We start from the raw sequence: 54194 nt of genomic DNA, 5'->3' as shown, positions 1-54194 counted from the left end.
AACGAGCTGTGAATCCTCGGGGACTCCTCATGCCCGAGGAAAACCTGTTACAGTAAAGGTAAATGATAATTGTAAAGAAAGGGGCGAATTGTACTGGGATCAAGTCACTTGGGGGTCGGCTATCAATGATATTCGTTTTGGCGATAGTGGTTCACTGACCTTCGGTAGCTACCCAGACAGCAGTAATCACCTTGGAATGTGTATCAATATTTCAGTTACCGGTACACTTCGGGTTCATGGAACACCGGGTTGGATTGTAGACGATTCCGAAGATTACCAGTGGTCCTCCTAGCGATCGATTCGAGCACATTGTCGTGAACAAATTATTTCACCCATTCACACTAAATATAGTACTATGACAAAACAGTCAAATAACCACTCTCCAAGCGATTCGCATTGGCCCCCACTTGACGTCATAGGAGTTGTTGTATTCCTTGTCCTACTGGGATTTGTATTTTTGTTCTACGGATTCTTATCTCAATTATCTGGCCCAGTAGTTGATACTGGGATTCCGCCTCAGATCGTGTCTGGGGCGATATATGGTCTTTCTGCAATTGTGATGTTTGCCCTTGCTTTTTTGATTTACCGGCGGCATTCATCTGCTTGGAGTAGCGGGATTATCGTCGGAATTGCTGTTGCCATACTGAATCTGTATTCGGGTGTGGCTAACAATCCGATCGGCTGGGGGATTGTCATACTTCCATTGGTTTTTGTGGTATACCTTTATCTCCGACGTGACATATTTCATCCAGAGCCGTAGACTGTGAAAGACTGTATTGAAGCGTATCTTTTCTGTATCGTACTCAGAAACCGATGACGATCAGACGAAATTGGGTCAACAGCTGGCGTCTACTTGGCTGGTGAAGAGCTGTAGAGTGGGATGAGAACCCGCCGAATCAGATTCATCGTACTGTGTGGCAACTGGTTCGACGAGCGAAAGAACACGTTCCGATCGAGACAGTGCTGTGTGATCGGGAGTTCGACTCGATGAGGGTGTTCCAGACGCTCTCGACCCTTGATGTTAACTACCCTATCCCAAAACGGATCTCCGGCCCCGAACGGGAAGTGTTTGACCAGATGGACGAAGACGGTCAGGACGTAGCTGTGGAGTTGTCTTCTGTCCACATCGAGGCGGGATCGCACTCAATGTAATTCCTGTATTATCGTAATTGGATCAGAATATGGACTTCTGAGGATTTCAACAGATCACCATCCCAAAGCTCTATCGACAGCTCAAGAAGAATTAGAAACGGTCGTCATCTACTCGACGAAAAAGATCTTGTAACTTAGGCGGTAACTCTTTTGGATGTACCTGATTGCCAGCTCGCAGATCTTCAGCGTATGCTTCGATTGACTCTGGATCATCAACCCACTCCAGGAAATCACTCTTGCGGTCTTCGTATTCACGTCTAGCGGTGATGAGTCGCTCGTGGCTCTCTGTCACTCCGAGATGGCGCATCCGCTGTCGGAGGTAGTGGCCCAACGTTGTAAGAGTCCACACACGGCGGACGGAGTCATCTCGGTATGCTTGGTCAGGAACAATCAGCCTGAGATGGACGGCTTCGTCACGGCGATCATTCAGATACCCACGGCTGACATCGAGTAAATCGTCGATTTCGTCGAATCGATACCCTTCACCATCAAGAAGAGAGATCAACTCAACTGCGCCCTTCTTCTCAAAAAATTCCGACAGTTCATCGTAATCCACATCCTCTAAATTAGGCGCTGTATCCCGGATATCATCTGGCATTACCTACTGTTCTGTGATGCAGCGCTATTCACCTTGTACATTAGTTCAAATTATACTGGCATTCAGAATATACCCAAATATTCTATGTATTACTGTTTGAGACGAACAGTAGTATGCGAATTTTGTATTTAACCCTCCGTATCAAAGGTTATTCGGAAACGACACGCTAGCAGTTAAGTTCAAAATGAATCTACTATCGATACTAATGTCCTCACTCAACTGGGCTGTTGACAGCTCATTTTTGTCTATCGGCGGTGAGAGCCGATGAGCAATGAGAGCAGTCGGGTTCAAAGTAGGCTGACAAAGCAAGTTGATGATGTCCTTACTGTAGATACTGACTGGATCACACTTGCGAACGAACTGGACGTGAGCCGCTATACGCTACGGGACGCACACCCCGAGTGGAGTTCGTCGCTTCCGTTTCGGCCAATGTTTCTGGCGTATCTGTGGGCAACTGTCGAGCGTGAATCTCTGTCAGGAATCCCAGAACGCCTCTCTGACCGACCGGAACTCGCCCGTGCATTTGGGTTTGAGATGGATGATCTCCCCTCAGAAAGTAGCTGTAAACCAGTTCGGCTTGAAAGCCGATTCGGAAAGTTACAGACGGTCGTCGAATCAGGTTCTGAAGAGATCCGCCTGCTTGCAGCTGAACGAGGCGCACCAATCGGGAATGATCTTCTCAAAACAGCGGACGACGAAGACAAAGAGTCGCTGTCAAATCGAACCGTCCAACGCTTGCTACGGAAGAAGGGTCACGAGGTGCTTGATGAGTTGAAGTCGGTAGCCATCCCTTCAATCTCACTCTCTCGCTCGGATGACGCGATCTACGACGACGATGAATTACTCGTCTTAGAAGCAATCGCGTCGATCAAGCAGCAGGCGGCACACGGTTCGGGACAGAAGCTGGGTGACATGAAAAATCCAGATCCCGCCGTTGATGACCCGTTCTACGAGGATGGTCCATCTGGTGAGACCCTGTTGGAAGCCCTCAAGCAGATGTCCGTCGATGATATTGCGACCGTGCTGAATTTCGCTCTCCGAAAGACATACACACGCGCGAAACCCCGAATCAGAGAGCTTGAACACGGGAACGGCTCACGATTTGGCACTCGGGCGAAAGTCGCGCTGGACATCACGTATGTTGCCTACTATGGCGATCGCGACGAGATGAAATGGGTCCAGAGCGCGCCAGAGGGAAAGGGATACACCTGGTGTCACAAGTTCGCGACGGTCGTGATCGTCGGCGAGAACACTCACTACGTCGTGGGGGTGTGTCCGCTTGGAAGTACGGACTACGCCGCAACAGACGCGTATCCCGGCAAGGGTAATTCCTACTATATCGGGGATGTTGCACGACGGCTCCTTTCGATCGCCGAAGACTACGTCGACATCAGGATGGTGTACGCCGATCGTGAATTCCACGCTGTAGACGTCATTCAGACGCTTACTGACAAGGGGTTGGACTACGTGATCCCTGCTCAGAAAGATCAGCATCGGATTGGACCGATGTGCGACCGGTTTGACCAAGTGAAGCAGGGGTATCACGAACCGAACGACACCCCGCTGTATGTCGAGGAGGATTTCGTCATGCACGGTGCAGTGAAGGGTGGCGTCTCAAACCACACAGTACATACGACCGTTGCCGTGTTACCCCCAGCGGAAGATGATGATGTCCATGAAGAGGGATCGCCACAGCCGTTTATCACCAGTCTCGATGTGAGTGACGAGGTCGCACTCGATCGGCGCTGGGCGAAAAAGCAGATTGAACAGTACAGTGACCGCGGAGCGATCGAAAACTCGTACTCATCGATCAAGAACGCAGCAGCGTGGACTACCTCGAAGGAGTTCGGAGTCCGGTGGTTCCATTTCGCCTTCGGGTGTGTAGTCTACAATATGTGGCTGCTGGTCGATTTCCTCACACAAGAGCGCATTGGAGTCATCAAAACCCGGAAAAAGCCCAGAATCACACTCAGTCGGTTTCTTGATTGGCTGGACAAAGAGCTGATCACACTCATTTAGAACTCGGTCTGGGCTAGCCCTTCGCGAGAGGCATCACTCTTTGCTGAGGTAGATTTCGACCGATAAGTTTGTTTAGTATAATAATTCTATCTCTATGATAGCAATTAGAGCGTAATCGCGGCCATTTCTATCGGGTACTGGTCCGAATAGAGTCGATCCCGTGAACGTTTTGACCGGCATTCGCAACTCCACGAGCGAAATTAGATATAGCGATATGGTATTTACTGGGTCGTGATCGAGGGGTAGGAGGCTCCTTACTGTTGTTTTTGCGCTCGGGTGGGGCTGATCGGGGGTGATTGGCGGTTTTGACTTACGCACGCTTCTGGTAAGGAAGCATGAGTAAACTGTTCCGGGGGTTACCCCGGGGCCTGAATCGACCCACACGACAAAATATGCGTGGAGTATCCCACCAACTCCAATATGGCTGGATTGGTGCCCGCTGGCAACCCTGAAATATGGTTTTACCTTCTGCTTCTAAATACTACGTAACGTAACGGGGTCGTTTTTCCACAGACTCTCTGTTTACCGTTCACAAAATCCGTTGAGCCTACTCTTACCTCATCCTCTCTAAACTCTGAGAAACTAACTGCCAACTACGCTACTTTTTATCTACTCCCGTGACTGTCTCGATCGTTTTCTCCACTACCCCTGAAAAGCTCCATCTCAGGCTGTTGCCATATCCGTCCCAGTCATATTCTTCAATGAAAAAGTAATCTGGTCCCAAAATTTCATCCCAATCCTCCTTATAGACAGGATTATCTGTGACAAATGGATTGTCGGGTCTGTCTTCTATGATTGTCTCCAACATCTTGCCGTCTTTATTCCACATCTTAAGTTTGAGGCGAATGTAACCGTCACTCCCTCCGTCGACCTCTGCTCGAAACGTGGCGTCCCTGAACTGAAGACGCTGAACTTCTTCAGGCCAGTCTTCACCAGCCGACCGATTGATTGAATTACCTGTCCCATAAGCAATATCTGCCGGAGATTCTGACAGACGACCGTTTATTTGCTTCTCATCGGTAATTGTCTGTTCTCCAAATTCAAGAGAGAGAACATCGCCATTTTCTACTTCTACCTTAGTGACTGCCCCCTGTTTTCCCTCAAGGGTGACCTCCGCGCTTCCTACTGGGACTAATGACATACTACCAGTATGATCTACGTCCAGCTTATTAGAAGGTAGCCTCCGGTGGCTCAAATCACACGTCAGTACAAATATGCGCACCGTCTTCTCTCCTGCCTAATCCCTGCCCGCAGCCGGCTACTGGTCGTTCAATCAGGGAGACTTCCGGCTCGACGCCCAGCATCTCTCGCCCACTCTGCGAGCTCTGAACGCTCGGCTGCCCGCTCTCCGATCGCCTCCCGAATTGTGTTCAAATCTATCGAGTCAGTCACCGCCTCGGGGTCGTCGGTCTCCTCGCTCACGCTCTACCCCGGGTTGGCTGCGTACTTCCCGATCCGCATCACCCAGTAGTTACCGTTGACCTTCAGCACACGACCCCGCTCCTCGGCCACAGACAGGTATCTCTCGGCGTCCTCGACGTCGATCTCCTCGTCAAGAAGCTCGGGTACGTCTTCAGGAACCACCGGCTCGTTCTCCGCAACCAAGTCTACAATCGCATCGAGGTCCGCTCCCCCGTTACTTCTCATACGTTGATGAGCCTACGTCCACGTTCACGCTTTTGGATACCTCGGGGGTAACATCCCAGTCAACGTCGAACGTTACCGCTGGTCCTGCTCCCGCCTCATTATCGTTCGCTTTCCACTCCACATAGGCAGATGAGCAGGTGACTGTTCGCTGGTCAGATGAGGTCACCCACTGATCGTACTCGTTGTAGACTCTATCGACAACGTCCCCGTCAGCAACGATATTTACGTAACGGCCCGCTACATACGGATTATCGCCCTCGTACACACCAATATTCCAATCAAGAATTACGTCCACCGGCGCGGCGAAGTCGAATAATGAATGCTGCCGAGTAGCCCCGTTCCAAGGGTCGTAAGATCCGATCTTGTTCCCAGAGAGTAAGTTGTTGAGCGTAGCTCCAGAATTACCTGTGTATCTGTTTCAACTCTTATTTTTCTGTCCTCGGTGATACTAAACTGGTTGACCTGCTCCCCGTCGACGACTAAGTCTACGTCAGACCTTCCGACCGGTTCCAGTCCCATACAAACCGATACGAAGATCGCAAACAAAAAACCGACGTTAAATACACCTCTCGGCCGAAAACCTCGCTTATTGGAACTAACTCTCCTCGTCTTCTTTTGTCTCGATCGATTCAATCTCACCCAGTCGGATCCCCTCCCAGCGTTCCAACTCATCATCTTTTACCCGCTGAACATCGGTCAGGAGTTCGATCTCCTCCCAGCCGTTGTCTGTAACCTTCGCTGTGATTTCTCCCATCTGTGTGGGGTATTGGTCTTCTTCGAGGTTACCGGGATCCTTGGGGTCGGGAAACTCAAGACGTGCCCAGAAGCTCCCTACGTCGCCGCTCCACTCGGGTTCCTCAAGCTCGTAGTCCCCGATAAGGTAGGCCCGATGGGTCGACCCGTCGGTGAGCTCCACATCGACGTGGCCCCCCTCCCGGCTCATCCTCTTAATTTTCTCCGGGAGCGTGTCGGTTGCGTCTTCTCCTTCCATACCCCACAATTAGGTTGCCACCCATATATATGTTATCCATTAAACTAAGTATGGTCTTCTCCGGCTTCGCGCCCCCTGAATATGTGGTCCAATACGATTTTAGGGTATTACCCCTTCACCGTGGATTTGAGAGAGAAATGGGGCCTATGCGATCTCTGCGAACGCGACGTTTTCTTTCACCTCATCGATCCGGACACGGGGTTCCTCTCCCACCCGACCGCCGGGGACGATCACGACGAACCCTCGCTCGACCTTCGCGATGCCGTCGCCCTGATCCCCGATGTTCTCGATCTCGACTTTTCGTATTTCGCCTTCGGTTACCGGGGGATCTTGGTGGCTGCTCGTGCCTGACTGGCCGTTCCGCTTTGGAGTTCCGGTGCTACTGCCCCTTTCGACACGCACGTCCCGTGACTCTCCCCCGTTAGGGTGCGACAGAAGTGCGACTTTGACTGGCTCGGTCGGCTCGACGGCACCGTCGACGATCTCCCTCTTTGGCACCTCTATGTGGTATGATCCGTCCTGCTCCTCGATTTTAGCTGAATACAGCGTTTGAAGTGAGTCGGAGATTTCCATGTAACAACTCGACTGTATGTACGGCTATCAGTGACTTAACTATAAGCAGGCCGCGAGCGTGGAACGATTCGGCCTACACTTGCTCCCAGAACATCCTCAAGCCTGACTCCACTTCACCCGGTTCAAGGGTAATGAAGTCCTCTCGCTCGCCCTCCGGCTGGTACTTCGCGGCCGAGTCCCACTTGTGGGCGTTCGTCCACCGCTCGTCGGCCAGCACCCGGACGCCAACTTCGTCTTGCCCCCGGATGACGCGGCCGAGCGCCTGCCGTGCCTTCCGGACTGCGGGGACGGTAAACGCGGTGTTGAACCCTCGCTTGTTGATGAAGTGCTGGTCGTAGGCGTTCTGGATCGCGTCCGGGAGCGATCCACCGAGCCCGCGGATCGGGACGCCGCACACGATAGCGGCGCTGAGGCGATCGCCGTCGTAGTCGACGCCCTCGGTAAGCGTGCCTCGGAGCGACGTGATCAGCACCTTGCCGTCGCCCTCGAAAAACTCCTGTTTCAGCTCCTCGGTCTCGGCGTCGCTCGACGATTCATCGACCAGTACCTCCTTGTCGACCCCCCGGTTCTCTCGGAGGGCCTGCGCCGCCCACTCGCCCTCGCTGTAAGAAGGCATCCCGACGAGCACGTTCCCGGGTGTGGTCGTCGCGACGATGCTGATCAGGTTCGCGTACTTGAGCCGGAGGTCGTTGAAGCGGGCGGTCCCCGGCGGGTTCTCGGCGTTGTAGCTCCCGCGATTGCCACTGGTAAACTTCTCCACGTCGACGGCGACGCTCGCCCGGTTGTCCTCGGGGAACGCGAGCCCGTGGACAAGCTCGTTTACCGGTCGATCTTCTTCCTCCTCAAGAACACTCAGGCCGACTTCCTCGCGGTAGATACTGAGGGGGCTGAGGGTCGCGGACATGAGCATCCCGGCGCCGAAATCGTCTAAGCGGCTGGCGATCTCGTCGGCCGGGATACAGTTGTTGAGCCGGAGTCGGGTCGTGTAGTGCTTCGCCCACTCCGTCTCCTGCTCCTCGTTGGGCCGCCGGCGCTTGTCCAACTTGATCTGCCGGAAGTACGCCTCGTTGTCACCGTTCGCGAGACGTGAGAGGGCGTGCCCGACGCTGTCGACCTCCGTCTCGGTCACGTTGAACGACTCCACCTCGTCGCCGGTCTTCCGGAGCGCCGACGCGACGCCGGCGGCGATCGCGCCGACCTTCTCGGCGGCCTGCCGGTGGTTCTGCTCTGTGACCCACTCGTTGAAACTGTCGACCTCGACCTCCTCGGCGCTCCGTAGCCCAAACTCCTGCTCGTCGGGCATATCGGGATGAGACCCGTAGAGTTCGCCATCGTCGGCCACCTGCCGGGTCGTCTCGTTGATGAGCCACCCGCGCACGGAGGTAAGGAGCGCGTGGATCTCGGTTACGTCCTCGACGTCGATCCCCTCGCCGGAGAGCTCCCGGCTCAGAACACGCCCCACGTCGGTGTCTGCGGACGTACTCGAATCGGTGTGTTCCGGTGCGACGAAGTTGAGGACGCGGTTCTCAAGCTCGGCTATCGCGTCCTCGATCCCGTCGACGGTCAGGTCCGCTCCCAAGAGGTCGCGCACCCGGGGGACGAGCATATGCGCTTCGTCGACGATGACGATCGTGTTCTCGTCGATGAGCGCCGATGTGAGGCTGTTGACCGTCTGGTGGTCAAAGATATGGTAGTAGTTTCCGATGATGACCTCCGCCTTGCTCAACATATCACGCATCGCGATGTGCGGGCAGATCCCGGCGTCAGACCCCTCGTGTAGAAGCTCGCTCGACCGCATCAAGCCGTTCAAGCCGAGCCCCGCGTCTTCCTGCTCGATCGAATCCAGCCGAGACTGGGCGTAGAACGGGCAGTATTCGGCGTCGGAGTCGTTCCGCGTCGGCACGCCCCGCTGGTAGGTGGAGGTCCAATCCTCGGCCGAGAGGGTGGTCGGCTCCGTAGCGCCGGCGTCGGTGAGCTCTGTCTGGTGTTCCGCATCACCGATCATCCCCTTGAGCCGCCCCACCTTGTCGTTCTGACTGGCTCCGTTGAGGGCGTTCTTGACCGTCCCACGCATCCGCTCGCAGGCCCCGTAGATGTTCCCGGACTCGATCGCGTCGGCGTCGACGTAGGAACACAGATCGGCCTTGCCGGTGATACTGAGCGCGTCGACCACGTCGTTCCGGCCGCGCTCTCGGAGGTTGTCGTTGATCGCCTCTATGTCGTCCTCGAACGCGCGCATCTGCTGTTTGACGCTCGTGACTGCGACGACGCGCTCGAACTGCGATTTGTTGTCTCGAACGCGGTCCAGCGCCGCGGAGAGGGCCCCGAGTGTCTTCCCGGAGCCGCACGCCCCTTCGTAGACCATGTACCCGTTCTCCGCGAACGTCTTAGCCGCCTCTCTACTCGCCTGCTTCTGCTGTGGATAGGGTTCGTCGAACGGGAAGATCCCCGACCACGGCTCGTCGGGCGTCCCTCCCGGAACGAGGCTTCTGTCCATCACTATGGACTACCACGGCCCCGAGCCACTTAGAAGTTATCCATTATTCTCAGTATGGATATTTTAGGCGTAGAACCGCCGCTGAGGTGCGTGTTCAACCGACTCCACAGAAAGGCCGCAGCTACCTGTTCGGATACCGACCGGGGCTGATCCGGCGCTCCTCGCCGCGGCTGTTCGTCACGGTCAGCTGCTTATCTCCGATCTCGATCTCGCCGCCCTCCCCGCCGAGATGGACGTGGTTCGTGAGGTGGATGTTCCCGTACTCTGTAAGGTGGATCTCAATCATCCCACCTGCTCCAAGCGCGATGATGTTCATGTCGTCGCCATCGTCCACGTCCTCGACGATTTCGTAGCCGTTCCGCTCGCCCCACTCTCGAAACTCCTCCCGGGGTACGTTTTCATCGTTCATCTCGGCCCACTTCTGAAACTCCTCCCGGGGTACGTCTTCAGCATCTATCTCTGCCCACTTCTGGATTACATCTTCAGCGTCCATCTGTGCTCTCCTCCTCGCTGGTGGTCGCGGCTTCGATCTCATCCCGGACGATCGCCCGGACCTGTTCTTCGGAGAGCGCGTTATTCCGGGCGTCAGATACCTGCTCACCGATCATCGAGAGTGCGTCGTAGAGGTTATCCAGTTGCTCTTTGTGGGTCTCCGATTCGTTGGGAGATAGCATCTCGTCGGTGACGGTCGACGTTTCCACATCCGGGTCGTGGGTGATCGCGACGGGTGTGAGCAGTCGCCCGCGGGTGATCTGGTCGGCGCTTTCGACGTTCTTCGCGAAGTGGGTCGCTAACTCCGCTTGGGCGTGTTCGGGCCCGTGAACCAGCGTGATCGTCTCGGGGGATACGTCGCGGGCGAAGCTCGTCAACTCAGCTTGTGAACCGTGGGCTGAGAGGCCGTCCACGGGCTGAACCCACTCGGTCGGAACGCGCACTCTCGTTACCCGCTCGCCGTCGTCTGTACGGCTCCATGCGACTGCCTCATCGTCCGGCCAATCGGTCCCGATCGGGTTTGTTTCGAGCTCGACTGGTGCCTCCTCGGCGTCGGCGTCGTTCGCGTTTTGAATCGCCCGCCCGGGCGTCCCGAGCGCCTGATACCCGGTGAGAAGTATCCGTGCGGAGTCACACCGGCCGATGAGTTCGGCAAGGTATCGCGGGGAGTTCCCACCGGTGAGCATCCCAGACGGGGAGATGATGACGGGGATACGGCCGTCGTCGCTCGCACACGCATCGAGAATGTCCCGCCGATCGCTATCGCCATCGGGCATGATCGTCCCGTCCGGCAGGAACGGTGTCGTATCGTCGGCGTTCTCGACTCGGTTGGCGATCGACTCCGAGACGTAGGTAGTGTCGCGGATATGGTTGTGGTAGAGGTCTGTCGCTCCCTGAGCCATGCCGTCGACGACGACCTGTACCTGCTCATCCAGCCCGTTCGGGAGGGTATGAAGCCGCTCTTTCAGCAGTAGGAGTAGCGTCTGCGCCCGGCCGACCGCGAAGGTCGGTATCAGCACCGGGTCGCCGTCTTTCAGGGCTCGTGTGATCGCGCGGTAGACCTCTGTCCGAGCGTCCGAAAAGCTCCGATGGGAGTGGAGGCCCCCGTATGTCGACTCGGTCACAAGGTGATCCGCGCTCGGCGGCGGCTCAACATCCGGGAGGTGGGTCGCACGCCCACCAATGTCCCCGGAGAACACCGTCCGATAGCCGTCTCGTTCGACCGATACCCACGCACTCCCGAGTAGGTGGGCGGCACCCCCGAACCGGAAGCGAAGCGTCTCGGCGTCGTGAACAGGCGCGAATGACTCGATCCGCCCGCTGTCGTAATCGATCACCTCGAACCGCTCGAACACGCCGTCGACGTCGTCTTCGGTGAACCGCTGCTTGGCCCCGCGATCTTGGGCTTCCCGCTTGTGGATTTTCAATGAGTCAGTCAGAAGGAGCTGCGCGAGGTCGGCGGTCCCACGGGTCGTGAGAATCGGCGCGTCGTCCTTCAGGATGCTCTGGTTTTCAAGGACGGGGAGGCCGCCGCAATGGTCGATGTGTGCGTGGGTGAGAAAGACCGCGTCGACGCTGTTGGGTTGGAGACCTCGCAGGTCTGGGAACTTCTCACCGCCGCCCTGATTGAGCCCACAATCGACGAGATACCGTCCGTGGCGGGTATCGACCTGATAACACGACCTGCCGACTCCCCGGGACCCACCCCGAGGGGTGACGGCGAACGGCGTCTCCTCATCAAGCTCGATGTTGTTGTAGCCGAGTGGATCAAACTCCCGGCCGGCGTCTTCCGGGAGCCACGGGTGTTCTGTGTTCATGTAGATGGTACAACTCTCTCCACCGTTAAAATTGCTTTCCACTACTCCAAGTATGCTAATTCACAACCTCCAAAACAGCAAGGTGGGGCACCAAAACGGTACTAATCTCGCGACTATCGCTCCGTGTCGGAAGGTAGGTCCCACCGGTCGGAAATGATCCCGTCCACGCCGGCTGCGAGAAGCTTCTCGGCGTCCTCGCGGTCGCTCGCGGTCCACGCGTTCACCGTCAGTCCGGCCTCTTGGGCCCTCTCGACGACCGTCGACTCGGTCGCGAGGTCGATCGGCGGGTGGACCGCGACGCATCCGAGGTCGGTCGCCGTCTCGACGACGCTCTCGGGATCCCCGTCCCAGACGAGCAGCGCGCGGTCCGTCCCCGGTTCGAGGTCTCGCAGCGACGCCAGCGCCTCGGGATGGAACGACGAGAACAGCACCTCGTTGTCCGCGCGTTGAGCGACGTCGAGTGCGTCGTCCGCGACGCCTGTCTCCTTGAGTTCGACGTTGACGGGGACCTCGTCCGGCACCGCGTCGAACACTTCTTTGAGTCGCGGGATCGGCTCGCCCGAGTCGAGTACCGTCAGTTCGCGGAGGTCTTTCCAGTTAGTGTCCGCGACGCGTCCGGACGCGCCGGTCAGTCGGTCGAGTTCGGCGTCGTGGAATACGACCAGTTCGCCGCTCGCACACCGGCGCACGTCGATCTCGACGGCGTCGACGTGCGGCGCCGCGCGCTCGATGGCTCCGATCGTATTCTCCGGATACTGGTCGGCGCAGGCCCGGTGGCCGATCAGATCGACTTCGTCTTCGGTGAACCGCTGCTTGCCCCCGTGGGCTTGGGATTCCTGCTTGTGTTTCTTCATGTAGATGGGCTAATTCTCCCCGCGGATAAAAACTATTTTCCATAACTTCAAGTATGCTTATTCGCACTCTCAAACCAGCACAACGGGGCACCAAAACGGTATATAGCGCCCCGGAGAGAGTCTACTATGGACATGAACGATGGCACGGCAACGCGCTCGATTGAATCGACGTTTTCCCAGTTCCTTTCGGACAAAGAGCGGGGTGGCGAACAAACTGAGGGGGCGTACCGCCGCAATGCGGATCGGGAGTTAGAGCGGTTCAGGAAGTGGTGCGCTGGTGAGACGACCGACCCGGTGAACGCAGCCGATGGCGGTGTCTGGAAGGGGATTCGGGACGGGACTCGACCGGTCCAGTTCCGCGATCTCTCCGTGATCGTCTTTCGACAGTACGCGCGGTACCTCACGCAACAGGACTTCGCGGCCTCGACTGTCGAATCGTACTACCGCTACGTGAGTAACTGGTGTGGGTGGGCTGTCACCGAAGGCTACCTCGACACGCAGTACGCGACTGACCCGGACGCCACCGAGCTCATCCGGAGCCTCGATACGTCCCCCGAGGGGCGACAGGTCTGGACGCCTGAACAGCGGACCGAGCTCATACGCTACGTCGACAAGCGGGCACATGACGCGCTCGACGAGTGGGGCGATGCTGACCCGCTGGACTCCGACGCGAGCGGGCGTGACCCGAAAGAAACTGCCCGGTTTGAGGCGGTGAAACGGTGTCGCGAACGCCTGCTCGTCTATATGCTGGCCTACACCGGGCTTCGGGGGAGCGAATTTCTGTCTCGAAGCGACGATGACCGCGATGGTCGGTGCGGACTCCGTTGGGACCGCGTCGACGCCGAGAACAACACGCTGCGCGTATTCCGAAAGTCGCAAGAGTGGAACGATACCGCGCTCCCGGAGACCGTCGTGCCGGCGCTCACGCGATACCAAGAGCTTCTGGACCCACCGGAGGACTGGCCGGTGTTTACCACGCTCCACCGACCGAGGCTTGCCTCTCACGTCACGGACGCCCTTTCCGACGCGGGGTACACCGCGGATGAGATCGACGCGCTCCGTGCGGAGAAACCCGACCTACTGGTCGCTGCCGATGAAGACCTCCCGGCGCCGACGCCGCTCACGACTTCGGGCGCCCGACGCGTTATGAAGCGCCTGTGCGACGACGCCGAGATCGACGTCGACGGGGATACGCACGATTACCTCGCCCCGCACGGCGGGCGTCGGGGGATCAGCGAGACGATCATCCGGAACCGGTCGTTCGCTGATGCTGCTCGGTATATCGACTCGACTGAGCGGGTTGTTCGCGAAGCCTATTCGCATATCGAAGCGGGCGAACAAGCCTCAATGGTCGACGACGTTATCGACGAGTCTGACACGTAGCGGCTGGAAGGAGATAGGGGCAGTCAGAGAAAAGCTGACTGCCCGGCAGGGTGTGGGAGGTATCCAGTTGTCAACTGGGGATGCTGTGGGTTGGTCGGCAGCTCTTCACCGCGTCTTACCGGCAACTCATCGGTATCTGCGTTTTAATAAGTACCCTACGCTTGAATTATCAACGGCGAGAATTTGGTATGCGAGATTGTGAAAAATTGGGGCCAAAAACACCGATAGAGTAAGATCCGGTTTTCTACCCGAATAGAAATTGCGCATCTAAATCAACTTTACAATAGTTGTAGAGGCCCTAACACGGAGTGTTGCGTTAGAATCGAGGGTTGCTGTGACCGTATCTCCGGACTGAGATACGCTCCCGAATGCGGCGTGGTTGTCCAGATACCGCACCCAGATTCGCGGGTTCTTGGTCTCGACGGTGATCTGGGCGCCGTCCGCACCGTCAAACTCGGAGACGGTTGTTTGGGCCTGTGGCTGAATCTGGAGCTCGATCTCACCGGCTCGCGGGTTCGTAATCGTCCGGGCCTGTGCCGTGTGGTTGATGGCGAGGAACTGGATCTGGTGCGTTGGTGAGGTGGTCCCGAGCCGTGATTCGGCCGGAGACCGGTAGATGAGCGACGACTCTCCCGGCGTATCTGGGATGGTCCCCATGACGCCGGCCTCGTAGGCGAGAGTCCGACCTGCGGTGGCTACTCGTATCGGAGCGGTGGTGAACCTGTGTGTCCGGGTTCCATCGGAGATGTTGACAGTCGTCTCGTTGCCGCCGATCTGGACGGTGCTGGCCGGAACCCCGACCGTCTCGGTGGTGTTCTGCCCCGTCCCGGCTGCGTTCGCGAAGGCGTCGTTGACCTCTATCAACGCGTCTTCGGCCTGATCGACTTGTATCTCTGCCTGTTGTTCCTCAAGGACTGGAATGCCGACCGCGGTCACGGACAGAACACCGGTAATCACGAGTGTGAACAGGAGTATCTGCCCGGTGATGACCGAGGCCGCACGGTCGTTTGACTGGAAGGACTGGGGCTTACGCATTGGCTCCCACCTCTGTCGGAACTTCGCCACCTGCCGCGTCTGATCCGATGACGACGGTACTGTTGGTCGCATCAAGCTCGACGATCACGGCCCCACCGGAGGTACCCCCGTTCGCGGTCACCGTGAGATCGGTCTGGACCGGTGCTGCCCCGCGGGCGTCCGGGCCGTTGATCCCGACTGGCTCAACGACGACCTGCCCGCCTTCGACCCGAATGAAAAACCCGGTTTCACCGACTGATTCGGGGATCTCGGGACGGACCGCAACTCGGGGAGGGTCGGCGGAGATACCTGTCTGCGCGGTCGTCGCTTGGTGTTGTTCGTACTGGTGATCGACCGCGTCGATCGACGCTGCTACTTCTGCGGCTATCCGGTCAAACTCCTCCTGTGTCACGTCTTCTTGCGTTGAATCGGCTACTGACGCGAAGCCTGTCGGGACCGTTGCGAGAAGCCCGAGCGCAACGAGCGCGAGAAGGGCGTACTCGGTCGTGAACGCGACTGCTCGGCCATCGTTGTTGAATCCTCGAATCATGGGCTTGGTAGTGGGTTAGGGCGGCTGCCCGGAGCGACGATGACAAGCCGGCTGGTGGTTGTCCGCTCCGTTGCGACCGCTACCTCCACTGGGACACCGTAGACGACGTGGTGCGCGGTCGGCGCATCTGCGTCGCCCGACGCGGGTGGCGCCGGCGTCGTGTTCACGTTGGGGCCCTCGACGTCGTTCCCCAAACTCACGACGCCCAGTGTGCCCACCGTCGCATCCCCGTTCGTGATCTCGATCCGCTCGATAGTATCTGGGGCCTCGTAGCCGGTACAACTCCCGCCGAGTGTCGTATCCCCGTTCGTGAGGGTTAGCGTGCCTGTGGTCAGGCGGAGCGTCGCGAACGGCTCGTCTGTCGTCGGCCCGATCTCTCCGACGCGACACTCTCCGCCGCTGTGTGAAAGCGCCACGCTGGTCCCGTTCCGGTAGATGGTGACGGTTTCGGTCGTGTCCCCGACGAGTGTAACCTGCGTCCCCGAACCCTCGCTACTCGCGAGTTGGTAGGGGTCGACCTCGATCGCAACTTGGCGGGTCTGGTCAGCTCCGGCGACGACAGTCCAATTCGCGTTTCCTGACGCGTCGGTGAGGTTGCTCTCGTTATTCTGGACGACGCGCGTCCCGGCTGGCGTCTCCGTCCCGCCGTACTGGGCGAGCTCGACCTCGACGAGTCGCCCACTAAACTGCCCGTTCGCATCGAGGGCGTTTGCGGCCGCTCTTACTCCTTTTCTCGCTGCCGTCTCGCGGCCGCTGCGGGTTGTGAGCGACTGGTCGGCGTTCACGTCAAGAAGCGCGTCCTCCATCGCGTACACCGCTGTCTGGATGGCGCTCTCTGACTCTGTGGTGTACGCTTCCGGTCCCTCGGCGCGTTCATCTGCCGTCGACGCGCCGGTGTACGCGGCCCCGACGAGCCCGATGAACACGATCGCGACGATGACCGCGGTGACGGCAAGGATCTGGGCACGGTCGCTGTCGGGTTCTACCCCACTATTCATCCCAGATCACCACTTCAATTGTGACCGCGTTGTAGACTCGCTGCGCGTCGACGGCGTCCCCCTCGGCTATCGGGTAGTTACTCGCATCCGCGACAGCCGTATCCGATGCTGTTTGCCGCCTGATCGACGGGGCATCGACCCTGTGGGCGTCTCGCGGTGGGTTTAGCGTATCTTCCTCGAACAAGATGAGCGATACCGTGACCGTCCGTGCGGTCTCATCGGGGGCTCCTCGGGTGATGATCGGGACCCGCTCGCCACGCTCTCCCGGACTACTCGGGTTACCAGCAGTCGGCTGGTACCGCGGGATCGCGTTGACGTTGATCCGCACGTCGTGGCTAGCCTCGAACGCCTCAAGCCGCTCTCCGAACCGGGTCTGTGGGTGGGCAAGGAATTGGCCCTCTTGGCTCTCTGCGACTGGCGTCCCGGCGCCGTCCGCAAAGGTGCCGTCGCCCGTATCCCACAGTAGAAGCGTGCGTTTGAGCGACCCGTCGCTGAGAGAGGTTTCAGCTGCGGCCTCGACCTCGGTAGAGAGTTCGACGGCTGTCTGGTTGACCTCCTCCGTGTCAGCGGTGACGCTGTTCGGCCCGACACCGGTCACCGCAACCGTCAGCACGACGCCGACGACGAGGATCGCGCCGACCGCGCCGATCTCGATAAGGTGGGCCTGCCCACGATCGCCGTCTCTCGCCCCGGACGCGCTCAGGGCCATGTTTTCACCGTGATCGTGACCTGTCGCCCATCGAGCGTTGCCTGCTTCGTCCGTGCCGAGACGACGTCTTCTGTCGGTGGCGTGGCCCCAGCGGTGAGCGTTTCGTTCCCGCCGAAGGCAGGTGGTGCTGTGAGCCCGCCGGTGTGTTCCAGCGTTACTCGGATGTTCACCGTATCGTTCGCCGGGAGGTCCGAAATCGACGGGTCACTCCCGGGGTCAAAGAACCGCACGACGTGGTCGTGAGAGAGCGCGTGCGGCTGCTGGGTGGTCGTCGTGTTGTTCGCGGCCAACACGTCGGTCGCGAGCGTTGTCGCCGTGAGAGACGCTTGCTCTGTCGTATCGGCTCCATCGACGACCGCCTCCGAATCGATGGTGCCGACGAACCCGAACACAAGCGTGACTGCGACGGTAAACGCGCTTACGAGGACTATGAAGCCGACCGTAGTCTGGGCACGCCCTGTGCTGGGAAACGGGCTCCCGGTCGTCATAACAGCCCTCCGCCGCCGAGTGCGACCCACCAGATAACGGTCGCGACGATCATCCCGGCCAGCGAGAACTTGATACCACTCTTGAACTCTGTCGACCCGATGTACCCCGCAAAGAGTCCCCCAGACGCGGCGTAAATCATTGACAGGTGGTAGAGGATGACCTTGATGATCTCGGGGTTTAGCGATCCGGAACCGCTGATCGATGATTGTCCGACGCCGGATGAACCGACGCCGCTGAGGATCGCACCGGTCAGGAGGGTGTTGAGAACCCGATTAAGAGCCGCCGTGGCCCCGATAGCGACCAGCGTCGTCAACGCGATCATCACGACGTAGGACTTCGTACTCGACTTCTGGGTCTCCCGGAGCTGAACCCGCGAAAGGGCAGCCTCAATCGCGATTTCAAGGACGTTCGACACCCGTTCGCTCGCCCGCTGTGCTTCGATCACGAGCCGAGTCGACCGGGAAATCTGTGGGTCCGAATAGGCGTTCGCAAACTCTGCGAGCGCCGTCTCAAGCGGGATCCCCATCGCGACTTTCTGCTCGACAATCCGCATCTCGCGGTCGATCTGCGTATCACCCCCCGATGACGCTTCTCGCAGCGACTCTAACAGGGTCATGCCCGTGTCGTTCGCTGCGGAAATCTTCTGTAGCATCTCCGGATACTGGGCGAATAGAGCTTCCCGCTTCCGAATATCGTACTCGTGGGCCACGATAAGGGGCCCGAGCGTAACGATCGACGGGAGAGTAACCCAGATGGTCGTCGTCGCGAGCGGGGCGGCGATCGCCTTGTCGATGGTGGGGACCGTAGCGATCCCAAGCGCGAACAGGACGCTCATCACCGCGAGCGTAAGTGGAATACTCCCGACAAGGGTATGCTCCGGGTTCAACCGGAAATACTCTATTGGGTCGGAGAACACGGCACGAATCCGCCCCCAGCGTTCCATCGACGGGACGGACTCAAACGCCGGGCTGCTGTCCGCGAGTGAATCGGCCGTCGGGGCATCCGTGAATCCCGGATCTGCCGGATGGAGCGGATTATCTGGGCGTTCTGTCTGGGTCTGTTGGACTGCTCGGCCGCCACCGAACACGCCCGTGCTTGTCCGCTGGCTCGAATTTGCCTCGGCCGCCTCCTGTTCTGTGTCTCGCCGCCCCACGTTCTGATTCCCGTGGAGTACCGTGCCGCTATACACGTCACGCTCGGCAGCGGAGACCGAAAGCATCGACCCTTCGGCCTCATGTGGCTGAACCAGATCCGTCAGTATGAGGAATATGAGGGGGAACGACGGGGTAACGAAGTAGCCGAGGATCACTACCGTCTGTGTCGGAATCGGTCGGAACGAGCTCAAGGCGACGATGATGATCACTCCGAGAATCGGAACGATCGACACCGGAACATACAGCGTAGAGAGTACGTCCAAGTAGTCGATCCGTTCCTGTTGTTGGCTCTCTAATTCCTCGAAAGCGCGGTCCATCTCCCGGGAGAAAAACTCCGTCACGTCGCCGCCGGAGTCAAGGAACGTTACCATGTCGACCATGAGACGGCCCAACTCCTCTGACGCGGTCGACTCTGCCTGTTGGGAGAGGGCCTGTTCAAGTTCGTAGCCGAAGTATTCACACCGGCGCACGACGCTCTGGAACTCCCGGGCGACCGGGCCATACGCGTCCTCGGCCCGGGCGATCGACCCGATGATAGTGTAGATATTCGTGTTCGCCGCGGCCTGTGAATACATATACGCGACTGCTCCCGGGAGTGCGGCCTCGATCTCCTTTTCCTCCCCCTGAGCATCGAGTAACTTCCCACCGAACCGAACCGCCGCAACCGCGATCCCAGTTGTCACCGAGAGCGCGGCTGCCGTCACTACCGACCACACCGGGGAGAGCCCGAGTGCGAACCCGGTTCCGAGGGCGACGATCCCGATGATGACCGCGAGAACGCCTCCGAGAACGAATGCCTGCGCCGCAAAGAGGTCAAGCGGTACGTCGCCGTCTCGCTGGTCGGCCAGCCCAGTGGGTAGGAGCGACAACGGGAACGCATCCAGACTGAGCGAGCGGGCGAGACGGGCGCTCGCTTGCTCGTACAGCGATGCTGATGACTCCGCTTGCGCGGCCGGGAGTTTCGCTGTATCAACGCTATTGTCCCGGTGATCGGGGAAGATGTGCCCCGCCGGCGTCTCGGTGTGAGATGCCCCACCGCCGGCACTCAGATCCCCCTCCTCGGGGGGCTGGTCGCTGCCGCTCATCTCTACAACACCTCGCCTTCGGCCTCCTCGACGATGCTCTCCAACTCGGCGCGGTGTTCATCGTCGGGGGCCGGCCGTTCAAGTGTCTCCTCGTCAGTCTGGGTCGCGTTGATCTCGATGTTACGAAGCTGCCGGTAGGCCGCTAACTTCTCGGGGAGAGTATCATCCGCGATCGCCGGCAAGACGGTCTCCTCGTCCTGTATGAACGACTGAATCGTCGCGGCGACGTCACGGTAGTCGGTGATCCCGTTGACTGCGAGGTAGGCCAAGACGACCCGCCGCTTTTGGAGCTCATCCGCAAGCTCCTCCTCGGTCCACCCCCGCTGCTGGCGGACCTGTTCAAGCGCGTTGGGAGTCCCCAGCTGCTCGTAGCTGTCTGAAACCGCGTCGCGCTCGAAGATCGTCTCTACCGCCAGCGAATCGGTCTCTGCGTCGTAGCCGCCGACTTCCGCTATCTCCGTGTTCCTCCGGACCTGCTTGTCGTCGACGCGCGTCTCCGTCTGGACGGCGATGAAATCGACCGCGGAAAACAGCGACGGCGACACTCCGATCGGGTCGGTCGTGAACCGGTGGATGACCTTCTGGACCGTGTCTGCGTGGAACGTCGTGATCCCGGCGTGGCCCGAGGACATACCCTGTAGGAGATCCTGTCCCTCGGCGCCCCGGACCTCGCCCATGATGATGTGATCCGGGCGCATCCGAAACGCCGACCTGAGTAGGTCGTACTCGTCGATAGACGTGGACTCGTCCATCTGGTCGCCCGCTTCCCGGGTGAGCTTCTTCGTCCAGTTCCGGTGCGGGAGCGTGATCTCTTGGGTGTCCTCGATCGAGACGACCTTGTTGCTCGACGGGACGAACAGCGAGAGGGCGTTCAACGTGGTTGTCTTCCCCGCGCCCGTGCCCCCCGCGACGAGCGTCGACAGTTCGTTCTCCGTCGCCAGCCACAACACCGCCAACTGGTCGACGCTGTACGTCCGCCAATTCAACAGGTCGATCGGGGTGTATGGGACGTTCTTGAACTGCCGAATCGTGTAGTTTGTCCCTCCCTCGGAGACCTCCTCTCCAAGACTCAGTTGGGCCCGCGAGCCGTCCGGGATCTTCGCGTCAACCTCGGGAGTGCGCCGGCTCAACTCCTTGCCCGCGAACTGTGCGAGCGACTTCACGTACCGGTCCAACTCCTCCTCTCCGTGTTGGAGATTCGTCTTGATCTGCTGGTGTTGCGTGTGGTAGACGAACACCGGCTCGTTGTACCCGTTACAGGTGATGTCCTCGACCGACTGGTCGTTCTTGATCGCGTCGATCTGGCCGTATCCGATGATCTCCCGCTCGACGTAGTAGAGGATCTTGTAGAGGTGGTATTCGGTGAGGGTCGCCTCCTCAGAATCACCTAACGCGGTCGCTCGAACCTCCTCGGCCGTCAACGCCGGCTCGCCGCCCATCGACGTCAAGCCGGCCTCGCCAGCGGCGGTGTCGTCGACGGAGACTGTGTCCGATTCGGCGGCCGAACCGTCCTCGATCGCGGCCCCACCGTCCGTCTCCACGGTCTGTTCTACTTCCCCCTCGCCGGCGTCGGTCGGCTCGTCGCTCCGGCCGGCAGGGGCCTCACTCCGGAATGCCGGGTGCCCCCCGACCGTGTCGACGACCGGGAGGTAGTCTCTGGTCCCCGTCGCACCGTATTTCATTGCGTCGGGACCGTCGTACTCGTAGTCCGGTACGGCGGGGATTTCCGATTCCTCTGAGCCGATGAGCCCGGAGATGAGTTCCTGTATCTTGGAACCGGACTCCTCGCTCGGCTCCGGAAGCTCACTCTCCGACTCTCGGTGTGCTGCTCGAAGTGGGTCTGGGTCGAACAGGTCGTACTGTTCGATGATCTGGAACACACGCCGCCGGAGGTCTGCCCGCTGAACCCGCCCGTCGGCCGTTGTGACCTCTCCCGTATCGCGCCGAAGGCTCTGGTCGACTTTCTCGAACAAGAATTGGATCAGGTCTCGCTCTGGTTCCGAGAGAAACGGTTCGACCACGTAGTATTGGATCTCGCCGTTCTCTCGCGACCGACAGATGGAGACGTAGGAGTACGGGTAAACCGCCCAGTATCGGGCCAATTCCTCGATGTTCCCACGATCCTCATCCGGAATCGAAAGGGGGAGATCCCCACCGGTTACAACGGTCGGGAGCCCGTCCGGAGTCGTGAAAAACGCCTCGGGGTCAAGGTCGTCTGCGGTACCCGCACGCGAGGGGGTCTGTGCGCCGTGAATCGGATCTGGATAGTGTGTGTCGGACATGATGGTCGGTATCTGCTCACCGCAATGCGTACTCCGCGGGGGCTGGTCACACCCCTACGGCTTGTTGACTACCAACTGGTCCTCTTTGAGCGAATAGGCCAGCCCGCCGATTGGAATTTCGTAGCTCTCCTCGATATTCTTCACAGTCTTGTCGATCATCGGGACCGTTGGGAAGGTGAGAGCGTCGTTCTGAACATCTGTATCGTCTGAAAGGCTCTCACCGCTACTGCTCGTCGTGGAGTTTCCAGCGATGGTAACGACGGCATTGTCGCTTGTCACCGCTTTGAGTGAAATCGTCCCGTCGGTGGTGTCTTCTACGATCCTGAGCCGTTTAGCCGTCTGAGTGGCCTGCTCATCCGCGAGCTTGGCTGTTCGACCACCGAGGTCGGCTTCGAGACCGGCCGGGTCCCCGTCGACCACTTCTAACTTCTGAGCGGTCTGAGTCGCCCCCGTATCAGCTACGTCGTCCTTCGTTCCATCGGAGCGGGACACGGCGATCGTGTCCGTCGACCCGCTGTTGTCGTAGACGAACGTGTCCACGTTCGAGCTCGATGGCTCAGACCGCTTGATCGTTCCGTCGTCCGCACGGGCTATCAGCCATGTCAGGACCTCAAGCCACGGCTTGTCCGGGTCGGGGTACTCCACCGACTCGACCTCGGTCTGGGTACCGACGAACTTCTCTCTGTAGTTTTCGATTCGCGATGCCAAGTCACCGCTCGTGTCAAATTCAGTCTCGTTAGCCATGATTGTCACCTCACTTGCGACCCGGACCGAAACTCGCTGGTCGGGGCGACCTTCCCTGTAATGTAACCGAACCGGACCCCTGCGCCTCCGCGGAGGCCATACGTCACGTCGAATTGCTGCGTGTCCTTCGCGAGCTCTCTCCCTTTCTCGTCGACGAGCCGGATCCGGAGGTCGTAACTGTTGACGACGAACCGGTTCGACTTCGTGCCCAACTCTGCGATAGAGGCGTCAACCTCGAAGTCCTCAAGGTCGATCTTGGAGTGCTGGGTAAGATCGCGTTGGTTCTCAAGATCCTCCGAGTCGATGGTCTGGGCTGATTTGGAGCCGATCACCGCCTCCTGAGCGATTGTCTCGTACCCCTTTTTGGAAAGCGACGCCGGCTTCACCTCAATGAACACGTCGATGACCTTCCCTTCCAGTTCCGGGGCGGGCTCGATCGTGAATGAAGTAGCACTTCCCAACTCGAAGTGACTCGGTTTCCGGTTGTAATTCGACCCGATGCCGTCGTTCAACGCGACCTCAACCGTCTGGTCGCCATCTGCCGCGGCGACAGTTCCGGTTCCTCCGGCGAGCAGGTATCCGGCAGCCGAGGTGACAAGAACGTCACGCCGCGTGACGGAAAACCCACCATCGCCGTCTCCCGGGGTAGAATCATCCTCCTCGTTCGATTCCACCGCTGAAGCATCGTCTTCTGCTTCGCCGGCAGGACGGCTATCGGTAACCGTGATAGCGATCCCGCCGTCGGACCGCGGTTCATCTGGTGTAGTTGTCTTGCTCATGCCTCGGACTACCCGATCGCGATCGAAACGTTACCGCCCCCGCCTGCGTCGGGGTCGGGGGTATTCTGGGTACACTTCTCCTCGTCAAAGCTCACGGAGTCCAGCAGCTCGGAGTCGCCGGTTTCCTCGTCCTCGGAGACGATCCTCGCGTTCTGGAACGGTCCCAGCTCATCACAGAGGTTGGTTTCGTTCCCACCACCCCCGGCGTTTCCGGGCTGGTTGATCGTCGTCTCGTTCCCCTCACCGGTGATGATGGTGATATTCCCGCTATCGTCGGGGCCGTTGAAGTTGAAGTCAACGCTACCGTCGTCGTTGATATTCGCAGTTATGTCCGTATTGTATCCGGCAGGGTTCCCGGTCCCCGACAAGATGTTGAGGAACCCGAAGGATCCGGCTGCGAGGCCGATAACGAGGACGACGATAAGGATGTAGCCGACGTTGGTGGAGTTCCCACGGGTATCCACCGTGATTGACTTCGCCTGATTTCCGGTTCGGTCCATGTCTAAAAGCGCCTTCTTAAGTGTGTTAGGAGCCGGTCGGACCGACCTCGATCGTCTGGATCGTGTTCTCTGACCCCTCACCGTCGAGTGCCACAACGGTGAACTGGTTGCCTTTCTCAACACCAGTGACGGTCACAACGTCGCCGGTCTGAACGTCGGGAACAGTCTTGTTCTCCGTAGACTCGAACTCAGCATCCGTGGGAATGTCTCCCCGAACGGTGAGCGCCGAGACACCGTCGTCAAGGCTCTTGACCGTGAGAACGACCTCCGTTCCCTGCTGGTCTGCTTGGATGTTGCCGCCCGGCGGGGTGGAGAGTTGCCCACCGAGACCGCCGATGGCGGCGGCGACGCCGCCCACGGACCCGATGACGACCACGATTAGCAAGATCACCGCAGCGATCTCACTAAGCGCCCGCTCGTCCTCGAATATCGATACAGTCTTGGCTATCTTGTCGCGTTTGCTCATATTGGTCGGTATCTGCTTACCACAGCGACCCGGGGGTCAGCCGAGTCCTCTGGTTAACTCGAAACAGCGTGGCCGTTTTTATTAAAATTTGTGCCTTTGCTGGGGTGAGATATACCCACACGGCACCCGGGACCGTCGGACTGCGGAGTTTCAAAAAACGGGGCGGCGGTTACTGGTCAGGCGTCTGGACCGTGGCGTCGTCGACGTCGGCCGCCGTCAGTTCGATCTCGTCAAGGGGAGTCCCCTCCGCGTACTTGGTTGCGACGGCAGCGAACACGTCTTGTCCGACCTGCCGGACGTTCCTCGGGTGCCCTTCGGTGATCTCGCGGATGTATTCCACCGCTTCGTCCGAGAGGAACCTCTGTCCCTCGCTCTCGGAGAGCTCTCCTCCGCTGGCGTAGGCGAATGCCTTGCCAAAGAACTGCTTGATGTGCTGCTCGGAGAAGGGGTGGAACGGCCGCGGGTACTCTTCCACACGGTCGTAGAGCGCCTGATCGTCTGAGTCAGTCCCGTCGGCTTCTCTGAGGTGATCGCGACCGTCGGGAGTCCCGGTGATCAGAACGCCAGCGCCCTTGTCGACGAGTGTCTGAAGCACGTCGAACAGGTCGGGATTGTAGTTCTCGATCTGATCTGCGAAAAACAGGAGCCGGCGCCCCTCGGACTGAAGCTCGTTGATAAACCGGTGTAGGGCCTCCTCCGCTTCGGTAGTCGCGTGGGGAATCCCGTCGCGGATCGGCCCGTAGCGGCTTTCGTCTATCTCGTACCCCTCCTCTATTGCTTGTTTCAGGATGTGCTCGCACAACTGGCGCTTCGTCGTGCGGTTGTTGTCGCCGCGGAGCGACGTGATAAAGAATTTGTCCGCCGGAAACTCCCGCTCACAGATGTTCGAGAGCGTGGTTTTTCCGGTCCCGACAGGAGACACCAACAGCAGCGGCTTCTTGTGGACGTTCTGCTTGATCCACCCGAGAATGTCGGGGTCATGGACGACGTACAGCTGCTCCGGAATATCCCGCATCTCGTCTGTCTCCGCCTCGAACGGATGGTTCTCATCGGGATCACCGCCGAGTTCGGTGATCAACTCCCTTTCGCGCTCAATACCCTCGGGCGTGCCATCATACACGATGTTTCCCATTGCTACGATCGCACTTTGACTGGTATCGTACTTAAATCACCGCGCGGACCGGGAGAGAACGGAGCGACGTGCTAAGGGCTCAACGGAACACCGCACACGGAAAAGGTGGTGACAGCGCGAAACGTGTATGATGGCGATTCGGGAGTCACCACCTACTACCACGTTTCTGCTGGCCGTATATATATCTAAAGGCCGGGGGAGGGGTTACGACCGGACGCGGGCTGCCACGACCGCCGACAGGAGTGCCGTGAGAGTCACCACGACGCCGAAGCCGGGAGTGCCCTCGTTGGTCGCACCAACAGGAACGGCGTCGTCTTCACCATCCGTTTCGTTGCTGTCCTCAGCGTCCTGACTGTCTCCGTTGTCGCCGTTTCCTGAGTCGGAGTTGCCCGTAGAGTCGTCCGAGTTCTCCCCCGACCCGTTGCTCCCGTTGTCCGGCTCGGTCCCGTCTGTGTCGTTGGTGACGGCTGCTGCGTTCTCGGAGTCAGAGGCGGCTTCCACGACCACGAACCGAGAGAACGAATCCGCGGTCGCGGACACCTCGTACACGTCCCCGGCGTCGGTCACACTCGTCTCAAGTCCGGACCACTCCCCGTTGTCGGACTCGTGAGCGACCACAAGCGCATCCGCGTCCACGTCGGACTTCGCGACCGTGAACACGACCTCGCGCTCGACACCGCTGGTCTCTCCGTCTGTCTCCGCCGAGATACCCGTCACTACGTCGTTACCGACCGGCACTTCCGACTCGTCCGGCATCTCCGGGGCCACGGACACGTTCGCGTCGACGCTCTCCTCGAACGTGATCGTGTTGACCGACTCCACATCATCGAACGTCGCCGTTCCCGACTCAACCGACTCGACTGCGGCTTCCTCGGGGAGCGGCGTGTTCTCACTCTCGTTAGTTTCCGTTTCGTTCGACTCGTCCGGCATCGGTGGCTGCGGCTGCGGCGGAGCCGGGGCAGCACCGCCACCGCCGCCTCCGCCGCCACCGCCGCCTCCGCCGCCACCGCCGCCTCCGCCGCCACCGCCGCCTCCGCCGCCACCGCCGCCTCCGCCGCCACCGCCGCCTCCGCCGCCACCGCCGCCACCGCTGCCTCCGGTGGACCCGCTGTTTCCACCGTCGTCGGGGAGTGCGGCCACGTCGATCTCCTTCGCGCTTGTTGTCGAATCCCTCGTCGCCATGCTTACGGAGACCGTCGAATCGGCTGCCGACTCCGGCACCGTGTACGTAGCCGAAACGGTCTCTGACTGGCCCGGCGACAGGTCGGTTACTTCGCTGGTAGCAACCTCTGACCCGTCGACGCTGAACGCGGCGGTCACGTTCGTCGCGTTCGCACCCGCACTCACGACTGTTGCCTCAAGGGTCACCTCGTCGCCTACTTCGGCACTCGACGGGACCGTGACGCTATCCGCGATCGCGTACTCGGGCACACGTTCAAGCGAGAAGTCCGTCGCCACGGACCCGTCAGACGCCGTCGACACGGTCGTTGCGTTCGGCTCGTACATCGGGCCGACCGCACGGAGGTCGTACTTCCCCGGCCCAAACGTGAGGGTGTAGCCGCCGGAGGACCCGACTTCCGTGTGGGTTTCGACTGTCCCCGTCTCGTTGTTCACCGCCTCAACTGTCGCCGTGAACGGAGCACCGTCGCTCACGTTGTCGACCACCGTCCCAGTCGCCTCTGCTGGGATCGTCGCTGCCTGTTCGCTCACGGACAGAGACTCGTTCGCAGCCGGCGTGATCTTCCGCGTGACCGTTTCGTAGTCGGTCGGGTTCGCTGTGACCGTGTACGTTCCCGGCGAGAGCTCTGCGACGCTAAACTCGTGGTTCGTATCCAGCGACGTTGACGCGACTGTGTTTCCATCGGAGTCGGTGACGGTGACAGCCGTCCCCTCGAAGGAAACATCAGCACCGTCAGCCGGATCAACGCTCCCTGTGAGCGATGCCGGCTTCGGGTCCAGCGTCACGTTCGTCGTGTTCGTGACTGCGAGATCGATGACGCCGGTCGTCGTGTTGGCGTTGTAGTCGCTCTCGTTGTGGGTCACGGACACGTCGTACTTGCCCGTGCTCGTGCGGAGTTCGTAGGTTCCGTTCTCGTAGACGGTCGCCTGTTCCGGTGTCGCCGTATCGTCGTTCGCCGGCGTCAACTCGACGGTGACGTTCGACAGGGCGGCGCCGGTTGCCTGCCCGGTGACCGTGCCGGTGAGCGTGCCTTTGTCTTCCTCTGCGATGAACGTCTCGGCGCTCTCTCCGTCCGCGCCGTCGTTCCCGGCGTCGTCGGTGAGCGTCGCCACCTCAACCGTGTAGTCGCCACCGTTCGACGTGTTGTACGTCGTCTCGTAGGTGTAGTTGCCCTCCTGAGTGCCGGCGAGCGTTAGGTTGTCCGCGAGCGTGAGCGTATCGGCATCGGGACCATCGACGCTCAGGTCAACGGCCTCGGGCTGCTGGTCGGTCGTGAGTGTCACGTTGGTCTCCCGAAGCCCGATCTCCGCATCAAGTGCGACGACCTCGGGGGCGTCCGTGTCTACCTGAACCGTCTCCGAGTCGGTCTCGTTGATCGGGTTCCCGACTTCGTCGGTCGCCGCCGTGACGTTGATCTCGGCGGCCCCCTCCTCGCCCTTGGGGATGCTATACTGCCCCTCGTAGGTGGTCGCGTTCACCCACCCGTCCGTCTCCGAGACGGGGTAGGACTCGCTGAGTCCTTCCACCTGAACGGTGGGCGCCGCACTCGTGTTCATCGTCTTGTTGAACCGGACTTGGACGGCCACTCCGCTGGCCGTCGACGTGTTGAGCGTCCCGGTGTCCCCGGCGGTCACGACTCCGTCAGGGCGCTCGGTGTTCGCCGTGATCGTCTCGACTATCGCGGCTCGCGGTGAGCCCTCTCCGGTGTCGTCGATGACCTGCGCGGTGTAGTTGTAGGCTACGTCGGGTTGGCCGGCGAAATCAAGCGATCCGTTGTAGGTGGTCTTGTCTGTCTGCGTGGCGACGCTGTCGATGATCTGGACTGACTCACTACTGTTGACGGCCGCGAATTTGAGGGTCGAACCGGCCGGCGGCGGCGAGCGGAGGTCAACCGACACGGACACCGACGATTCATTTCGGCTGGTCACGAGCGACGGGGCACTCCCCTGTGTGACGCTCTGTGGGAGCGTCGCGCTCTTTGCGTCAAGATGCCCGGCCCCGATCTGGTTCTGCGCGCCGTCCATCGCGAACGCCTGTCCAGTGATCCGCGACTCGATGTTGCTCACCGTGGGGTCGGGGTTGAAGCCCGGTTCAAGATCAGCGTGAACAAGCGCGGCAACGCCGGCGACGTGCGGGGCCGCGGCCGACGTTCCCTCGAAGCCACTTGCGAGCGCCGAGTAATCCCCTGCGTCTACCCCATCAGGAGCGATCAGGTCGATGCCGGAGCGACCGTCAACCGTCGGCCCACGACTGCTGTACGATCGAAGCTGCTTGTTACTCCGCGGGTCGTCTGCGTCAGCCGCACCGACCGTCAGTACCTCGGCGTCTGTCGCCGGGGGCGTAATCGTGTAGCTCCGGGTGGGATGCTCGGTGAACGCCCCGTAGTCCAAGTACGCGTTGAACCGAATATCCGGATTTGAGCTCCCCGAATCGCCGTAATCGAAGATCGCAACGGCGTAGTTCCCGTCGTTGCTGACATTTTCCGCGAACGAGAAGGGGATGGTAGGGGACCCGTCAAAGCTCGGGGTTGCGACGTGGGGGTTCCCGCTAAGATCAGTCGCCTGTGTGTACGTCCCGTTAGAGTTCGCGTCTTCATACAGCGCGAGCGTAAACTCGTTGGTCCGGTCCGGCCACTCGTTCCACTGGACTAACCCGCTAATCTCGCCGTTCTGTGGGGAAACAGCGGTGAGGTCTGCCGGCGTGTCCTTCGCTCCGAAGGTATGGCGGTCGCTGAACTGACTGTTGTTGTAGGCCGACGAGTAGTGCTTGGTCCCACGGCCGGAGTTCCCCGCTGAAATCGCCCACACGGTGCCGTTGTTGACCGAACTACTGACCGACTGCGACCACTCATCCGACCCATCGAGTGGCAGGCCGCCACCACTCACACCGAGCGACATGGAAACCACGTCTATATCGTCGCGCTTGCTGATGTTCTTCGCCGCCTGAACGTTCGCGTTGATCGTCTTAGCCGAGTAGAGTACAAGTTCGACGTTCGGGGCGACGTTCGTGACGATCTCGGCACTTGCGTCGCCGTGGGTCGTGTCTCCGTCGCCTGTGATCCCACCGTTCGTGTACGCGACGGTCTCTACGACATTGTCTGCGATCGGCTCGTAGGTCGGGTCAAACGCATGGTCGATGACCGCGACGCGGACGGTCTCGCCCGTCTTGTTCACGTCACGGAGGTACTGCCCGCCGATCGTCTTCGTCCCGTTCAACAGGTCCGTCTGCTCGGTGAACTTGGGGTAGCGGACTCTTTCAACACGGGCGTCGTCCGCGAGCGCGGAGACGCGCTCACGGGAGACAGTCGCCTCCACCTCGCCGTTGACGATCTGCGAGACAGAGCCGTACTGGTTCGCTGCTGCGGCCGCCTGTCCGGTTCCGCCCGCGGGGACGACGGTTACGAACAGCCCTTCATCGCTAACGGCCTGCTGCGTGGTCTGACCGCTTTCTCCGCCTTCCGAATCACTCGACAGGGTAGTGTGGAGTTCCGGCCCGATGTTCTCAGGAGCCTGTTTCGCTGGCGGGTCCGGGGGTTCCCGTACCGGCCCTGTCGGTTCGCTGCTCGACGTGTTCTCGCCGGTAGCGTCCGTCGTGTTCGTCGCGTTCGTCGCGTCCGTCGTGTTCGTCGCGTTCGTCGCGTCCGTCGCGTCCGTCGCGTCCGTCGCGTCCGTCGTGTTCGTCGCGTTCGTCGCGTCCGTCGCGTCCGTCGCGTCCGTCGCGTTCGTCGCGTCCGTCGCGTTCGTCGCGTTCGTCGCGTCCGTCGTGTCCGTCGTGTTCGTCGTGTTGAGAGCCACGTCGCCGTCGGTGTTGACGGAGGCGGCGGCGCCGTCGACGGCGACCGCCGCGCCGCCCGATACCGTGGCGGCGGCAACGAGAACCGCCAGCGTGACCGCGAAAAGCGCGTTCTTGTTCATGGGTCGATCACCTCCTGAGTGGTGACCCGAGCGGTCGCAAGACGTTCGACCGTCTCATCGGCGGCGAGCTCGGTGAGCTGGTCGAACGGAACGACACCCTCGACACGGTTCTCGACCGTCACGGCGACACGGGCAAACTCAGCCGGTGCGCCGGCTTCGGTCGCCTCCTCGACGGTCAGATGAGCCACGACGAGTAAGCCCTCCTCGGCTGTCGGGCTACCTTTCTCGGTGGCGACCGCTTCGGGATCGTCGGCGGTCGCGATGGCGTACACGTCGTCGTCCATCACGTCGTCCGCGGGCTGGTTCGGGCCGGACTGTTCCGGGCGATCGACACCGTCGTAGTCGGAGTCAGCTGTGGAATCGTTAGTTGCGTCCATTGAGGTACTGGTATCTGGTCGACTGGTACACCCCGCAAGGAGTAGCGGGGTCGCCGCGAGAATGCGGCGTCTGCTCGTGGTCGGTATCTGCTCGTCCGTCATTTTGGGATGGCCGGGTCAGGGCCGGTGTTGTGTGGCTATTCCGTAAGGGCCGACCTTGAAATAAGCCGGGTTCCCCTTCGTTGCTTTCTCCATTACAGTTGAGAGATAGGGCCGGGGATACTTAACAGTTTTCCATTATTCAAGGTATGGTAATGGAGAGTTGTCGACTTGGGCCCTATCAGGAATCAAGGACAGTACCGGCCTCGAAGGTGGTCCGCTCAACACGGTCCTCGATCCGCGACAGAAGTGCCTCAAGTTCGATCTCGCCATTTTCGATCCGGGTATCGAGTTCGGAGAGTACCGCATCGAGCGTCCGTTCACTATCCGGCTGCGGTACGTCGCCCGAAATAGCTCCGTTGTGGAGCGCATCTTCGTGGTACGGCCGTGGGAGTGTGCTGTCGTCGCTCTCTGCCGCATCAAGATCGGCCCACGCGCTGAACTTGTCCGCCTGCTCGTCGTAGCTGATGGTCTCGACGCCGTCCATCTCAGCGAGAATCGACCGAATCTCGCTGGCGAGCGCGGTCTTAAACTCGGCCGTCATGGTCCGAAAGACCTGCTCGCTCACGGTCTGGGCGCTTCCGGCGAGTGCCCGGCTCACGTCCCGCTCCTGTCGGCCGCGGACGTCGATCTCGTCGCGAAGCTCGTCGACGATCATCTCACGAAGGGCCTCGCCCTTCCGATTGAGGTCCCCGATGGCCTCGATCTCAAGCCCGTACCGGCCGTAGATACCGCGTTCATCCAGCCACTCCCTGTCGCGGTCGGAGTTGATCGGCGGGGAGAACTTCTGTTTCTCGACCGTCTCCTCGTCAAGCTGCTCCGGTGAGATGCCGATCCGCTTGACCTCGTTGATACCGACACCGAGGCGATGAGACCGTTCGTAGAAGTCCTTGCCGATGCTCCACCCTGTCGGGTCGTAGTCAGTCAGGATGTAGATCGTGTAGTCCGTGCCACTATCCAGTTCGTAGGCGAGGTCTTCGATGAGCGCGGTTGCCTGCCATCCGCTGCCGGAGACGATCGATAACTCGTAGACCTCCTCAAGCGGCCGCAACTTCCGGTATGCGGCCTCCTTCTCCACGAATAGGATCTTGTCGTCCTCTATGGAGTCAAGATTTAACCGCCGCTCGCGGGACTCGTCGAGGATGTTGAGTTCACGGTAGGTGACCGCGCCGTCCTGTACCATATCGCTCAACGTTTCGGATAGGTACTGGCTCATCCGCCGAACAAAATCGAAGCTCTCGTCTGCGAGCTTGTCGGGGAACGCGGACTCCAAGAGCGGCTTAGTCGGGTTGTACCAGAAGTCGCGAAGGCTGTTGGCGTTCTGTTCGCCCCGCCACGAGAGCTCTCGGTTCGCTGCCCTGATGATCGTCCTGATCACGCGCTTGGGCGACACGCTCCCGTGGTACAAACACGGCTCGTACTGTTCAAACTCTGCGCGCCCCCATGTCTGTAACTCCGCAAGTGAGGGGGTTCGAGTCCGATTAGCACTCATATCTGATCCGTCGCCCCTGACCTACTTAACTATTTTCCATAAATTACAGTATGGATATGAGCAGAGTAGACCAAACGGTGCTTCGGCATGAAGCTGCGAGACTCGCAAGAGAGATACCGAGAGGATCGGCCTACCAAGCGGTAGGAGTAGTTCGAGCCCCATGTGAGATTTGAGTGGTGAGCAGATACCGACCAATGGAATCTAAACCACAGCCAAGTAACGCTGCGGTGACTAAGCGCAGCGGTTCACATGGGGCTACTGAAAGGTTGGGCCGGTAGTATAAAAAAGATCAGGTTTATCCACTTAGTTGGATATAAAAGTAAATCTCAATTATGATTTCCAATCGTCAAATAAACAAAAGGCTACGCTAAGTCGTCGGTTTCCAGTTCCTCGATCCGCTGTGCGTTGTTCTGTACCGTCTTGCGAGAGTGGCCGTAGACCGCCGCGATCTCGTTCAACTGAGGGCTGCGAGGTTTGCCTTTAGAGACCTTCCGAACGGCACCAGCGGCGACGGCACTCGGCGTAGCCCCACCCGTTTTCCCCTCGACTTCGACGAGTAGACGTCGAACCTCGATCTCAGTTTCAGTACGGAGGTCAAGGGCGTCGAACAGCCGGGGAGCATGGTCTTTCGGAAGCATCGGAGTGATAGAGAGGTCCAACGCCCGGCAGATGTGAGAGTACGCCTGAAGGATGCCCTGCCGCCCGGACGCTGTGGCGTCGTCTTCTCGAAGGAACTCCGCCACCTCGTCGGGACGGATCGGGAGCTCACGCTCCCGGATTGCGGCGTAGATCACACCACCAGTAACCCACTCAAGCGACCGGCCTTCGGGTACGTCCTGCTCGTAGGCTCGGCGGGTGTAGTAGGCGGCATCCTTCATCACGTAGGTTGGGAGAGAAAGTCGCGAGCCGATCCGCCGGATCTGCGACAGGATGTACCGCACACGTCCCTGTCCCGAGTCCGACCGGCTTCGCCGCTGGTACATGGACTGCCGGTGGATACGCCCAGAACCGACGGTGGAATCGATCTCCGATCCCAGCCCTTTGTCGTGGATCAGAATCGTCTCGGGGGCACCGTTACAGCGGACGCTGTGATTCGGGTCCTCACGGTCCCTCCACTCCGGCCCGTGGTCGATAGGAGCGGCCTCCGAAACTAATCCGCACTCCCGGCAAACTGTCTCCGTCTCACCGTTGTGGAGCCGTCCCCCGCACTCGGGGCACCGATCCTTCTCGTGGATCTCCGACTCCTTCGGTTCCGGATCGCCGGTCTGTGCTACTGCCGTGGCGGTTGCGCCGTCGGGATTCGTCGATCCAAGACGGGAACCGCTCGCTTTCATCCGTGCCATCGTTGTCTACCTCGATGTAGGGACTGCTCGTTTATAAAAATTTTCCATTACTACAAGTATGGTACTTCGGGGAGACCAACTGAGGCGGTACGCCCTCAATCGAGTTCGGGGGGTGTGGACTCGATGTGAGCCACTTCCTTCCGGTCGTAGGACGGCGGTACATCGAGTGCTTCGGCCACTTCCTGCTCGAACGTATCGTAGGCAGCTCGCATCTCATCTGGGGAGCTCTCCCGAGGACTCACCCGAGAAATCCATTGGTTCAACCCAGCGGCACCGACGACGTTGTCGGGGAGATCGCAGAGTCCGTAGCGGTCACTCGGAGAAAGTAGCCCGATGACGATGATCGGTTGGCCGTTCGTTTCCTCGTGGATCTCCTCGACGCTCTCCCGGAGGGCAGGGTAGTTTCCGCCGGTGGCCCGGCTCATGTAGTGGCTGCCGTACTTCGCTGCTATCGGGGCGTCTACCTCCGCAACTGAAAATTCGCATGGCGCCCGCTCGGTCGGTGTATCGCCACGTATCAGGGGGATGATCGTAGTCTCAACGGGTTCCGAAACGAGCGGCGTCGGGAGTGGGTGGTCGACGTCGTCTGAGTCGTAGTGACCTCCCAACACTCGGTCCATCTCGACGGCGCCACGGGCAACCCGCTGACAATACTCTATCCGGTGGTCCTCACTCATCTCGTTGGTGAGCGGCCAATCCCACGGCAGGTGGTAGTCCGGCTCGAACGCCTGTATGAGTGCGACTTCTTGGGAAAACTGGATTCGGAAGCTCTTGGGATCTGCGTGGGTCGTCGTGGTTATCACGTCCGTCTCGGGCGGAAAGTACGTCTCGGCAGTCTCTCCCCGTTTCAGAATCCGCCGGACGTGCTTGATCGATACCATCGCCGCTGGGGGACGAACTGCCCACAAGAAATCCCTGTGGGCCTGTTGATGCTCGACTCGGGGGATAGCCCCGTACACAGGCAAAACCTCGGGCACCCGTTCGGTCGGTGGGAGTAGTGAATCAACTATCCCGGGTGTCAGCTCCCACGGTTCGTCAGTCTCGGAAACGGTACGATGGTCGGTTGTGTCTATTGTTGGCTGTGGCGTGAGATCCATGTCTCACCGGTCGGAAGGGTGGAGACCCCGCCGTAGTCAGCGACGAGTGGACTCCATTGGTCGGATACGTTATATCGGAACAAACAGCCCGACGACTTGTAGATTACCCTGACTCACCCGGGAGATGAAACCCGCCGCTTCAAAACTGAATACCGACGATTTAGGTCCCACTACGGCCTAATACCGGTGATAACAACATTTTACATAGGTGCGGGGTAGAGCATACGACAGGAATCGGCTGTGGTCGGTCCGATTCCTCCCCTGCCGCCCTGAGTGAACAACCCGATCGCTTGGTCGCCGGTCGGTACTCAGGTGACGGCTGGGCCAACAGCCCCTTTCCTGCGGGCTGTCACGCCTTTTCACCCGTTTGCCGCCTCCAGAGAGCGTCAGTTACGCCTCGGTGGACCCCGTGTTGCCGCTGTTAGTCTCCGGATGACCCGCCGCCTTGAGGTACCCCATGTTCCGGATGTTCTTCTCCCACGTCTCCAAGAAGGAGCTCATCCCCAGCCCGCTCTCGTCGTGTTCATGGCGAGGCGGGTGCGGGTGGCTGGTAAAGCTCACCGGCGTCCACTCACCGTCCTCAACTTTGAATACCATCTCGGGGTCCGACATGAGATCGCCGTTCTGCGTGAAGTAATGGCCGACGGAAACCCGGTCAGAAGCGATCTTCTCGATGGTGAGCGGGTCGCACGCCTCCACTTCGACCTCATGCGGGGCGTTGATCTCCCACTCCTCGACCGATTCAACACCGTACTGCGACAGGATCTCTTGGATCACGTCCATCGTTCTGACCTCACCTGTAACGAAGGGATGCGGGCACATAAAACTTTCCATTAATCTAAGTATGGTCTTAGACACACTCAGCCGCCGTCTTCGTCATCGTTCTCTCGCATCGATTTTTTAGCGTTGGTTGCTATCCGCCTGCTAATAACGAACACCAAGATCCCTACCAGTAGAAGCCCTACCTGACCTATCGAGAGTTCGTCCCATGTAAGCGGGATAGCCGTACCGAGAGTGACGCTGATGATAATAGCCGAGAGCGTGGTTAAGCCTTGGTTCCACTCATAGACTCTGATGTTGTCGGTGCGAAATTCATAGAACCAGCGCCGAACAGCATTTTTTGATTCCTGTTCGTTTTCTTGTTGTTTACCCAGTGTGGCGGATTCTGGAGACTGACCGCTCCCCTGCTCCGATTCTTCAGTATCCGATTCGTCTTCTGTCGTATGCGTCGTTGTTTTCTGACACATATATGTTTGTATGTTATTATGACTTATAAATGTTTCCCCAGATGGAAGCATAGTATATGAAGGTTGCGCGTGGTATTATATACTATATCCCTTGCGTTAGGTGAGCGTAGTAGTATGGAAGGTCGTGCTGAGAACTACCCACCCGCGGGGGGACGTGCGATCGTCTCCGTGCCACAAGCGGGGCACTCATCTGGGTACGTCCCGCTGCCGGACTCTGAACAGCTGGGGCACTCCCATGTCCAATCGATCGGAAGTAGGCGGACGATGTTACCACCTCCACACCGCTCACAGTTGGAAGGTGGGTCAGGCGTCGTATAGGTCTCATAGCATCTTTCACAGCCGTATTCCGGCGGTGGAGGCCTGTCGGGCTGTCCAGAGTCGCTGCTGCTCATGTGGTGTAGCCTACCGAGAGTGAACGTGTGCGCCCGCCTCCTCGTTCGAGAGGTCCATCGCGATCCTATGCTCGGCGTCGAACGCTTCGGTCGGCGTGTCGAACCGCTGGACGTCGACCACGGAGTGAATCGGGAACACCTCCGCAACGTCACTCGACCGGTTCGGGTGGTTTAGATGCTCTTGGAGGCGGTCGTAGACGTTCTTCGCAGCACCGACGTAGAGGAGCCGCTCGGTGGCGGCGATCGATTCGAGGTAGTCGGGGACCGCCCCGTGTTCTTGAAGCCACAAGCGGGCGTGTGCCTCGTAGCTCGACGTGTCGGGGGTTGACAGTTCGAGGACGTACACCGCAGGCTCGTGGGCGTCGCTGAGGTCGTCGACGTGCTGCGCGATCTCCTCGGTAAGATACTGGTCACCGGTGAGCCCGTCTTCCGGAGACGGCGACCACGAATGACTCTGTCGCGTCGCGGACTCGCCCGGGCTCATCGTTCCATCCGCCCCTCGTGGGTGAGAGTTACGTCGATGCCGTCGCTGTGGGCGTGACGCTCGAAAACGGACTTGAGCTTCTGTTCGGCGGACTCGATCCCTCCACCCGTCGCTTTGTCGTCGGTGAGCCCTTCGACGGTGAGCGTGAACTGGTGGCCTTTCGGAAACTCAACACGGGCGACGCGCCCGAGGGTGTTCTCGGGGACCGTCGTTTTGATCTTCCGGCTGTGGACAAGTGTCGCCTCGATCAGGCGGTCGCCATCTACCTCCTCGCCGGTGATCATCGCGGGGTAGCGGCCCTCCATGTGGTCTACCCGGATCGTGACTGACTGGATGCTGTCGCTCCGCGGGGATCGGTAGTAGACGGTCGCTTCAACATCCTCCTGTACGGCACCGTCAACGGGCGCTCGCTCCGGATAGGACACGGCCTCGTAGCGGATGATGTTCTCGGACTCAGCAACGGTGATCGTCTTGTCTCCCGAAGGGATAGAGACGAGTTTGTCCTGCTCCGGGGAGTAGGCGTACTTCTTGTCCCGGTTGTGGAAAAACCCGTAGAACCCCTCGGGAACGTTGTTGTAGGACGAGGCCGGTGTCGCGCCGTAGACCCGGACCGTTCGCGTCGTACCCTGTCCCGTCACGTAGGTAATGTCGGTCGTCTTGTGCGAGAGGCGGTGAGCCGTGAGCTCATCGGCGTTGATCTCCTCGGTCTCCTCGTGGTACTCCTCTGCGTACTCCTTCTCGTCGGTGTTCTCTGCCGATTTTGTGGTGGTGAGCGCATCCATCGTTCTGTCCTCACTCACTCATAGGGCCCCCTTTCTGATAAGTCTTTTCCATTAGTTACAGTATGTAAATCCGAGAAAGACTGCCAGCATAGGCGGCACAAGAGCGACCGAACCGGAATTAGAGAGAGCGGACAGGTTGGTGCGACCGGCGCTTGCGGGCATACGCCCCGATGGCGAGCGTGAGCGTGTAGCCCAGCGCGATCAGCCCCCCGACCGCCAGCGGCCGCTGGGGGAGTAGGCGCGGGACAGTCGCGGTGATCCCCACACCCAGAAAGGCGGCCCCTCCACAAGACCCGATAAAGGCGAAGAACACGCCCAGTAGTTGCTCATTGCGGGATTCTGAGAACAAGAACCGATGAGAGTACCTGAACGCCCAGATACAGATAGCCAGCGAAACGACAGCTGCGAGCGCAGAGAGATACGGATTCATCGGTGACGGATTCAGGGGACGAGCGGCCCGCCGCCGCAGTTGGGGCACTTGATCGGGTTCTGCTCACGGATCACGCCGGCGTTACAGTCCGGACAGGAATACTCCCACTTTGCCGTATTCCCGCCGGTACCGGGTTGAACGTCGCTGTCAGTCATGGTCTGTGTAAATGTCGATAACGGAGTCCTCGAACGTGTCGCCGGCGTTCCGGGTGTGGACAGAGAGACCCATGCGTTCGGCTACGGTCCCCACTTCTTTCCGGAGCTTACTATGTTTACTGCTGGAATTGACGCCTGCTGTCGCTCGAAGCCTTGTCTCCTCGACCCGTTCAAACTCCACCTCGTAGGCGTTCGCACGGAACACCAGCCGCCACTCCTCGGGATCGAGTAGGTGATCGTAGTCCGGGGCGGATAAGTCGATCTCGCCGGCCTCGATCTGCTCGGCCGTGTTCTCAAGATCCTTCCCAGACTTGATCGTCTCCTCGACCATGCCGTCGGTGTTCCGTATCTCGACGACGTTGAACCACCGTTCCTGTGGCGTGTAGCCGGCGGGAAGCTCCTTCTTGTCGAGCTCCGCGACCGAGATCGTGACACGGCCGCCGACGTCTTGCGCGGCCTCCACGATCTCGGAGAGATGGTCACGTAACTGGTCTTCCGGCGGGGCTCGCCGCCGGTCGATGTGGCCCACCGACCCGTCGTATGTTCCGTCCGCTTCGGCGTCGGTCGCGCACACGGGGCACCACTCCTCGGAGACGACCCGGTGTTCCCGGCACGCTCGTAGGTGGTTGGCGTCGATTAGTGCCATATCACGCAGCCTCCCCTGTGAACCCCATCACGAACGCGTATGCGTCGAACGTCCGCTTCTGCCGCTGTTCTATCGCCTTGATCCGGGCGTGCTCACCCTTCGCGGCTTTCGACCTCCGCTGGGCGACCTCCCGCCGAGATTCACGCCGCTTGACGCTGCCGTCGCCGCGGTGGAACGTTCGTGGCGATACGTCGACCGACTCTGCTTTCGGTGGCGTCAGCATCGTTTTCCCGTATCTGTCTCAAGGGCCTCCTTCCTCTTAGTAGTTTCCATTATATACAGTATGGTATTTGATGAGCCGACGCACGCCTGAGCCTCTGAGAATCTGGAGGGGTCGCTACTGTCTCGGAATCCGATCGTGTGGGTTGGCCGCTCTGTCGATGATCTCTATATCCGGTGGGTCGGCGGGGTCGCCGAGGTACATATCGAGTGGCCCGTTCGATACCCGCCTGATCGTATCAAGTATGTCCATCTGTTGTTTTTGAATCCGTACGCGATCATCCCACCCGAGGGCTACGTTCGTGGTGGAGGTGATCTGTGTGAGGCCATCGCCTTCGACGAACACCAGTTGGTGCTGTTCCTTCGTGGATCCGCCTTCTGTGGCTGTTCGGACTTGGAAGGTCGTCGTCTCGTCGAACAACTTGGAAGCATCCGAACACCGCACAGACTCGACCTCGAAGCGACCGCTGTTTTCGCCGGGCGAAAGCCTCCCCTTGAGCGTGCTCTGTATCTCGTTTGCGACGATCTCGGCTGCCTTTCCGTGGACTTCCCAGATGATGTTCTTCGGGCCGTCCGTAGCATCTGAGGTTTCGGGGCCGGGGTCGAAACCGAATATCTCAGCAAGCTCCTGTATCTCGGACCGACTGGTATCCGCCGAGCGAATGAATTGCTCAAGCTCGTCGATCTGCTCCTCGGTGAGCTCTGTTTCGTCGACGTCGATCTCGCCGTCGATACCGTGACCCGAAGGGTCGGAGTCGCCGGGGCGGATGAGTCCTGCCTCGTACATCGACCAATGTAACTGTGAGGGGATCCGGGGCCCGCGTTCCTTGTTCACGACGCCGGGGTCATACCCTAAGTGGTCGAAAAGACGGCGTCCGAGGGCTGTCACGCCTAATGTGTAGTTGCTGCCGCTCGTTCCTCCGCGGAGAAAGTAGCCGGACTTGTCGCTGGAAGCGGCGTATTCGTAGAGCCGAGCCATCTATTCCAGACCCGCCCCGTCGCGCATGAAGTCCTCGACCGAGCGTGCGACCGGTTCGGAGGTGAATACCATCTCATCACCGATTCCTATCCGTTCGAGGTCGTCGGGTAGCTGCTCGACCCCAGCGACGGCCTCCTCTTTTGATTCCGCGATCGCGAGGTAGAGATACCCCCCGTAGACGATGATCGTCGCGTCACTCCCCGGTCGGTAGACAAGTCCGGAGAACGCCTTGGGCTCGTATGTGACGTTATTCAGGCCAAGTCCGATAGCGGCAGCATTGAGGTTGACTGTCCCCTCGAATGGGCGGATCGCGATATAGTCCTCCGGCGAGAGATTGCGAAGCTCGTCAGGGAGCGTCAGCCCCTTGTTCCACACTTCGGGGTGATCACGAATATCGTCCCCCCGCTCGGCGTCGACGCCCTCGATCAAGTACCACTCGGCAAATGGTATCTCGGGGGCTGTTATCCCTACTTCGTCTGCGACAGAGGTGAGAAAATCGACCGCAGGCTGTGGGTGTCCCATGTGTCACCCGACAGAAGGATACCGGATAAGACTACTGGGGGAGGTCTTCCTGCCACGCGTAAAACGGCCGCTCGGCACCGCAACTGAGGCACCGGTAACAGCCGTCAGCGTCGTCGAAGTGGAACTGCCCGTCACATCCCATCGCGGAGTGCGAAAAGTGGTCAGGACGCGGCCCTCGGACTGCTGGCGTCTGCTCGTCGCCGGTGTCAGCGTGGGCGTCGCTGTCGTCGACCGCGTCGCCTACCTTGATCGGGGTCTCCTTGCCCTCAACGGGGACGTGCGGCTCGTCCTTGTAGCCGTAGAGGATGCCCTCGACCTCCGTCCCGAACACGGTCGCAGGCTTGACTTCCGGCGGGATTCGGAACCCGGCGCTCTGGTAGTCGTGGATCGCCTCGCGCTCCGGGATGAACTTGCTCCCGGTGTGGGTCGGGCCCGCGATCTCGTAGAGAACGCTCCCGTCGTCGACGTCGACGTACCGGGAAACGACGTGATGGTACCACGCCGTCTTGTGTCGGAGAACGACCTGCCCCGGGCCCCACTTGGGGTCGGGCGTCTCACTCGGCATGGTCACCCCCCTCTCCGGACTGCGAGCCGCCCGGTAGTCGACGACAGTCTGGGCACAGGTTGGTGACGTTCGGACCCCGGCCGACCGTCGCGACCTCCGGGGAGTAGGTGTGACACGACTCGCACTCCGCCCATATCTCGTCGCTGGTCACGCGATACAGGTAGCCCTCCGGAAGCTCGCCGTGGAACTCCTCGATCGCCTCCTCCCACTCGCGGGCGCTGCGGAACCCGGCGTCCCGATGGTAGTCGCGGATGGCGGAGCGGTCGGATGAGTCGACCGGGCCGATCAACTCGACGCGACAGTCGCCCATCTTCTCTCCCGTCCGGGACTTCCGCCACCACGTCTCGCCCGTCGTCCGCTGGCTCGTCCGGAAGGTAACGACTTCCCCGCTCTGTTCAAGCCGGCGACGGGCGTCCGGGTCCGAGAACACGATCGGCCCGACGTGACCGCCGCTCGACCCACCTTCGTCGGGTTCGGCGTCGCCCGGGTCACCGTTAGAGCTCACCGCGGACCACCTCGGACTCGATCTCCCAACTCTTGACCCGCATCCGGAGGTCGGGCTCGGCGTGAACGACGGATCCGCCTTCCTCGGATGTGAACCCGAGCTTGACTTCGTCGACGCGAAGGTTCTCCGCGAGGGCCTTCATGTGCTGGGCGACGTTGGTTCGGGCATCGCTCGGCAGCGAGTCAAACTCTAAGATAACGAGGTTGGTGTCGGTCTCCTCAAGAGGGCGTTGAAGGTCCCAGCCGGCCCAACTGGGCTGATTCTCGATCGCTTCTTCGTCCCTGTCGGTGACCGCCAGCAGCACGGTCTTGAACAGGTCCTCGGCAGCGTCCATCTCGCGAGCATCGACGAACACGGTGGGCTCGTCGAATTGGATCTCGAACGCCGCCCGCCGCTGCTCGGGCGTCCCGCCATACACCTCGACACCGTACCCCTGCGCTCCGCGGCGGAACATACGGGTATCCGTCTCGTTGAGGTACATTACCGCGATCCTCCGTCTCTCCAAGTCGTGTGTAGCATTGGCTGTGGTGGGTCGGTCTACGACAGTTCTCCTAACGCCTGTAAAGTGGTTTGCCCGTTAGGATCGGGGTCGAACCGCTCGGGGACCTCCGGGACCAACTCGTCGTACTCGGGGAGGTCCATCCCGTCCGGGATACCCGTCTCTCGCTGACGGAACTGCGAGATGTAGTCGGCCGCGGTCTCCTTGCTGACGCCCATCTCGTGAGCGACCTGCTCATAGCTACCGCCCCGGTAGAACAGCCACGCGGCGATCGCCGGCTCCCCGTCGACTGCGATCGGGGTCGGGATACCGTGCTTGATCGGCATCTGTTGGGTGTATTCGTCGTCAACGGTCAGATCATCCGCGTCGAACTCCTCAACCATGATAGCCGCAATATCGGCACGTTCGCGGTCTGTGGTCGCGAAGTGAACACGATCTCCGAGCACGTTGACTGAACGGGCAGCCCATTTACCGTCGCTGTTACAGGACCGCTCGATATAGATCAGAACCTCGGACGTGTCGCGAACGATCAACGCGTGGGTCGTCGGGAGTCCCTGAACGTCCGCGTCGAACGCGAGCTTGTTCCGAAACTCCTCGACGCTTAGGTCTCGAAGCGACTCCGTCTCGGTGTTCTCCCCACTCTCTGTCGGCCCGGTGGTGGTCTGTTCGGCTCCGGTCGTCGACTGCTCGTTACTGGCTGCCATCGTTCTTGTCCTCATCTGTAACGAGGGGCTACGGGCACTTAACAGTTTTCCATTAGTAACAGTATAGTTCTGAGGTGACGGCCCCCCGGGGTCGACAGGAGAGACAGCTACAACGCAGGAAAGGGTCGGAACGTCAACCCGCGTCTTCAACTGGATCTTCCCGGTCGGTTGGCTCCGTCTCTTTCCTAACCGGATGAAGCCGCTCGGCTAACTGATCCAGCGCCTCGGGGATCTCCTCGACCGGTAACTCCCGGATCTCGTCGACCCGTTTCGCAAGGTCCTCCTCGGTACCGCCCAACAGAACAGTCTCGTTTCGGGCCGTATTAATCGTCCCGATCGGCTGCTCCTCGCTGCCGATATACAGTTCCGCCATGACCGGAACGGCCCGGTCATGCTGGACGATTTTGAGTTGCGTCGTCTCGTTGATCTCGACGACCGCTATATCTCGAAGCCCACTGGTGACCTCAACATCCAGCACTCGATGCCCCTCGAACGGATCCTCCGACGCGTCTTCTGACGCCTCAGAGTCGGCCGACATGGGATTCTCCGTCATATCGCAACCTCGAACGTTTCTCGCTCACAGTTCGGGCACTCGTACTTCCACGATTCCCCGGCGCTGGCCCCACCGTGGTAGTGGTGTTCGATCCACTCCTCGTCGTCCCACGCGTGTCCACAGTTGGGACACTCGGCGTCGTCGCGCTCCCCCACTCGGGGGAGTGGCCTGACCGCAACCTCGTGCTTGAACGCCTCTGCTCGCCGTTCGCTCTCAGACATGGCCCTCCCCGTCGCTTAGATACTCGGTGAGCTCGTCGCGAACCCGCCGGGCTTCCGCATCCGTCAGGTGCGACATATCTCTCTCGTGTGGCTGCTCGTGGTCTTCAGGACGGACCTCAAGGATGACTCCCTCGCGCTCCCCGATCTGCGTGTGGACGTTGATGACTCGCTCCCCGTCGCTCTCGGCGGCTTCAGGCATCGAGGTCGCCCTCCTCGGTGTCGTAGATGATCGGGTACGGGCCGCCCTCCTCGTTGACTGCCGACTCGGGGACACGACGGACGTGGTGAGGCGCATCGTCGGGGCTGAGTTCGTCGGACTCGCGGGCCATCCGCTTTGCGCCCTGTTTGGTCCCCGAAAAACCGGCGTGGCGGCCTGACGCCGTCTCGACGCGGTACTTCGTTTGCTCGGTGGTGGCCGCCTCGCTCCCACCATCCGGTAGGAGTTCGGAGTCTGCGACTTGCGTGTGGCCGAGATCGGCGTCGTTCCAGAGTTCGGCCATCGTCGGCCGGTCACCGGTGATCCGAACCGCACTTCGCTTCACGGCGTCGACGTCAAGCGACTGGACGAAATCGATCAGTTCCTCGGGGTTGTGCTCAAGCTCCGTGGCGGTCTCCGCGAACCGCTCCCGGCGCTCCGATTTGTCGTCTATATCGAGGTCACGCACCCGCTCGCCAGCGGCCAAGTCAGCCATTTTTTCAACACAGAAGGCCAGCATCTCGCCGTTCGGAAGCTCTGCCGTGAGGTAGGACGGTAACGGCTCCGTCCCGATCTCCTCTTTGTTGTGCTCCTCGACTCGGTGTTCGTGCCACGCTTCGATCGACTCGTACTCGTCCATCTCAGTTAGCATCGCTGTGCCTCCGTCTCGAACCACGTCGTGTTGCTGTCGTTCATGTGTAAGTCGATAGGGTTGATTCGCGTTCGGGCGCTCCCGAGCGGCGTCGATCCGCGCCGGTCACTCGTCGTCATGGGACACCCCCGTCCGTAACGAGATGGACTGGATCCGAGTGCGATTCTGGACACCATAGATCGCTCCCGTCAGTCATCATCCACCCGCCACAATGGCCGCACCGTTGGTCGGTGAAACGCTCAGTATCACCGGCGTCGACTGTATCGCCACCCGTCATGGAATGAAGGTCTCCGGGTCCAACTCGTACCCTTCGAACCGCTCTGCTATCTTCTCAGCTTCCTCGCGGTCAGGGACGGTTGCTTTCCACCGATCGGAGTGTGTCCGTTGCCCCTCGGTGCTATACCGTACCTCGAACTGGCCGTCGTCACGCTCGACGACCCACGCATCGTCGACGATAGCGAACGCTGGGCCGTGAACAGTTGTAGGGTTACTCCCCGCGGCGTCACTCGCCATCCTCGACCCTCCATCGCTCCATCCGCTCAAGGCACGTCTCGCAGCTCACCGCCGGGACGATCGTGTCGCCGTCGTCGTTCCGATGGCGTTCCTCCCGACCCTGAAAGTCGACGGTCGAACCGTTCTCGCACAGGTATGAGTCGGCCTCACGGGAGAGCCGCCCCGCCTCGAACGTCTCTTTGACGTGGAGGTGGACTACCGTGTCTCGGGCGTGTCCGGTCCCGGAACTGCCCCGGAGTAGCCCGGAGCGGCGGACCTTGATCGCCGCATCGTGCTCGAACGGGATCTCGTACTCATCCCAGAACGGCGCCCGTGGGGGATCCGTTTCGTCCTTCTCCACCTCGCTGCCGTCTATTGTTGGCTCAGGCATACCCGGATCAACGGGCCGCGGCTGTAAAAGTGTTTTCCAATACAACCAGTATGGATTTTGGGAGTGGTGCGGAGACCGGTCTCATCATCGGCCGCTGCTGGATACCGGGCGGCTGCGATAGGCTCCCGGGGTGAAACCACAGTCTCGGCAGACCCACCCCGGACCGATACACCGCATATCGCCACCACACCGGGTACACGCGTCGGTGTCAACTCTCATCTCGTTGCCGTCGCTACTGGACATTAGAGAGACCTCCGGGGGTTTCCCGGCCGAGGTTGTAGAAGCCGACGACCGTGGCTGCGGCGCCGACCGCGATGGCGACGGGGCTGCCTGCTCCCACGGTGGAGAGGCCGATCGCTGCGAAGCCGGCTACAACCGCAAGGTGGTCAAGGGGATCTGGGCCAGCTCCCCCGGATTGGACGGCCTCACTCGGCATCTTTCGGAACCTTCCGAACGTCGGTGTGGGTCGTTCTTAGATACTCGCCGCGGTGCGTCCGTTCGGCCTCTGCTGTCTCCTTTGCGTACTCCTCGGTCGGTGCGTCGACGACGACGGTTTCGCGGTGTTCGGTGTGGAACGTAAACTCGTACTGGGCGGGCTCGCCGCCCTGAAACGGCCCATCGATCGCTCGAACCTCCCCCTCGGCAGATTCCGCGAGGGCCTTGTTCTTCGCGTTGCGCTCGGAGTCTGCGACGACCGAGACACACTCGCCGGTATTTCGGTCGCCAAGCCACACCGCCCACGCGAGTTGATCAGCGTTCTTCGCGGCGGGATGGGTAACCTCCCCATCGCCCCCCTCAGACTCAGGCACGGGCAACCACCCCGTCTATCCGGCCGGCGCCGTCGAAATCCCACAACAGGTGCCGATCGCCTCGGATCTCGTGCGTGAACACCTCGCCACAGTTGAGGCATTGGGCGTCAGACTCGGTCTGGTACTGAAGCTCTCCCTCACAAGAGGGGCACTCGTCGAATTTGTGCGGGTCGGCTCCGTCAGGTTTGGTGGTGTTACTCATAGATGTATTCCTCCGGGAGACTGCCAGCGTGGCGGTTACACAGGGGGACGAGCGTGATCTTCCCGTCAACCTGAACGGCGGCGATGTGTTCGGTCACGTCGCCACAGTTGGCCGGTCCATCGGGCAATTCTTCGGTAAACTCGCAGGCCCCCATCCCGTCCATGTCGCGCTCGGTTGCGGCCTCGATCTCACTCCCAGCTGGGGCTTCGCGGTTATCGGTCACTACAATCACCCCACTCAACGGCGGTTCCACAGACACCACATTTCGCCAATCCCACGCGAACGTGCGGTAAGACCTGCTCGCGGGGATGGGAGCGGTTTTCTGGATCGGTTCCTCCGTCGACGTCCTCGTTGGTGGTGGACATTGTGATTGAATCGCCGTTAGATACGCTTGAGCGGATTATACTTGGAGAGGTCGTACCCGTAAAGCACTTTCAGTACGATGAGGACGGAAATCATCAAGAATAGAAGGAATAGCGATACGACGAGCATGGGACTCTCCGCCCAGAGACCCCCCCAGATCGCCATTAGCTCCGCGTAGAGGTCCGGAGTAAAGCGTGATGTGACATACTGGGCTCCTGCGAGCGCCAAACAGAAGCCTATGAGCATCATAGTCGCTCTGACGGCCAATACGACTTTGCTGCTGCCTTTACCTGTGGTGGCGTTTTCGGACATGATTAGTTCTCTCCGGTCTGGTCTCGTGTGGCGAACGCGTTAGTCAGTAGGCTACTCATCGTCGACCTCCCCGACCTTCTCAAAGTTGGCTCGGAGCAGCTTGGCCTTGTAGACCTGCTGGTCGTGGTTCGGATCGTCGACGACGTACAGCGGGTCACCGTCGTCTGCGTCGTACACCCGTTTCACGACCTCGTAGTCGTAGTCGGGCTGGCTGGTCCCAGCGCCTACCCCGGGCATCCGGTTCTGCCCGGGCATCTCGTCACGGAGTAGATCCCCCGGCTCGAACATCCAGTTGTGGGTTCCACTCATCGTCTCCGACTGATCTCCGGGTACTGTTTGGGAGCGCGGTAGATCGTCCGGAATTGGATGGCGAGCGGAATCAGAACCCCGCTGGTGAGCAACGCCGCCGCGACGAGTCCCTGCGGTGGGTTCTCGGCCAACACCCGAAGCCCCACGAACATGGCGATCCCGAATACCACGAGGATAGCCGGGAAGTACCGGTAGGCTGCGGAGTCTTGGACCTCGTGTTGCTGATAGGTGGTCATACCGGGCACCCCCCTTTACAGCCGTTATATACCACGGTTCCGGGCTTGTCGCGGAGTTCTAACGCCCGAAGCGGCTTCCACAGACCGCACTCACCGCAGCGACCGTACTCGACATAGTCGGGGCTCTCACACGAACAGTCCTCGCGAGGGAGGTCACACCACTCGCAGCGGAATTGTGTATCTCCCATCTCCGGGTCGGCTGTGCCCGTTGAACGGGCCGATCCCATTAGGCCACCTCAGCGTACCCGTCCCGTTCAGTTTTTCGCGGAACGACCTCGTACCCCTGCTCGCGGAGCTCGGCCTCGGCCTTCCGGGGATCCTGATGTGCCCGTGTCACCGTCTCGTGCCGGTAGCCGCTCGGCGTGTTCGGGTCAGGGCGTTTCACCGTGATTTTCCACTCGGGGATCAACCCGGAGTCTTCGGCCAGCGCCGCAGCGCGAAGCGCCTCCTCGACGGCCGCAAACTGTGCGTAAATGTCGGTGAAGGACTGTATCTCCTCATCGTAGAGGGACACCGCCAACTCCGCGAAGGGGCTGTCGGACTCGCGGACCTTCCGAAACTCTCGCTCGGCTGCCGCTCGTTGTCGGAGTGTCACTCCGATCTGGTCGGTATCGTAGTCAGTCATCTCCAACTGGACATAAGGGCCGGCGCGACATAATGCTTTTCCAATATTCTCAGTATAGATATTTCAACACCGGCAATACCGATCGGGAGGTGTCGAGAGGGCATTTACAGGGTCCGGCCGCTCCCCTGATGACTCACCTCAACACGAACCAGAAATAGAGAGTGAACTACCTCAGTCCGGCTTTTTCAACCGCCTCGTTCCACCCTCCGAACCGGTCGCGGTAGGGCGCGGGCGAATACTCCCCAATCTCCATCATGTCCGTCACTTTGGGCACCCTACCAACCTCGTTGTAGAGTCGGTGGAGTTCGCTGAGTAGGTCTTCTTCTGGTATCGGTTCGGGGCCTGTGTTATTCGGGGTGTACCCTGCTTCCTTGATTGCCTCGCTCCACGACCCGAACCGGTCTTGGTATGTCCCGGCCGAATACTCTCCCAGTTCGTCCATTTCCTTCGTTTTCGGTGTCCTGCCGAGTTTGTCGTGGAGCCGATGTATCGCCTCAAGTAAGTCCCCCTCTGGTATCGGGTTTCGCCCCGGTTTAACAGGCGTGTACCCTGCTTCTTTGACTGCTTCATCCCACGATCCGAACCGGTCCCGGTATGGCCCGGCCGAATACTCTCCCAGTTCGTCCATTTCGTCCGCTTTCGGGGGCCTGCCGAGTTTGTCGTGGAGCCGATGTATCTCCTCAAGTAAGTCCCCCTCTGGTATCGGGTTTCGCCCCGGTTTAACAGGCGTGTACCCCGCTTCCTTGATTGCCTCGCTCCACGACCCGAACTCACGCAGGTACGGGACGATCGAATACTCTCCGTGTTCACTCATGTCCTCCACTCTCGGGGTCCTGTCAATTTTATCGTGGAGTCGGTCGATTTCGGTTAATAAATCCTGCTCGGGTATCTCGACACCAGCGTTGGGGGTGTATCCTGCTGATTGGAGGGCTGTGCCCCAATTCCCGAAAGCTTCGGTAAATGCGTCCATCGAATACTCTCCCCGAGCTTCCATCTCGCCGGCAGTTGGCACTTCTCCGAGTTCATCCCTGAGCCGGTGGATTTCTTCTATGAGGTCTGTTTTGGGTACCGGTGGGAAATCCGAATTGTATCCGGCTGATTCGACAGCTGCCGACCATGACCCAAACCGGGCTATATACGACTGTGGTGGGTACTCTCCGTGGTCGTCCATGTCGGTGAGCCGGGGTACTCGGCCGATTTTATCATGGACACGGGTGATTTCCGCTATCAGGTCGTCTCTCGGGACTCCCGGGAACGAGACAGTGTCTGGTTGTTCGGACGCGATCGCGTTCATCGCGTCCCCTATGGTCCCGAATTGCGTGCGGTAGTCGTCGGTGAGAAAGTCGCCGTGGATCGGTACATCGTCCACAGTCGGTGTCCCACCAACTTTCTCGGCTACACGGTGGAGATCGGCCAGCAGAATCTCCGGGGTCAGTTGAGTTTCAATCTCTGCTCCGGGCTCCGGATAGCCAGCGGCAAGGAGAACGTCGCTCCATGAGTCAAAGTGGTCGGAGTAGTCACTCCGGCTGTAGCTGCTCCGGGTCACAATATCCCGCAGAGTGGGTTTTGACCCGAGCTTGTGTTTCAGCCGCCGAACCTCAGATAACAACTCAATACGTGCCATCGCTGTCATAGGTACTCTCTACCTTCGCCCGATGAAATCCGTTTCGGAAGTTCACCCCGACGTTTCAGCGAGGTAGTTGAGAATCACCATGCCGTGACACAGTTTCGGGACGCACCAACATCCTATCTGCTCGCCGCGTAGCGCCTCGACGTCGTCGGCGTCGAACGGCCCGGTGCCGGTCTCAACGCACCCGTGGAACCACCCGCGATACATCTCGACGGACCCAGTCCGGGTGTAGTCGCCGCCGTCCTGCTCGGTCTTGAACGGGTTGCCGAACTTGCTGCTCCGTCCGATCCGGTGGTCGGCGTGCCCGTCGTGGTTGTCGACGAGTCGGGTGCCATCGGGACCGACGAGTGCGACGCCGTCGCCGTCCTCTCGCTGCTCGAAGGAGATCGCGTCGTGTAGCCACTCGCTGATCACTCTCGTCGACCCGGAGCGCCCCGGCGCGATCGTCACGCCCGTTTCGGAGAGAAAGTGCGCCCGGAGCTCGTCGGGCACCTCACCGAACACGCCGTAGACGTTCGCGAAGTCGGCGCCGTTGTCCTCACCGACGAACGCGATTCGGTCGGGGAAGTGTAGCAGGTCCGCTTCCATGAGGTAGTCCCGGAAGTATTCCGTCGACGTGTCGCATCGAGAGAGGGTCACGACCGTCTGGGCGTCCGTCTCTACCGCTTCTCCGAGCCACTTCTCGGGTTCGCCGCGGGCGTAGGGGTGGTTACACCACACGGTGTCGTACTCGGACCAATCAGCGGCGAGCCCGCCCTCCTCGCGAATGTTCACGTCCGCGAGGTTGGAGTCCTTCGACGCGCATACGTCGACGTCGAACCCGTCGACCGCGTCTGAGATGGGTTTGACCTCCGAAAGCGGCGTGTTGTATTGCCCGGAGCCGGATTCAAGCTCACCGCCGAGCGTCCGCTGGCGCGACCCCATTAGATTCCTCCGTGCTGGCGCGCTGTGACGGTTGGCTCTCTGTCCGGGGTTCGGCGGGCGTCGTCACACGCGCCCGCGCTCCGGGGCTGTCCGTCCGTGAGAGTGCGCCTTCGCGACCGGAGGGTCACTCCGTTAGAGGCGCCGCCGTGGGTGTAGCTGTGGGTTGGCTCGTATCCCATGTCAGGGTACTCGGCGTGGTACCCCGTAAGTGTTTTCCAATAATTCCGGTATGGATCTACTGAACGGGGAGTAGCGGCAGGCCGGCCGTCACTCGACGAGCTCGATCGTCGCGACCACGCCGAAGTCCTCGAAGGTCATGTCCGCCGGGTCGGTGTCGTCGACGGCCTCGGCTTTCGGGGGCTCGCGCCACTCGCCGCCGCCGCGGGTGGAATGCTCCGTGAGCTGTAGCGGGCTGGTGTAGTCGTCCGGGACTCGCCGGAGTTGCGTTACATCGAGCGCGTCGAACCGAAGCTCTGTCCGTGAGACTTGGTACTGGTCGCTGGCGTCGTGATCCTCTCGGGTGGTGATCGTGATGCCCTCGAAGCGGGTGCCACCTTCCAGCGTCACGTTGACCGATTCGCCTTCCTCGAACGCTCGGAGTATGCTGTCGAACATTGTTAGACGAAGGTGCCCATGTCGTCGACCCATTGCTTGAATTTCGGGCCGTGGCCGCCGGTACCGCCGTCAGGATGCTCGTACTGCCAAATGTGGATGAGTTCGTGGCGGCACGTCTCTTTCAGGCTCTCAAGCCCGGCTCGGTAGTAGTGCGCGGGCTGGAACCCGATGGCGAGCCGGTACTGCTCGTCGACGTACCGGCGGGGGACGCTCCCCTCGGGGTACGCCATCCCCCAATGGGTCGTCAACTGGGGGTTCCAAAAGAACGCGATCTCGTCGACGTCGACCGTTCCACCGGGCCACACGTCTGCGACCCGGTCGCGAGCGTGGGGGATGACCTCGTTTTCAAGGAGGGCGTCCATGTCCGTGTTCTCCTTCCGCTCTTTCGCCTTCCCGGTGTACGCCGGTGCCTCCGACTCGTCGCCGGAACGTCTCTGTGTCTCGATCTCGTCCGTGATCCGGTCGTAGACCCGTGGCTTGGCCCTGTACCGGAGTTCTTCCTTGAACGCCTCAAGCTCCTCCTCGGTCTTGATGACGATCTGGGTCTTCTGCCGAGTAAGGACAGGAAACGCGACCGCCTTCTCCGAGTAGCCGTCTGCGGCCGCTGCTCGAACGCCTCGCTTGACGCTCTGCCGGTCCTCTCCGGACCAGCGGACCTTGATCGGCCCCTCCTCAAGATCGGTCTGTTCGGATAGGTCGGGGATTGCGTCGTCGTAGGCTTGTATTGCCATCGTTCTGTCTCATCTGAACGATCGCACCCCGGGCGCTTAAAACTTTTCCATTAATCGAAGTATGGATATTTCTAAGGCTGCGGATCAGGGAGGTCCGAGAACAGGTCCGTGTGATCGAGGTGGAGGTGGTCGGGGAGCCATGAGTCGTTGTAGGCAGCTTCGATCTCGTCGGCCTTCGGGTGATTGTCCCGGAGAAATTCGACGATGAGCCGGTCGGTTTTGGCACCCATCTCGTCCATGACGGTCGAAAGGGATTCGCCGGCCGCTTCCTGTGTGAACGCGGTCGCGACGGCGTCGACGGACTTTGGACCGGCGACGTCGACCGCGGTGAGCCCGTACCACAGGACGATGAGTGGCCGGCTGACCATGTCCAGTTGAACCCCGAACACCTCCGATACCGGCGGTGACTGGTAGATGGCCCGCAACACGTCGTAGGTGTTCTTGACCACCTCCGCCGGCGTCGCGTCGACGCGGAAGGACGGGGCGTTCTCTATCGAGTAGCCGGTGGTACTGACGGCGTGGATCGCCGCATACGGCGGGAGGGCCGCGTTGGGATCTCGGTTCTCGAACACACAGGCCCCCCGTTGGTCTGCTCCGGTTGGCGTTGTGATCCGAAACTCGTGTTGGGTAACGCCAACCGGCCCGTACTGGGAGACGCGGATGTAATCGCCCGGCTCGGGGTTGTCCGGGGCTTCGACTTGGATTGTCGACCCTTCCTCGGGACTCAGCGCCGAGTTGTCGCCGCCGGTAACCTCGGAGGGGTCGGTGATATACGGAAAGATTGGTGATGACGCGAGAGCGTTTGCCAGCCGTTGTTCGGCTTCTTTCGGGTCTTGCCCGGCCTTGTCCGCATACAGGTAGGTTTCCCAGTCCTCGGAGTCTCCTTTCGGCGGTTGGGGGAGGAACGACTGGTCAAACTCCCACTCGGCAACGCTGACCTCCATCTGTAAGGTCGACTGGTCAACGTCGGACCACGATTCAGCTCCGAACAGCGGGGATTCGGTCCCCTGCTGGAACACTTCCTCGGCAAGCTCGTCTGGAACGTCTTGAGGCGACTCGAAGCGGCTCACGGTGTACGCGGCCCGGAGCGAGCCATCGACCATCGTGAGATACGACGTGAGATGCCCCCGGACCAACTCGCTGTCGGCAGTATCGACACACCCGGTGAGCATCGGCAGGATGGCCCGCGCGTACTCAGGGAACCAAAGCGGCGACTCCGGCGGTCCGGTCGTGTCGTGGTAGCCGAAGTCGATGAGTACGCGCCGGATGTGCGGGGGCGCTACCTCCCCGTCGCCGTGCCGGGTGTACGCACAGAGTCCGCGATCGTGGTCGGTAACGTTGAACGTGTAGCTCTCACGGTGGCCGTCGTCCGTATGA

At 60.2% G+C, this 54194-nt stretch carries 64 protein-coding genes and 1 pseudogene (2 of these 65 cut by a window edge); 5 read left to right on the top strand and 60 right to left on the bottom strand.

All coding sequences use genetic code 11. From position 1 onward, the window contains the following. The 3 genes and pseudogenes from DVK07_RS22155 to DVK07_RS10900 form a co-directional block, all read left to right on the top strand. Positions 1-292 carry the 3' portion of a hypothetical protein gene (locus DVK07_RS22155; RefSeq protein WP_147441140.1) on the top strand. Its footprint begins 173 nt before the window's first position, so the window shows 292 of its 465 coding nt (coding positions 174-465); its start codon lies off the left edge, out of view; its stop codon occupies positions 290-292. A 63-nt stretch (positions 293-355) separates the two neighbouring features. After that, positions 356-760, top strand: coding sequence for a hypothetical protein (locus DVK07_RS22150; RefSeq protein ID WP_147441139.1), 405 nt, complete (start codon positions 356-358; stop codon positions 758-760). Positions 761-873: 113 nt separating this feature from the next. Continuing rightward, a pseudogene (locus tag DVK07_RS10900) lies at positions 874-1149 on the top strand (transposase); the annotation flags it as partial. A gap of 94 nt (positions 1150-1243) precedes the next feature. On the opposite strand, the gene DVK07_RS10895 reads toward DVK07_RS10900, so the two are convergent. Beyond that, a complete protein-coding gene (locus DVK07_RS10895) occupies positions 1244-1750 on the bottom strand; it encodes a hypothetical protein (protein WP_121597091.1) in 507 nt (168 codons plus the stop codon). A gap of 264 nt (positions 1751-2014) precedes the next feature. On the opposite strand from DVK07_RS10895, the gene DVK07_RS10890 reads away from it, so the two are divergent. Continuing rightward, the gene (locus tag DVK07_RS10890; RefSeq protein ID WP_121597090.1) at positions 2015-3769 is read left to right on the top strand and encodes a transposase; all 1755 of its coding nucleotides are present in this window, start codon (positions 2015-2017) and stop codon (positions 3767-3769) included. A 598-nt stretch (positions 3770-4367) separates the two neighbouring features. Here the strand turns inward: DVK07_RS10890 and DVK07_RS22145 are convergent. The 11 genes from DVK07_RS22145 to DVK07_RS10855 all read right to left on the bottom strand — a co-directional run bounded on the left by DVK07_RS22145 (position 4368) and on the right by DVK07_RS10855 (position 12640). Beyond that, positions 4368-4910 (bottom strand): hypothetical protein, encoded by a 543-nt coding sequence (locus DVK07_RS22145; protein WP_147441138.1) that lies wholly within the window; start codon positions 4908-4910, stop codon positions 4368-4370. A gap of 128 nt (positions 4911-5038) precedes the next feature. Further along, positions 5039-5191 (bottom strand): hypothetical protein, encoded by a 153-nt coding sequence (locus DVK07_RS22645; protein ID WP_158603145.1) that lies wholly within the window; start codon positions 5189-5191, stop codon positions 5039-5041. Between the two features lie 3 nt (positions 5192-5194). After that, positions 5195-5416: a hypothetical protein gene (locus DVK07_RS10885; protein ID WP_121597089.1), complete on the bottom strand. Its 222-nt coding sequence runs from the start codon at positions 5414-5416 to the stop codon at positions 5195-5197. Further along, positions 5406-5681, bottom strand: a complete 276-nt coding sequence (locus tag DVK07_RS22140) for a hypothetical protein (RefSeq protein WP_147441137.1) — start codon at positions 5679-5681, stop codon at positions 5406-5408. The genes DVK07_RS10885 and DVK07_RS22140 overlap by 11 nt, the downstream gene beginning before the upstream one ends. Before the next feature lie 20 nt (positions 5682-5701). Further along, complete coding sequence (locus DVK07_RS22135) at positions 5702-5935, bottom strand: hypothetical protein (protein ID WP_147441136.1); 234 nt, start codon at positions 5933-5935, stop codon at positions 5702-5704. A 76-nt stretch (positions 5936-6011) separates the two neighbouring features. Then, complete coding sequence (locus DVK07_RS10880) at positions 6012-6407, bottom strand: hypothetical protein (protein ID WP_121597088.1); 396 nt, start codon at positions 6405-6407, stop codon at positions 6012-6014. Positions 6408-6551: 144 nt separating this feature from the next. Then, positions 6552-6980, bottom strand: a complete 429-nt coding sequence (locus DVK07_RS10875) for a TRAM domain-containing protein (RefSeq protein WP_121597087.1) — start codon at positions 6978-6980, stop codon at positions 6552-6554. A gap of 73 nt (positions 6981-7053) precedes the next feature. Then, positions 7054-9477 (bottom strand): ATP-dependent DNA helicase, encoded by a 2424-nt coding sequence (locus DVK07_RS10870; RefSeq protein WP_121597086.1) that lies wholly within the window; start codon positions 9475-9477, stop codon positions 7054-7056. 121 nt (positions 9478-9598) lie between these two features. Continuing rightward, positions 9599-9970 carry a hypothetical protein gene (locus DVK07_RS10865; RefSeq protein WP_121597085.1) on the bottom strand — a complete coding sequence of 124 codons (372 nt, stop codon included), beginning with the start codon at positions 9968-9970 and terminating at the stop codon, positions 9599-9601. Then, positions 9960-11786, bottom strand: a complete 1827-nt coding sequence (locus tag DVK07_RS10860) for an MBL fold metallo-hydrolase (RefSeq protein WP_121597084.1) — start codon at positions 11784-11786, stop codon at positions 9960-9962. Before DVK07_RS10860 ends, DVK07_RS10865 begins: the two co-directional genes overlap by 11 nt. A 113-nt stretch (positions 11787-11899) precedes the next feature. After that, positions 11900-12640 (bottom strand): glycerophosphodiester phosphodiesterase, encoded by a 741-nt coding sequence (locus DVK07_RS10855; RefSeq protein ID WP_121597083.1) that lies wholly within the window; start codon positions 12638-12640, stop codon positions 11900-11902. A gap of 132 nt (positions 12641-12772) precedes the next feature. Between DVK07_RS10855 and DVK07_RS10850 the strand changes: the two genes are divergently transcribed. After that, complete coding sequence (locus DVK07_RS10850; protein WP_121597108.1) at positions 12773-14023, top strand: site-specific integrase; 1251 nt, start codon at positions 12773-12775, stop codon at positions 14021-14023. Between the two features lie 267 nt (positions 14024-14290). On the opposite strand, the gene DVK07_RS10845 is transcribed toward DVK07_RS10850, so the two are convergent. From DVK07_RS10845 to DVK07_RS10615, 48 genes are all read right to left on the bottom strand, one after another. Next, entirely contained in the window at positions 14291-15058 is a 768-nt protein-coding gene (locus DVK07_RS10845) for a hypothetical protein (RefSeq protein ID WP_121597082.1), read from the bottom strand. Next, on the bottom strand, positions 15051-15587 hold the full coding sequence (locus tag DVK07_RS10840; protein ID WP_121597081.1) for a hypothetical protein: 537 nt from the start codon (positions 15585-15587) through the stop codon (positions 15051-15053). Before DVK07_RS10840 ends, DVK07_RS10845 begins: the two co-directional genes overlap by 8 nt. Then, complete coding sequence (locus DVK07_RS10835; protein ID WP_121597080.1) at positions 15584-16585, bottom strand: hypothetical protein; 1002 nt, start codon at positions 16583-16585, stop codon at positions 15584-15586. Before DVK07_RS10835 ends, DVK07_RS10840 begins: the two co-directional genes overlap by 4 nt. Next, entirely contained in the window at positions 16578-17294 is a 717-nt protein-coding gene (locus DVK07_RS10830) for a hypothetical protein (RefSeq protein WP_121597079.1), read from the bottom strand. The genes DVK07_RS10835 and DVK07_RS10830 overlap by 8 nt, the downstream gene beginning before the upstream one ends. Further along, on the bottom strand, positions 17285-17782 hold the full coding sequence (locus DVK07_RS10825; RefSeq protein ID WP_121597078.1) for a hypothetical protein: 498 nt from the start codon (positions 17780-17782) through the stop codon (positions 17285-17287). The genes DVK07_RS10830 and DVK07_RS10825 overlap by 10 nt, the downstream gene beginning before the upstream one ends. Beyond that, positions 17779-20022, bottom strand: a complete 2244-nt coding sequence (locus DVK07_RS10820) for a type II secretion system F family protein (RefSeq protein ID WP_121597077.1) — start codon at positions 20020-20022, stop codon at positions 17779-17781. Before DVK07_RS10820 ends, DVK07_RS10825 begins: the two co-directional genes overlap by 4 nt. Positions 20023-20024: 2 nt before the next feature. Continuing rightward, positions 20025-22304, bottom strand: a complete 2280-nt coding sequence (locus DVK07_RS10815) for a type II/IV secretion system ATPase subunit (RefSeq protein ID WP_121597076.1) — start codon at positions 22302-22304, stop codon at positions 20025-20027. Between the two features lie 54 nt (positions 22305-22358). Next, on the bottom strand, positions 22359-23048 hold the full coding sequence (locus tag DVK07_RS10810; protein WP_121597075.1) for a hypothetical protein: 690 nt from the start codon (positions 23046-23048) through the stop codon (positions 22359-22361). 5 nt (positions 23049-23053) lie between these two features. After that, the gene (locus DVK07_RS10805; RefSeq protein ID WP_121597074.1) at positions 23054-23827 is read right to left on the bottom strand and encodes a hypothetical protein; all 774 of its coding nucleotides are present in this window, start codon (positions 23825-23827) and stop codon (positions 23054-23056) included. A gap of 8 nt (positions 23828-23835) precedes the next feature. Next, positions 23836-24327 (bottom strand): hypothetical protein, encoded by a 492-nt coding sequence (locus tag DVK07_RS10800; protein ID WP_121597073.1) that lies wholly within the window; start codon positions 24325-24327, stop codon positions 23836-23838. Between the two features lie 25 nt (positions 24328-24352). Next, positions 24353-24793 (bottom strand): hypothetical protein, encoded by a 441-nt coding sequence (locus DVK07_RS10795; RefSeq protein ID WP_121597072.1) that lies wholly within the window; start codon positions 24791-24793, stop codon positions 24353-24355. A gap of 169 nt (positions 24794-24962) precedes the next feature. Next, the gene (locus DVK07_RS10790; RefSeq protein WP_121597071.1) at positions 24963-25925 is read right to left on the bottom strand and encodes an ATP-binding protein; all 963 of its coding nucleotides are present in this window, start codon (positions 25923-25925) and stop codon (positions 24963-24965) included. 204 nt (positions 25926-26129) lie between these two features. Then, positions 26130-31019: a PGF-CTERM sorting domain-containing protein gene (locus DVK07_RS10785; RefSeq protein WP_158603144.1), complete on the bottom strand. Its 4890-nt coding sequence runs from the start codon at positions 31017-31019 to the stop codon at positions 26130-26132. Then, complete coding sequence (locus tag DVK07_RS10775) at positions 31016-31303, bottom strand: hypothetical protein (RefSeq protein WP_147441134.1); 288 nt, start codon at positions 31301-31303, stop codon at positions 31016-31018. Before DVK07_RS10775 ends, DVK07_RS10785 begins: the two co-directional genes overlap by 4 nt. A gap of 373 nt (positions 31304-31676) precedes the next feature. Beyond that, positions 31677-32873, bottom strand: a complete 1197-nt coding sequence (locus DVK07_RS10770; protein WP_147441133.1) for a hypothetical protein — start codon at positions 32871-32873, stop codon at positions 31677-31679. Between the two features lie 476 nt (positions 32874-33349). Next, entirely contained in the window at positions 33350-34330 is a 981-nt protein-coding gene (locus DVK07_RS10765; RefSeq protein WP_121597066.1) for a transcription initiation factor IIB family protein, read from the bottom strand. Between the two features lie 95 nt (positions 34331-34425). Then, positions 34426-35427, bottom strand: a complete 1002-nt coding sequence (locus DVK07_RS10760; protein ID WP_147441132.1) for a hypothetical protein — start codon at positions 35425-35427, stop codon at positions 34426-34428. A 390-nt stretch (positions 35428-35817) separates the two neighbouring features. Continuing rightward, on the bottom strand, positions 35818-36210 hold the full coding sequence (locus DVK07_RS10755) for a DUF6908 domain-containing protein (protein ID WP_147441131.1): 393 nt from the start codon (positions 36208-36210) through the stop codon (positions 35818-35820). A gap of 77 nt (positions 36211-36287) precedes the next feature. Further along, complete coding sequence (locus DVK07_RS22130; protein ID WP_147441130.1) at positions 36288-36674, bottom strand: hypothetical protein; 387 nt, start codon at positions 36672-36674, stop codon at positions 36288-36290. A 402-nt stretch (positions 36675-37076) separates the two neighbouring features. Then, positions 37077-37550 (bottom strand): hypothetical protein, encoded by a 474-nt coding sequence (locus DVK07_RS10750; RefSeq protein WP_121597063.1) that lies wholly within the window; start codon positions 37548-37550, stop codon positions 37077-37079. Beyond that, on the bottom strand, positions 37547-38350 hold the full coding sequence (locus tag DVK07_RS10745) for a hypothetical protein (RefSeq protein ID WP_147441129.1): 804 nt from the start codon (positions 38348-38350) through the stop codon (positions 37547-37549). Before DVK07_RS10745 ends, DVK07_RS10750 begins: the two co-directional genes overlap by 4 nt. Positions 38351-38773: 423 nt before the next feature. Continuing rightward, positions 38774-38917: a hypothetical protein gene (locus tag DVK07_RS23300; RefSeq protein WP_199719470.1), complete on the bottom strand. Its 144-nt coding sequence runs from the start codon at positions 38915-38917 to the stop codon at positions 38774-38776. Further along, positions 38910-39563 carry a hypothetical protein gene (locus tag DVK07_RS10735; RefSeq protein ID WP_121597060.1) on the bottom strand — a complete coding sequence of 218 codons (654 nt, stop codon included), beginning with the start codon at positions 39561-39563 and terminating at the stop codon, positions 38910-38912. Before DVK07_RS10735 ends, DVK07_RS23300 begins: the two co-directional genes overlap by 8 nt. Before the next feature lies 1 nt (position 39564). Next, the gene (locus tag DVK07_RS10730) at positions 39565-39786 is read right to left on the bottom strand and encodes a hypothetical protein (RefSeq protein WP_121597059.1); all 222 of its coding nucleotides are present in this window, start codon (positions 39784-39786) and stop codon (positions 39565-39567) included. 114 nt (positions 39787-39900) lie between these two features. After that, the gene (locus tag DVK07_RS10725) at positions 39901-40761 is read right to left on the bottom strand and encodes a hypothetical protein (protein ID WP_121597058.1); all 861 of its coding nucleotides are present in this window, start codon (positions 40759-40761) and stop codon (positions 39901-39903) included. After that, complete coding sequence (locus tag DVK07_RS10720; protein ID WP_121597057.1) at positions 40762-41283, bottom strand: hypothetical protein; 522 nt, start codon at positions 41281-41283, stop codon at positions 40762-40764. It lies immediately after the preceding gene. Between the two features lie 31 nt (positions 41284-41314). Beyond that, positions 41315-41848, bottom strand: a complete 534-nt coding sequence (locus DVK07_RS10715) for a hypothetical protein (protein ID WP_121597056.1) — start codon at positions 41846-41848, stop codon at positions 41315-41317. Further along, positions 41838-42353: a hypothetical protein gene (locus DVK07_RS10710; protein ID WP_199719468.1), complete on the bottom strand. Its 516-nt coding sequence runs from the start codon at positions 42351-42353 to the stop codon at positions 41838-41840. Before DVK07_RS10710 ends, DVK07_RS10715 begins: the two co-directional genes overlap by 11 nt. After that, positions 42343-42834 carry a hypothetical protein gene (locus tag DVK07_RS10705; protein ID WP_121597055.1) on the bottom strand — a complete coding sequence of 164 codons (492 nt, stop codon included), beginning with the start codon at positions 42832-42834 and terminating at the stop codon, positions 42343-42345. The genes DVK07_RS10710 and DVK07_RS10705 overlap by 11 nt, the downstream gene beginning before the upstream one ends. 56 nt (positions 42835-42890) lie before the next feature. Beyond that, positions 42891-43556 carry a hypothetical protein gene (locus DVK07_RS10700; RefSeq protein WP_147441128.1) on the bottom strand — a complete coding sequence of 222 codons (666 nt, stop codon included), beginning with the start codon at positions 43554-43556 and terminating at the stop codon, positions 42891-42893. A gap of 133 nt (positions 43557-43689) precedes the next feature. Then, on the bottom strand, positions 43690-44109 hold the full coding sequence (locus tag DVK07_RS10695; RefSeq protein WP_147441127.1) for a hypothetical protein: 420 nt from the start codon (positions 44107-44109) through the stop codon (positions 43690-43692). Then, entirely contained in the window at positions 44106-44330 is a 225-nt protein-coding gene (locus tag DVK07_RS22125; protein ID WP_147441126.1) for a hypothetical protein, read from the bottom strand. Before DVK07_RS22125 ends, DVK07_RS10695 begins: the two co-directional genes overlap by 4 nt. Continuing rightward, a complete protein-coding gene (locus DVK07_RS10690; RefSeq protein WP_121597052.1) occupies positions 44323-44529 on the bottom strand; it encodes a hypothetical protein in 207 nt (68 codons plus the stop codon). The genes DVK07_RS22125 and DVK07_RS10690 overlap by 8 nt, the downstream gene beginning before the upstream one ends. Then, entirely contained in the window at positions 44522-45178 is a 657-nt protein-coding gene (locus tag DVK07_RS10685) for a hypothetical protein (RefSeq protein WP_147441125.1), read from the bottom strand. Before DVK07_RS10685 ends, DVK07_RS10690 begins: the two co-directional genes overlap by 8 nt. A 273-nt stretch (positions 45179-45451) precedes the next feature. Then, positions 45452-45691, bottom strand: a complete 240-nt coding sequence (locus DVK07_RS10680) for a hypothetical protein (RefSeq protein WP_121597050.1) — start codon at positions 45689-45691, stop codon at positions 45452-45454. Next, positions 45681-46061 carry a hypothetical protein gene (locus tag DVK07_RS10675; protein ID WP_121597049.1) on the bottom strand — a complete coding sequence of 127 codons (381 nt, stop codon included), beginning with the start codon at positions 46059-46061 and terminating at the stop codon, positions 45681-45683. The genes DVK07_RS10680 and DVK07_RS10675 overlap by 11 nt, the downstream gene beginning before the upstream one ends. A 425-nt stretch (positions 46062-46486) precedes the next feature. Beyond that, positions 46487-46876: a hypothetical protein gene (locus DVK07_RS10670; protein WP_147441124.1), complete on the bottom strand. Its 390-nt coding sequence runs from the start codon at positions 46874-46876 to the stop codon at positions 46487-46489. After that, on the bottom strand, positions 46863-47072 hold the full coding sequence (locus tag DVK07_RS10665) for a hypothetical protein (protein WP_121597047.1): 210 nt from the start codon (positions 47070-47072) through the stop codon (positions 46863-46865). The genes DVK07_RS10670 and DVK07_RS10665 overlap by 14 nt, the downstream gene beginning before the upstream one ends. Continuing rightward, positions 47065-47295, bottom strand: coding sequence for a hypothetical protein (locus DVK07_RS10660; RefSeq protein ID WP_147441123.1), 231 nt, complete (start codon positions 47293-47295; stop codon positions 47065-47067). The genes DVK07_RS10665 and DVK07_RS10660 overlap by 8 nt, the downstream gene beginning before the upstream one ends. A 158-nt stretch (positions 47296-47453) precedes the next feature. Beyond that, positions 47454-47747, bottom strand: coding sequence for a hypothetical protein (locus DVK07_RS10655; RefSeq protein ID WP_147441122.1), 294 nt, complete (start codon positions 47745-47747; stop codon positions 47454-47456). A gap of 51 nt (positions 47748-47798) precedes the next feature. After that, positions 47799-48056, bottom strand: a complete 258-nt coding sequence (locus tag DVK07_RS10650) for a hypothetical protein (RefSeq protein ID WP_147441121.1) — start codon at positions 48054-48056, stop codon at positions 47799-47801. Then, complete coding sequence (locus DVK07_RS10645) at positions 48053-48292, bottom strand: hypothetical protein (RefSeq protein ID WP_121597043.1); 240 nt, start codon at positions 48290-48292, stop codon at positions 48053-48055. The genes DVK07_RS10650 and DVK07_RS10645 overlap by 4 nt, the downstream gene beginning before the upstream one ends. Before the next feature lie 226 nt (positions 48293-48518). Next, complete coding sequence (locus DVK07_RS10640) at positions 48519-48923, bottom strand: hypothetical protein (RefSeq protein ID WP_147441120.1); 405 nt, start codon at positions 48921-48923, stop codon at positions 48519-48521. 160 nt (positions 48924-49083) lie between these two features. Beyond that, entirely contained in the window at positions 49084-50550 is a 1467-nt protein-coding gene (locus DVK07_RS10635) for a homing endonuclease associated repeat-containing protein (protein WP_121597041.1), read from the bottom strand. Positions 50551-50592: 42 nt separating this feature from the next. Beyond that, complete coding sequence (locus DVK07_RS10630) at positions 50593-51471, bottom strand: DNA N-6-adenine-methyltransferase (RefSeq protein ID WP_121597040.1); 879 nt, start codon at positions 51469-51471, stop codon at positions 50593-50595. 267 nt (positions 51472-51738) lie between these two features. Then, a complete protein-coding gene (locus DVK07_RS10625) occupies positions 51739-52086 on the bottom strand; it encodes a hypothetical protein (protein ID WP_121597039.1) in 348 nt (115 codons plus the stop codon). Positions 52087-52088: 2 nt separating this feature from the next. Continuing rightward, on the bottom strand, positions 52089-52817 hold the full coding sequence (locus tag DVK07_RS10620) for a SprT-like domain-containing protein (protein WP_121597038.1): 729 nt from the start codon (positions 52815-52817) through the stop codon (positions 52089-52091). Positions 52818-52888: 71 nt separating this feature from the next. Further along, positions 52889-54194 carry the 3' portion of a hypothetical protein gene (locus DVK07_RS10615; protein ID WP_147441119.1) on the bottom strand. 89 nt of this gene lie beyond the right edge of the window, so only the last 1306 of its 1395 coding nucleotides appear in the window; its start codon lies off the right edge, out of view — the gene reads right to left on this strand; it ends in the stop codon at positions 52889-52891.

Origin of the sequence: Halorubrum sp. Atlit-26R (assembly GCF_003666015.1) — an archaeon.
GTDB lineage: Archaea > Halobacteriota > Halobacteria > Halobacteriales > Haloferacaceae > Halorubrum.
The sequence above is the reverse complement of the archived record's forward strand: the minus strand, read 5'-3'. Positions and strand labels throughout refer to the sequence as shown.

Excerpts from the sequence above, each read along its gene's own strand:
- DVK07_RS10725 (WP_121597058.1), bottom strand. The coding sequence starts at position 40,761 with ATGGCTCGGCTCTACGAATACGCCGCTTCCAGCGACAAGTCCGGCTAC.
- DVK07_RS10795 (WP_121597072.1), bottom strand. The coding sequence starts at position 24,793 with ATGAGCAAACGCGACAAGATAGCCAAGACTGTATCGATATTCGAGGAC.
- DVK07_RS10730 (WP_121597059.1), bottom strand. The coding sequence starts at position 39,786 with ATGCTGACGCCACCGAAAGCAGAGTCGGTCGACGTATCGCCACGAACG.
- DVK07_RS10855 (WP_121597083.1), bottom strand. The coding sequence starts at position 12,640 with ATGAAGAAACACAAGCAGGAATCCCAAGCCCACGGGGGCAAGCAGCGG.
- DVK07_RS22135 (WP_147441136.1), bottom strand. The coding sequence starts at position 5,935 with ATGGGACTGGAACCGGTCGGAAGGTCTGACGTAGACTTAGTCGTCGAC.
- DVK07_RS10705 (WP_121597055.1), bottom strand. The coding sequence starts at position 42,834 with ATGTACCTCAACGAGACGGATACCCGTATGTTCCGCCGCGGAGCGCAG.
- DVK07_RS22125 (WP_147441126.1), bottom strand. The coding sequence starts at position 44,330 with ATGTCTGAGAGCGAACGGCGAGCAGAGGCGTTCAAGCACGAGGTTGCG.
- DVK07_RS10755 (WP_147441131.1), bottom strand. The coding sequence starts at position 36,210 with ATGGACGTGATCCAAGAGATCCTGTCGCAGTACGGTGTTGAATCGGTC.
- DVK07_RS10890 (WP_121597090.1), top strand. The coding sequence starts at position 2,015 with ATGAGCAATGAGAGCAGTCGGGTTCAAAGTAGGCTGACAAAGCAAGTT.
- DVK07_RS10695 (WP_147441127.1), bottom strand. The coding sequence starts at position 44,109 with ATGACGGAGAATCCCATGTCGGCCGACTCTGAGGCGTCAGAAGACGCG.
- DVK07_RS10845 (WP_121597082.1), bottom strand. The coding sequence starts at position 15,058 with ATGCGTAAGCCCCAGTCCTTCCAGTCAAACGACCGTGCGGCCTCGGTC.
- DVK07_RS10665 (WP_121597047.1), bottom strand. The coding sequence starts at position 47,072 with ATGAGTAACACCACCAAACCTGACGGAGCCGACCCGCACAAATTCGAC.
- DVK07_RS10700 (WP_147441128.1), bottom strand. The coding sequence starts at position 43,556 with ATGGCAGCCAGTAACGAGCAGTCGACGACCGGAGCCGAACAGACCACC.
- DVK07_RS10765 (WP_121597066.1), bottom strand. The coding sequence starts at position 34,330 with ATGGCACGGATGAAAGCGAGCGGTTCCCGTCTTGGATCGACGAATCCC.
- DVK07_RS10760 (WP_147441132.1), bottom strand. The coding sequence starts at position 35,427 with ATGGATCTCACGCCACAGCCAACAATAGACACAACCGACCATCGTACC.
- DVK07_RS10885 (WP_121597089.1), bottom strand. The coding sequence starts at position 5,416 with ATGAGAAGTAACGGGGGAGCGGACCTCGATGCGATTGTAGACTTGGTT.
- DVK07_RS22145 (WP_147441138.1), bottom strand. The coding sequence starts at position 4,910 with ATGTCATTAGTCCCAGTAGGAAGCGCGGAGGTCACCCTTGAGGGAAAA.
- DVK07_RS10680 (WP_121597050.1), bottom strand. The coding sequence starts at position 45,691 with ATGGCGAGTGACGCCGCGGGGAGTAACCCTACAACTGTTCACGGCCCA.
- DVK07_RS10775 (WP_147441134.1), bottom strand. The coding sequence starts at position 31,303 with ATGGACGACGACGTGTACGCCATCGCGACCGCCGACGATCCCGAAGCG.
- DVK07_RS10635 (WP_121597041.1), bottom strand. The coding sequence starts at position 50,550 with ATGACAGCGATGGCACGTATTGAGTTGTTATCTGAGGTTCGGCGGCTG.
- DVK07_RS10790 (WP_121597071.1), bottom strand. The coding sequence starts at position 25,925 with ATGGGAAACATCGTGTATGATGGCACGCCCGAGGGTATTGAGCGCGAA.
- DVK07_RS10825 (WP_121597078.1), bottom strand. The coding sequence starts at position 17,782 with ATGACGACCGGGAGCCCGTTTCCCAGCACAGGGCGTGCCCAGACTACG.
- DVK07_RS10880 (WP_121597088.1), bottom strand. The coding sequence starts at position 6,407 with ATGGAAGGAGAAGACGCAACCGACACGCTCCCGGAGAAAATTAAGAGG.
- DVK07_RS10630 (WP_121597040.1), bottom strand. The coding sequence starts at position 51,471 with ATGGGGTCGCGCCAGCGGACGCTCGGCGGTGAGCTTGAATCCGGCTCC.
- DVK07_RS10850 (WP_121597108.1), top strand. The coding sequence starts at position 12,773 with ATGAACGATGGCACGGCAACGCGCTCGATTGAATCGACGTTTTCCCAG.
- DVK07_RS10820 (WP_121597077.1), bottom strand. The coding sequence starts at position 20,022 with ATGAGCGGCAGCGACCAGCCCCCCGAGGAGGGGGATCTGAGTGCCGGC.
- DVK07_RS10840 (WP_121597081.1), bottom strand. The coding sequence starts at position 15,587 with ATGATTCGAGGATTCAACAACGATGGCCGAGCAGTCGCGTTCACGACC.
- DVK07_RS10650 (WP_147441121.1), bottom strand. The coding sequence starts at position 48,056 with ATGAGTGGAACCCACAACTGGATGTTCGAGCCGGGGGATCTACTCCGT.
- DVK07_RS22150 (WP_147441139.1), top strand. The coding sequence starts at position 356 with ATGACAAAACAGTCAAATAACCACTCTCCAAGCGATTCGCATTGGCCC.
- DVK07_RS10785 (WP_158603144.1), bottom strand. The coding sequence starts at position 31,019 with ATGAACAAGAACGCGCTTTTCGCGGTCACGCTGGCGGTTCTCGTTGCC.
- DVK07_RS10810 (WP_121597075.1), bottom strand. The coding sequence starts at position 23,048 with ATGGCTAACGAGACTGAATTTGACACGAGCGGTGACTTGGCATCGCGA.
- DVK07_RS10715 (WP_121597056.1), bottom strand. The coding sequence starts at position 41,848 with ATGCCGAGTGAGACGCCCGACCCCAAGTGGGGCCCGGGGCAGGTCGTT.
- DVK07_RS10895 (WP_121597091.1), bottom strand. The coding sequence starts at position 1,750 with ATGCCAGATGATATCCGGGATACAGCGCCTAATTTAGAGGATGTGGAT.
- DVK07_RS10750 (WP_121597063.1), bottom strand. The coding sequence starts at position 37,550 with ATGAGCCCGGGCGAGTCCGCGACGCGACAGAGTCATTCGTGGTCGCCG.
- DVK07_RS10735 (WP_121597060.1), bottom strand. The coding sequence starts at position 39,563 with ATGGCACTAATCGACGCCAACCACCTACGAGCGTGCCGGGAACACCGG.
- DVK07_RS10865 (WP_121597085.1), bottom strand. The coding sequence starts at position 9,970 with ATGGACGCTGAAGATGTAATCCAGAAGTGGGCAGAGATAGATGCTGAA.
- DVK07_RS10875 (WP_121597087.1), bottom strand. The coding sequence starts at position 6,980 with ATGGAAATCTCCGACTCACTTCAAACGCTGTATTCAGCTAAAATCGAG.
- DVK07_RS10870 (WP_121597086.1), bottom strand. The coding sequence starts at position 9,477 with ATGGACAGAAGCCTCGTTCCGGGAGGGACGCCCGACGAGCCGTGGTCG.
- DVK07_RS10620 (WP_121597038.1), bottom strand. The coding sequence starts at position 52,817 with ATGGCAATACAAGCCTACGACGACGCAATCCCCGACCTATCCGAACAG.
- DVK07_RS10655 (WP_147441122.1), bottom strand. The coding sequence starts at position 47,747 with ATGTCCGAAAACGCCACCACAGGTAAAGGCAGCAGCAAAGTCGTATTG.
- DVK07_RS10720 (WP_121597057.1), bottom strand. The coding sequence starts at position 41,283 with ATGGGACACCCACAGCCTGCGGTCGATTTTCTCACCTCTGTCGCAGAC.
- DVK07_RS10815 (WP_121597076.1), bottom strand. The coding sequence starts at position 22,304 with ATGTCCGACACACACTATCCAGATCCGATTCACGGCGCACAGACCCCC.
- DVK07_RS10860 (WP_121597084.1), bottom strand. The coding sequence starts at position 11,786 with ATGAACACAGAACACCCGTGGCTCCCGGAAGACGCCGGCCGGGAGTTT.
- DVK07_RS10645 (WP_121597043.1), bottom strand. The coding sequence starts at position 48,292 with ATGACCACCTATCAGCAACACGAGGTCCAAGACTCCGCAGCCTACCGG.
- DVK07_RS10625 (WP_121597039.1), bottom strand. The coding sequence starts at position 52,086 with ATGTTCGACAGCATACTCCGAGCGTTCGAGGAAGGCGAATCGGTCAAC.
- DVK07_RS10690 (WP_121597052.1), bottom strand. The coding sequence starts at position 44,529 with ATGCCTGAAGCCGCCGAGAGCGACGGGGAGCGAGTCATCAACGTCCAC.
- DVK07_RS10805 (WP_121597074.1), bottom strand. The coding sequence starts at position 23,827 with ATGAGCAAGACAACTACACCAGATGAACCGCGGTCCGACGGCGGGATC.
- DVK07_RS22130 (WP_147441130.1), bottom strand. The coding sequence starts at position 36,674 with ATGTGTCAGAAAACAACGACGCATACGACAGAAGACGAATCGGATACT.
- DVK07_RS10675 (WP_121597049.1), bottom strand. The coding sequence starts at position 46,061 with ATGCCTGAGCCAACAATAGACGGCAGCGAGGTGGAGAAGGACGAAACG.
- DVK07_RS10800 (WP_121597073.1), bottom strand. The coding sequence starts at position 24,327 with ATGGACCGAACCGGAAATCAGGCGAAGTCAATCACGGTGGATACCCGT.
- DVK07_RS10685 (WP_147441125.1), bottom strand. The coding sequence starts at position 45,178 with ATGCTAACTGAGATGGACGAGTACGAGTCGATCGAAGCGTGGCACGAA.
- DVK07_RS10830 (WP_121597079.1), bottom strand. The coding sequence starts at position 17,294 with ATGGCCCTGAGCGCGTCCGGGGCGAGAGACGGCGATCGTGGGCAGGCC.
- DVK07_RS10835 (WP_121597080.1), bottom strand. The coding sequence starts at position 16,585 with ATGAATAGTGGGGTAGAACCCGACAGCGACCGTGCCCAGATCCTTGCC.
- DVK07_RS23300 (WP_199719470.1), bottom strand. The coding sequence starts at position 38,917 with ATGACTGACAGCGACGTTCAACCCGGTACCGGCGGGAATACGGCAAAG.